Source organism: Terriglobales bacterium (assembly GCA_035624455.1).
GTDB lineage: Bacteria > Acidobacteriota > Terriglobia > Terriglobales > Acidobacteriaceae > DASPRM01.
Genome location: DASPRM010000022.1, coordinates 1 through 57,671, shown reverse-complemented (window position 1 = coordinate 57,671; position 57,671 = coordinate 1). Strand labels below are relative to the sequence as shown.

The 57,671-nt window shown below is 58.5% G+C and carries 50 protein-coding genes (1 of these 50 running past the window's edge); 23 read left to right on the top strand and 27 right to left on the bottom strand.

The annotated features are described in order from the left end of the window. The 3 genes from VEG30_02360 to VEG30_02350 all read left to right on the top strand — a co-directional run. On the top strand, window positions 1-350 hold the 3' portion of the coding sequence (locus VEG30_02360; protein HXZ78742.1) for a hypothetical protein. The gene continues 193 nt to the left of window position 1, outside the view; only the last 350 of its 543 coding nucleotides appear in the window; its start codon lies off the left edge, out of view; the stop codon is at window positions 348-350. Between the two features lie 3 nt (window positions 351-353). Beyond that, entirely contained in the window at window positions 354-2,222 is a 1,869-nt protein-coding gene (gene recJ / locus VEG30_02355; GenBank protein ID HXZ78741.1) for a single-stranded-DNA-specific exonuclease RecJ, read from the top strand. A 146-nt stretch (window positions 2,223-2,368) separates the two neighbouring features. Then, window positions 2,369-3,244 carry a hypothetical protein gene (locus VEG30_02350; protein ID HXZ78740.1) on the top strand — a complete coding sequence of 292 codons (876 nt, stop codon included), beginning with the start codon at window positions 2,369-2,371 and terminating at the stop codon, window positions 3,242-3,244. Window positions 3,245-3,349: 105 nt separating this feature from the next. On the opposite strand, the gene VEG30_02345 is transcribed toward VEG30_02350, so the two are convergent. Next, window positions 3,350-4,270: a Kdo hydroxylase family protein gene (locus VEG30_02345; GenBank protein ID HXZ78739.1), complete on the bottom strand. Its 921-nt coding sequence runs from the start codon at window positions 4,268-4,270 to the stop codon at window positions 3,350-3,352. 237 nt (window positions 4,271-4,507) lie between these two features. On the opposite strand from VEG30_02345, the gene VEG30_02340 reads away from it, so the two are divergent. From VEG30_02340 to priA, 12 genes are all read left to right on the top strand, one after another. Beyond that, window positions 4,508-6,808: an LptA/OstA family protein gene (locus VEG30_02340; GenBank protein HXZ78738.1), complete on the top strand. Its 2,301-nt coding sequence runs from the start codon at window positions 4,508-4,510 to the stop codon at window positions 6,806-6,808. Further along, window positions 6,809-7,537: an LPS export ABC transporter ATP-binding protein gene (lptB, locus tag VEG30_02335; GenBank protein HXZ78737.1), complete on the top strand. Its 729-nt coding sequence runs from the start codon at window positions 6,809-6,811 to the stop codon at window positions 7,535-7,537. Window positions 7,538-7,558: 21 nt separating this feature from the next. Continuing rightward, window positions 7,559-9,418, top strand: a complete 1,860-nt coding sequence (gene rpoN, locus VEG30_02330; GenBank protein ID HXZ78736.1) for an RNA polymerase factor sigma-54 — start codon at window positions 7,559-7,561, stop codon at window positions 9,416-9,418. 193 nt (window positions 9,419-9,611) lie between these two features. Next, the gene (gene raiA, locus VEG30_02325) at window positions 9,612-10,214 is read left to right on the top strand and encodes a ribosome-associated translation inhibitor RaiA (protein HXZ78735.1); all 603 of its coding nucleotides are present in this window, start codon (window positions 9,612-9,614) and stop codon (window positions 10,212-10,214) included. A gap of 225 nt (window positions 10,215-10,439) precedes the next feature. Next, window positions 10,440-11,384 (top strand): RNase adapter RapZ, encoded by a 945-nt coding sequence (rapZ, locus tag VEG30_02320; GenBank protein HXZ78734.1) that lies wholly within the window; start codon window positions 10,440-10,442, stop codon window positions 11,382-11,384. Between the two features lie 203 nt (window positions 11,385-11,587). Continuing rightward, entirely contained in the window at window positions 11,588-13,435 is a 1,848-nt protein-coding gene (locus tag VEG30_02315; GenBank protein HXZ78733.1) for an ABC transporter ATP-binding protein, read from the top strand. Between the two features lie 61 nt (window positions 13,436-13,496). Further along, on the top strand, window positions 13,497-14,384 hold the full coding sequence (locus VEG30_02310; protein ID HXZ78732.1) for a YicC/YloC family endoribonuclease: 888 nt from the start codon (window positions 13,497-13,499) through the stop codon (window positions 14,382-14,384). Continuing rightward, window positions 14,381-15,079, top strand: a complete 699-nt coding sequence (gene gmk / locus VEG30_02305; protein HXZ78731.1) for a guanylate kinase — start codon at window positions 14,381-14,383, stop codon at window positions 15,077-15,079. The genes VEG30_02310 and gmk overlap by 4 nt, the downstream gene beginning before the upstream one ends. 17 nt (window positions 15,080-15,096) lie before the next feature. After that, window positions 15,097-15,330, top strand: a complete 234-nt coding sequence (rpoZ, locus tag VEG30_02300; GenBank protein ID HXZ78730.1) for a DNA-directed RNA polymerase subunit omega — start codon at window positions 15,097-15,099, stop codon at window positions 15,328-15,330. A 149-nt stretch (window positions 15,331-15,479) separates the two neighbouring features. Then, window positions 15,480-16,697 (top strand): bifunctional phosphopantothenoylcysteine decarboxylase/phosphopantothenate--cysteine ligase CoaBC, encoded by a 1,218-nt coding sequence (coaBC, locus tag VEG30_02295; protein HXZ78729.1) that lies wholly within the window; start codon window positions 15,480-15,482, stop codon window positions 16,695-16,697. Between the two features lie 227 nt (window positions 16,698-16,924). Continuing rightward, on the top strand, window positions 16,925-17,701 hold the full coding sequence (locus tag VEG30_02290) for a uracil-DNA glycosylase (protein HXZ78728.1): 777 nt from the start codon (window positions 16,925-16,927) through the stop codon (window positions 17,699-17,701). Between the two features lie 62 nt (window positions 17,702-17,763). Continuing rightward, window positions 17,764-20,262, top strand: a complete 2,499-nt coding sequence (gene priA / locus VEG30_02285; GenBank protein HXZ78727.1) for a primosomal protein N' — start codon at window positions 17,764-17,766, stop codon at window positions 20,260-20,262. 178 nt (window positions 20,263-20,440) lie between these two features. On the opposite strand, the gene VEG30_02280 is transcribed toward priA, so the two are convergent. Then, entirely contained in the window at window positions 20,441-21,436 is a 996-nt protein-coding gene (locus VEG30_02280; protein ID HXZ78726.1) for a site-2 protease family protein, read from the bottom strand. 132 nt (window positions 21,437-21,568) lie between these two features. Continuing rightward, window positions 21,569-21,838, bottom strand: a complete 270-nt coding sequence (locus VEG30_02275; protein HXZ78725.1) for an HU family DNA-binding protein — start codon at window positions 21,836-21,838, stop codon at window positions 21,569-21,571. Window positions 21,839-22,154: 316 nt separating this feature from the next. Between VEG30_02275 and dcd the strand changes: the two genes are divergently transcribed. Continuing rightward, entirely contained in the window at window positions 22,155-22,709 is a 555-nt protein-coding gene (gene dcd, locus VEG30_02270) for a dCTP deaminase (GenBank protein HXZ78724.1), read from the top strand. 25 nt (window positions 22,710-22,734) lie between these two features. Here the strand turns inward: dcd and VEG30_02265 are convergent, their stop codons facing one another. The 5 genes from VEG30_02265 to VEG30_02245 all read right to left on the bottom strand — a co-directional run bounded on the left by VEG30_02265 (window position 22,735) and on the right by VEG30_02245 (window position 26,909). After that, window positions 22,735-23,535: a hypothetical protein gene (locus VEG30_02265; protein ID HXZ78723.1), complete on the bottom strand. Its 801-nt coding sequence runs from the start codon at window positions 23,533-23,535 to the stop codon at window positions 22,735-22,737. Between the two features lie 10 nt (window positions 23,536-23,545). Next, on the bottom strand, window positions 23,546-23,977 hold the full coding sequence (locus tag VEG30_02260; GenBank protein ID HXZ78722.1) for an RNA chaperone Hfq: 432 nt from the start codon (window positions 23,975-23,977) through the stop codon (window positions 23,546-23,548). Window positions 23,978-24,163: 186 nt separating this feature from the next. Continuing rightward, window positions 24,164-25,264: a DNA polymerase III subunit delta' gene (locus tag VEG30_02255; GenBank protein ID HXZ78721.1), complete on the bottom strand. Its 1,101-nt coding sequence runs from the start codon at window positions 25,262-25,264 to the stop codon at window positions 24,164-24,166. 157 nt (window positions 25,265-25,421) lie between these two features. Further along, window positions 25,422-26,093, bottom strand: a complete 672-nt coding sequence (gene tmk, locus VEG30_02250; protein ID HXZ78720.1) for a dTMP kinase — start codon at window positions 26,091-26,093, stop codon at window positions 25,422-25,424. A gap of 72 nt (window positions 26,094-26,165) precedes the next feature. Further along, window positions 26,166-26,909, bottom strand: coding sequence for a PIG-L family deacetylase (locus VEG30_02245; GenBank protein HXZ78719.1), 744 nt, complete (start codon window positions 26,907-26,909; stop codon window positions 26,166-26,168). A 97-nt stretch (window positions 26,910-27,006) separates the two neighbouring features. Between VEG30_02245 and VEG30_02240 the strand changes: the two genes are divergently transcribed. Continuing rightward, window positions 27,007-27,621 (top strand): hypothetical protein, encoded by a 615-nt coding sequence (locus VEG30_02240; protein ID HXZ78718.1) that lies wholly within the window; start codon window positions 27,007-27,009, stop codon window positions 27,619-27,621. A 65-nt stretch (window positions 27,622-27,686) separates the two neighbouring features. Here the strand turns inward: VEG30_02240 and VEG30_02235 are convergent, their stop codons facing one another. Together VEG30_02235 and VEG30_02230 are read right to left on the bottom strand one after the other, a co-directional pair. Next, window positions 27,687-28,496 (bottom strand): ribonuclease HII, encoded by an 810-nt coding sequence (locus tag VEG30_02235; protein ID HXZ78717.1) that lies wholly within the window; start codon window positions 28,494-28,496, stop codon window positions 27,687-27,689. Window positions 28,497-28,542: 46 nt separating this feature from the next. Further along, window positions 28,543-30,381 (bottom strand): DUF885 domain-containing protein, encoded by a 1,839-nt coding sequence (locus tag VEG30_02230; protein ID HXZ78716.1) that lies wholly within the window; start codon window positions 30,379-30,381, stop codon window positions 28,543-28,545. Window positions 30,382-30,566: 185 nt separating this feature from the next. Between VEG30_02230 and VEG30_02225 the strand changes: the two genes are divergently transcribed. Then, on the top strand, window positions 30,567-31,322 hold the full coding sequence (locus VEG30_02225; GenBank protein ID HXZ78715.1) for a carbonic anhydrase family protein: 756 nt from the start codon (window positions 30,567-30,569) through the stop codon (window positions 31,320-31,322). Window positions 31,323-31,397: 75 nt separating this feature from the next. On the opposite strand, the gene VEG30_02220 is transcribed toward VEG30_02225, so the two are convergent. Then, window positions 31,398-32,711, bottom strand: coding sequence for a hypothetical protein (locus tag VEG30_02220; GenBank protein HXZ78714.1), 1,314 nt, complete (start codon window positions 32,709-32,711; stop codon window positions 31,398-31,400). A gap of 153 nt (window positions 32,712-32,864) precedes the next feature. On the opposite strand from VEG30_02220, the gene VEG30_02215 reads away from it, so the two are divergent. After that, window positions 32,865-34,793, top strand: a complete 1,929-nt coding sequence (locus VEG30_02215; protein HXZ78713.1) for a M61 family peptidase — start codon at window positions 32,865-32,867, stop codon at window positions 34,791-34,793. Between the two features lie 250 nt (window positions 34,794-35,043). On the opposite strand, the gene rplS is transcribed toward VEG30_02215, so the two are convergent. From rplS to ffh, 8 genes are all read right to left on the bottom strand, one after another. Then, window positions 35,044-35,406 (bottom strand): 50S ribosomal protein L19, encoded by a 363-nt coding sequence (rplS, locus tag VEG30_02210; GenBank protein HXZ78712.1) that lies wholly within the window; start codon window positions 35,404-35,406, stop codon window positions 35,044-35,046. Window positions 35,407-35,509: 103 nt separating this feature from the next. After that, window positions 35,510-36,337 (bottom strand): tRNA (guanosine(37)-N1)-methyltransferase TrmD, encoded by an 828-nt coding sequence (gene trmD, locus VEG30_02205; protein ID HXZ78711.1) that lies wholly within the window; start codon window positions 36,335-36,337, stop codon window positions 35,510-35,512. A 44-nt stretch (window positions 36,338-36,381) separates the two neighbouring features. Continuing rightward, window positions 36,382-36,978 carry a ribosome maturation factor RimM gene (gene rimM, locus VEG30_02200; GenBank protein ID HXZ78710.1) on the bottom strand — a complete coding sequence of 199 codons (597 nt, stop codon included), beginning with the start codon at window positions 36,976-36,978 and terminating at the stop codon, window positions 36,382-36,384. A gap of 74 nt (window positions 36,979-37,052) precedes the next feature. Next, window positions 37,053-37,316, bottom strand: a complete 264-nt coding sequence (locus VEG30_02195) for a KH domain-containing protein (protein ID HXZ78709.1) — start codon at window positions 37,314-37,316, stop codon at window positions 37,053-37,055. A 39-nt stretch (window positions 37,317-37,355) separates the two neighbouring features. Further along, window positions 37,356-37,601, bottom strand: a complete 246-nt coding sequence (rpsP, locus tag VEG30_02190; GenBank protein HXZ78708.1) for a 30S ribosomal protein S16 — start codon at window positions 37,599-37,601, stop codon at window positions 37,356-37,358. 235 nt (window positions 37,602-37,836) lie between these two features. Further along, window positions 37,837-40,179: a glycoside hydrolase family 3 N-terminal domain-containing protein gene (locus tag VEG30_02185; GenBank protein ID HXZ78707.1), complete on the bottom strand. Its 2,343-nt coding sequence runs from the start codon at window positions 40,177-40,179 to the stop codon at window positions 37,837-37,839. A 98-nt stretch (window positions 40,180-40,277) separates the two neighbouring features. Beyond that, window positions 40,278-40,988 (bottom strand): peroxiredoxin-like family protein, encoded by a 711-nt coding sequence (locus tag VEG30_02180; GenBank protein HXZ78706.1) that lies wholly within the window; start codon window positions 40,986-40,988, stop codon window positions 40,278-40,280. 13 nt (window positions 40,989-41,001) lie between these two features. Continuing rightward, window positions 41,002-42,360, bottom strand: a complete 1,359-nt coding sequence (gene ffh, locus VEG30_02175; protein HXZ78705.1) for a signal recognition particle protein — start codon at window positions 42,358-42,360, stop codon at window positions 41,002-41,004. Window positions 42,361-42,639: 279 nt separating this feature from the next. Here ffh and VEG30_02170 point away from each other — a divergent pair, with 279 nt between their 5' ends. Further along, on the top strand, window positions 42,640-44,217 hold the full coding sequence (locus VEG30_02170; GenBank protein HXZ78704.1) for an MraY family glycosyltransferase: 1,578 nt from the start codon (window positions 42,640-42,642) through the stop codon (window positions 44,215-44,217). Between the two features lie 78 nt (window positions 44,218-44,295). Beyond that, entirely contained in the window at window positions 44,296-45,249 is a 954-nt protein-coding gene (locus VEG30_02165) for a UDP-glucuronic acid decarboxylase family protein (protein HXZ78703.1), read from the top strand. Between the two features lie 49 nt (window positions 45,250-45,298). On the opposite strand, the gene VEG30_02160 is transcribed toward VEG30_02165, so the two are convergent. The 7 genes from VEG30_02160 to VEG30_02130 all read right to left on the bottom strand — a co-directional run bounded on the left by VEG30_02160 (window position 45,299) and on the right by VEG30_02130 (window position 53,015). After that, window positions 45,299-45,700, bottom strand: coding sequence for a helix-turn-helix transcriptional regulator (locus VEG30_02160; protein HXZ78702.1), 402 nt, complete (start codon window positions 45,698-45,700; stop codon window positions 45,299-45,301). Window positions 45,701-45,944: 244 nt separating this feature from the next. Further along, window positions 45,945-47,348, bottom strand: a complete 1,404-nt coding sequence (locus VEG30_02155; GenBank protein HXZ78701.1) for an APC family permease — start codon at window positions 47,346-47,348, stop codon at window positions 45,945-45,947. A 198-nt stretch (window positions 47,349-47,546) separates the two neighbouring features. After that, the gene (locus VEG30_02150) at window positions 47,547-48,113 is read right to left on the bottom strand and encodes a GNAT family N-acetyltransferase (GenBank protein ID HXZ78700.1); all 567 of its coding nucleotides are present in this window, start codon (window positions 48,111-48,113) and stop codon (window positions 47,547-47,549) included. A 171-nt stretch (window positions 48,114-48,284) separates the two neighbouring features. Then, the gene (locus tag VEG30_02145; protein ID HXZ78699.1) at window positions 48,285-49,514 is read right to left on the bottom strand and encodes a J domain-containing protein; all 1,230 of its coding nucleotides are present in this window, start codon (window positions 49,512-49,514) and stop codon (window positions 48,285-48,287) included. 118 nt (window positions 49,515-49,632) lie between these two features. After that, window positions 49,633-49,821 (bottom strand): hypothetical protein, encoded by a 189-nt coding sequence (locus VEG30_02140; protein ID HXZ78698.1) that lies wholly within the window; start codon window positions 49,819-49,821, stop codon window positions 49,633-49,635. A gap of 202 nt (window positions 49,822-50,023) precedes the next feature. Further along, window positions 50,024-51,949 carry a molecular chaperone DnaK gene (dnaK, locus tag VEG30_02135; GenBank protein HXZ78697.1) on the bottom strand — a complete coding sequence of 642 codons (1,926 nt, stop codon included), beginning with the start codon at window positions 51,947-51,949 and terminating at the stop codon, window positions 50,024-50,026. 346 nt (window positions 51,950-52,295) lie between these two features. Beyond that, a complete protein-coding gene (locus VEG30_02130) occupies window positions 52,296-53,015 on the bottom strand; it encodes an FAD-binding oxidoreductase (GenBank protein HXZ78696.1) in 720 nt (239 codons plus the stop codon). A gap of 293 nt (window positions 53,016-53,308) precedes the next feature. Between VEG30_02130 and VEG30_02125 the strand changes: the two genes are divergently transcribed. Both VEG30_02125 and VEG30_02120 read left to right on the top strand, forming a co-directional pair. Continuing rightward, a complete protein-coding gene (locus tag VEG30_02125; protein ID HXZ78695.1) occupies window positions 53,309-55,366 on the top strand; it encodes a S46 family peptidase in 2,058 nt (685 codons plus the stop codon). A gap of 267 nt (window positions 55,367-55,633) precedes the next feature. After that, complete coding sequence (locus VEG30_02120) at window positions 55,634-56,050, top strand: ester cyclase (protein ID HXZ78694.1); 417 nt, start codon at window positions 55,634-55,636, stop codon at window positions 56,048-56,050. Between the two features lie 46 nt (window positions 56,051-56,096). Here VEG30_02120 and glmS read toward each other — a convergent pair. After that, window positions 56,097-57,671 (bottom strand): glutamine--fructose-6-phosphate transaminase (isomerizing) (gene glmS, locus VEG30_02115; protein ID HXZ78693.1); only part of this gene is annotated, 1,575 nt, incomplete at its 5' end.

Genomic DNA, 57,671 nt, shown 5'->3' with positions numbered 1-57,671 from the left:
ACATGAACGGGAATCCGGAATCCTGGAAGGATTTCGTAGAGCTCGCCAAGAGTTCTGGCTCCAGTTTCCTCACCATGAATCATGCCAGCCTCGATCGTGACGACGTCGATTTTCTCGTCGATCGTCTCCGTAATGCCCCCTACGCCAACGAGGAAGATGTGGAGGAGGCTCGCTGGCTGCGCGCCTACGTCGGCAAGACCGGGTTCGTGCAGCTTGGCTTCCCCTATCAGGGCACGCTATTTCTCTGCGAACTCTCCACCGAATGGTACGACCGCTACCAGCGCCTGCTGGACATGGCGGAGGACTTCGGCGGCATCACTTACGAAGCTGATCAGGACGACGAGCGCTGAATCGTGCGCTGGATTGCTCGCCCCGCGGACCCTGTCATCATTCAGTCCTTAGCCTCTGAACTGCGGATTCCTGTTCCTCTCTCACGGCTCCTGGTTGCTCGTGGCATTCACACTCCTGAGCAAGCTGGCGTTTTTCTCTCTCCTTCGCTCAATCAGCTTCATAGTCCCTACAGCATGCTGGGAATGAAACCTGCAGTAGAACGTCTGCAGAGCGCGATTGCTAACCACGAGCGGGTTCTCATCTATGGCGACTACGACGTTGATGGCACCACCGCCATCGTAATTTTGAAAACTGCCATCGAATTGTGCGGCGGCCAGACCGAGTTCCACGTTCCTCATCGCATTCTTGACGGCTACGGCATGAAAGGTGACGTCATCGAGCAAGCTGCGGCTGACGGCATCCGGCTGATCATCAGCGTGGATACGGGCATTCGCGCTTTCGCCGCCGCCGACACAGCCTCGCGCCTCGGCGTGGATCTCATCGTCACCGACCACCACCTTCCAGACCAGGGCATGCCGCGCGCTTTGGCCGTGCTCAATCCGAACCAGCCTGACTGCGGTTATCCCTGCAAAGCATTGTGCGGCGCCGGAGTGGCATTCAAGCTGGCGCAGGCCCTCCTTGAAGCAACTGGACGCCAGCGCCTGCTGCCCTCATTCATCAAGATGGTTGCCATCGCGACTATTGCAGACGCCGTCCCCCTCACCGGCGAGAACCGCGTATTCGCTAAGCTGGGACTTGATGGGTTGAGCCGGCCGGTAAATCCTGGCCTGCGCGCCATCCTTGAGGTGGCTGCCCTCGATGGCTCACGGCGCGTCAACACCGGTGACATCGCCTTCCGCGTCGCTCCTCGCCTGAACGCCGCCGGACGCATGGATATCGCCCAAACCGTCATCGAGCTTTTCACCGAGAAAAACGAAATGCGGGCGCGGGAATTGGCCCAGAAGCTGGATACGCTGAATGCCGACCGCCAACAGGAAGAGCAACGCATCGTGGCGGAAGTTGAGCAGCGCCTCGAAAGTGAACCCGCCCTGCGTGAAGCCTACTGCATCGTCGTCGATGGAGATGGCTGGCATCGCGGAGTGATCGGCATCGTCGCCACTCGCGTCGTCGAGCGCTACTGCCGTCCCGCCATCGTGCTGTCACGCGACGGCGAAGAAGCGCACGGCTCCGGACGCTCCATCCGCTGCTTTCATCTGCTCGAAGCGCTGGAATCCTGCCGCGAGTTGTTCACCCGCTTTGGAGGCCACGCCCACGCCGTCGGCCTGGGACTTCCCTGCCAACAGATTCCGCATTTACGCTCTGCCCTCGATTCCTATGCGCGCACCCTTTTGACCCCCGAGGATTTCGTGCCCTGCCTTGAAGTCGATGGCGAGCTCGCCATCGATCAGGTGACTCCAGGCTTTTACCAAGATCTGCAGAGGCTGCAGCCGTTCGGCATGGGTAACCCCGAGCCCGTATTTGTCGGGCGCAATCTGCGCATTCTGCTTCCTCCCCGCATTCTTAAGGACAAGCACATCAAGCTGCGGTTCGCGAGAATCAGCAACAGCGGCAATGGAGCCGGCGACAATGGAGACCCCGGCCCTTCATTAGCAAGTCAGGCTGAGAGCCAGGATGGCAACAGCAGTGACGGCTTGAGCCGCAGCGCGTCGCATTTTTCGCCTACCATCGCCGCCATGGGCTGGCGCATGGCGGAGCAGATTGCTCGCGATCCCCTGGTGGTTGGAGATACGGTGGACGTCGCCTTCCGTCTCGATCACAACGAGCATCCGGATTGGGGCGGCCTGGAATTGGCCATCGAAGACCTTCGCCGCACCAACTCTAAACCTGCAGCTGTTTCCCCGGATCCCAAACTCGACCCTACGCCATCCTAAGCGGTCCACCCGATTTCTCCTTGACGAATTCCGGCCAGCGCGTAAGATGGCCCGTCTTCCAAGACATCTTCTTAAGCTACTGCTGCGGGGGGCTTAGGCAGCCCCTGCGAAAGCACTCATTTCTCGATCAAAGGAGCACACGATTTATGCCGAGGATTACACGACTCTGGCTGGTTCTGTGTCTTGTTGTCGCAGGCGCAGCCGCTGCTATGGCTCAACAAAACCCAGAGGAGGTGACCGGACCGCCCAAGGTGCTGGTGGTCGTCCGCGAGTTTCTCAAGCCGGGCAAAGCTGGCAGCCCGCATGTGAAAACCGAAAGCGCCTTCGTGAACGCATTTGCCGCCGCCAAGTGGCCAACTCACTATCTGGCCATGGATTCTCTCTCCGGCGTGTCGCGATCGCTGTTCATGATTGGTTACGACTCCTTCGAGGCGTGGGAAAAGGACAATCTGGGCACCATGAACAATCCCACCCTTTTCGCGGCGCTGGACCGCGCGTCCATTGCGGATGGCGACCTGCTTACCTCCACCGAATCGAGCACCTTCCTTTACCGCGAAGATTACAGTCTGCGGGCAAAAGTGAACGTCGCGCAGATGCGCTATTTCGAGATCTCGCGCTTCCATGTTCGCCCCGGACATCAGAAGGACTGGGAAGCTCTGGTCAAGATGTACATCAGTGGTTATGAAAAGGCTGTGGCCAACGGACGCTGGGCGGTATTCGAGGATATGTACGGCCACAACAGTGGCGGCACTTACCTCGTTATAGTGCCGATGAAATCACTTGCCGAAACCGACCGCGGCTTCACCGATTCCAAGCAATTCGCCGCAGCAATAGGCGAAGACGGCATGAAGAAGCTGGCCGAACTCGAAGCCGCATGCGTCGATGCGGCCGAAACCAACGTATTTATGTTCAATCCAAAAATGAGCTACGTTTCGGATAAGTGGATCGCCGCTGATCCCGCATTCTGGAAACCGAAAGCGCCATCGGCAGGGAAAAAATCAGAGCCCAAGCCTGCGCAATAACTGCAACCGGCGGACTGAGACTGCGGGTGCCCCAGGCCTGGGTGACCCACCCTTCCGCCTGCTTTTGGCGGAGGGTGGGAACCTCAAATAGCCATCGGTGGGTGCCTACGCCAGCGCCCTTCCGCACAGACTCTCCAGCACCCGTATCGGCGCCTGCTCCGCGCAGACCAGAGCATCCACTGGAATGATGAACGTCTGCTCCAAGGCATGCTGGCCCGCCAGAACCGCGTGCGGAACTCCATCGGTGAATACCAGCCACGTGGACATCGGTGGGAACTCGGTGCGAATCTTCTCGCACTCCGACTGGAAGGTCGAATTCTCTTTCAGATAATCGTGAAAGTGCAACATGAAGCTGTCGTAAGCCGAGCGGTCGGGAATCGGCAGTCCCGCACGATGAAGCACCTTCCGCACGCGCGCACCAAGAGTGTCGCCACCCGACGCAAAGCGCTTCAGTCCAGCTCCATCCGCCAACTTCTTCGCTAGATCCGGAAAGCGATCACCGGTATTCCAGACACGGGTCTTGCTTCCATGAATATTGGTGAAGACGCGCAGAATGCGACCGCCCCGCGTCGGCCGGCTGGGAAACGCATCCACATGCAGCAGGTCATTGCGCTTATGCAGCGGCAGATCGCGTCCCTCTTCCTCCACCGGACGGAAGCTGGCGTAATCCAGCGCCCAGTGATTGGCATAGGGCCGCAGGAAATCGCCGAGAAAATTCACCACCTGCGCCGAATAGGTTCGCAGAATACTCACTAAACGGGGAAATTGCGGGTCGCTCGAAGGAAATCCGCCCAGCACTCCCGAGACCGGGCGATAGGAAACATTCTTGTGAACACTCGACAGCTTCGAGCGCAGTCCGAGCAGGAACTCACGATCCTCGGCGGGAAGAGGAAAGGGCGGCTGCGCGAAATAAAGGATCTCGCCTCTTTCCAGTTGTTCGCAGTACCAGCCGGAGCGCCCGCTGATCTCGGTCGTGCTGGTCCAGCCACCCGGAAAGCTGTAATCGGAAACCGTAAGAACGGACACCCTCACCCCCGTGCCACCGCTCCGTTCCAGGTCTTAGGATCAGGATTCGCAGCCGCGCCGCGAGCCCACCTCACTCACCTCAGACTATACACAATAGACGCTCAAATCCTCCCATGGATTACGCCAGCAAGCCCTTGGCTGGGCAACGGTCTTCTAATTCTTGCAGCGGCTTGAACCTCCGCTTCGTGTTCGTACAAAAGGCGAGTCGCCGTCCCAAAGATATAAGATAGACCTTAAATGCCCTTTAGCGTTTCGCGGCTCAGGATTTGGTTTGCCTCTGCAGCCATCTTCCTGCTGATCCTGGTGGCCGGCTTCTATACCTACGGCCGACACCGGCTGCGCCTCCTGATGCACAGCGCCCCGCAGAAGCTGGGCATTGAAATTCAGCAAAGTACTCAGGGATTCACTCTTTCGAAGTCGCAAGCCGGACACACTCTGTTCACTCTTCACGCCTCGAACGCAGTTCAGTACAAGCAGGGAGGCAAGGCGGAGCTGAAGGACGTCAGCATCGTTGTCTACGGCCGCGAGGCCAACCGCTACGACCAGATCTACGGCTCCGACTTCGCCTACGACCCGCAGTCGGGCAATGTCACCGCGCAGGGCGAAGTGCATATCGATCTCGAGGGTAACGCCTCCGGCGAGGTCCGCTCTGACCAGGTTCCCCCGCGCGAGCTGAAGAATCCCATCCACCTGAAGACCAGCGGCCTGGTCTTTAATAAAGATACCGGCATCGCCCAGACGAAAGAGCAGATCGAGTTTCGCATCCCGCAGGTCAGCGGCTCCGCCAAGGGCGCCAGGTACGATCCCAAGGCAAACACGCTGCTTCTTGATTCCAACATCCAGCTTGAAACCAGCGAGCGCAATGCCAGGCTGGTGGCCAGAAGAGGCGAGATCAGCAAGAATCCGCCGCGTGTGATCCTCGACGACGCAAAGCTCACCCGCAGAGGCAGCACGGTGAACGCCGGCAAACTCGTTGTTTATCTGCGTCCCGATAACACCATCGATCACGTGCTGGCGTCCGATCAGGTCACCGCGCAAGTCACCGGCAAGAGCAATATCCAGGCGCAGGCGCCGCAAGCCGAGATTCAGGTTGACACCAACAACGATCTGCGGTCGGCGCTGCTGACCGGTGGCGTTGCCGTGAACGTAGAAGGTGAGCGCCCCATGCAGGGCAACGCGGGCAGCGTCCTGGTGGACTTCGGATCCAATGCTCGCACTGAAACAATTCACGCCAGTCAGAATGTCCACCTGGTCCAGCCACCACAGACCAAGGATGGACAGGCAATCGAGTTGACCTCCGACGTCCTCGATTTCCACGCGGCAAATCGCAGCAATCCGGAGCGTGCCGAGACGGGCGGCGCTGCCGCAATCAAAATCACCCCGCCGACTGGCGCCACCGGCTCAACTCAATCCAGTACCCCTCCCGGTCCCACTGTGATCACTGCCACCCGGTTTTTCTTCCGCTTCGACGAACAGAATCGGCTCAAGACGGTGGTCGGCTCACCCAATGCCAAGCTGGTTTCTACAGCTTCCGGCCAACCCGACCGCACCAGCACCAGCACAGTTCTGACTGCAACCATGAATCCCTCAGGTGGAATCGGCTCGCTTGTGCAGGAAGGCGATTTTCATTATCGCGAGCCCGCTGCTCCCGGCAGCAGCACTCCAACCGGCCGCGAGGCTTGGGCGGCGAAAGCAACTTACAACCCCAACGACGGAATACTCGTGCTTACTGGCAATCCGCGCTTCACCGATCAAGGTGTGACCACGACGGCCGACCGCTTGCGCATCAACCGCCGGTCAGGTGACGCATTGGCCGAAGGCAATGTCAAAACCACGTACTCCGAGCTGAAGCAGCAGCCGAACGGGGCCCTGCTGGCGACCGCCGACCCGATCCACGTAACCTCGGCCGCCATGATCGCCCGCCGCGCTTCCGGAACCGCCCACTACACCGGTAATGCCCGACTGTGGCAGACCTCCAACGCCGTCGAGGCTCCCATCATCGATTTCGATCGCGATCAACGATCGGTGGTCGCCTCAGCCTCAGGCGGACAGGTTGTCTCCACCGTTTTTGTCCAGCAAGGCAACAATGGCAAGCAGACCCCGGTCAAGGTTACGGCCACGCGGCTGAGTTACATCGATGCCGACCGCAAGGCACACTTCGAAGGCCGGGTTTTACTGCGAAGCACTGATGGCACGGTTGCCGCCGACACCCTGGACGCCTTCCTCCAGCCCCATACTTCTTCCCAAGTGGAGCAGAAGGGTGGAGGTGGAGCTGCCTCCGGCAACCAACTGGACCGCGTGGTCGCTGTGGGTCATGTAGTCATTCAACAGGCGAATCGAAGAGCCATAGGTCAGAAGCTGGAATACCTGCCCTCGGAGAGCAAGTTCCGGCTGACCGGCGGACCGCCTAGCATTTTTGATGCCGAACACGGCAATGTTACCGGCGATTCGTTGACTTTCTACAGTCACGATGATAAGGTCCAAGTTGAAGGCGGCCAGAACGGCCCAAGTGTTACCAAAGCGAGAGTTTCCAAGTAGATGCAGACCCTGGCGACCGACGAAGTTGGCAAGTCTTACCGCAGTCGGCGGGTAGTAAACGGGGTCAGTCTCCATGTAAATCAGGGTGAGGTGGTCGGCCTGTTAGGACCCAATGGAGCCGGCAAGACCACAACCTTCTACATGATCGTCGGCCTGACTCCTCCCGATCTGGGAAGAATTCTCATCGACGGCAAGGACATCACCGACGTGCCCATGTACCTGCGGGCGCGAAATTTTGGTATCAGTTATCTTCCGCAGGAGCCCTCGGTTTTCCGCAAGCTCACCGTGGAAGAGAACATCCTGGCGGTGCTGGAAGCACAACCCCTCTCCTGGCATGAACGGCGGGAGAAAATGGAAAAGCTGATCGACGAGCTAGGCCTCAGCCATATCCGCAAGAATCGTGGCTATGCGCTCTCCGGAGGAGAGCGGCGCCGGGTCGAGATCGGCAGAGCGTTGTGCATTTCCCCATCCTTTATCTTGTTGGACGAGCCTTTCTCTGGCATCGACCCCATCGCCGTGCTGGACCTTCAAAAAATCATCTTCGACCTGAAAAACAGCGGCATTGGGGTCCTCATTACCGACCACAATGTGCGCGAAACACTTTCCGTTACCGATCGGGCGTATATCATTAATGATGGCAAAATCTTCCGCGCAGGGACACCGGAGCAGCTAGGCGGCGATCCAGAGGTCAAGCGCGTGTACCTGGGGGAGAGTTTCTCCCTCGTCTAAAGGCAGGACGGGCCACTTCTCATGGTACTTCTTCAGCACAAACTCAGCCTGCGGGTCAGCCAGAAGCAGATCCTCACACCCGGCCTGGTGCAGATGGTCAGCGTGCTGGCGCTGAATAAGATTGAGCTGAAGGACATGATCAACGCCGAGATGGTGGAAAACCCCGTCCTGGAAGAACTTGATGGCACAGTTCCACTGCTGGACGATGTCGCTGGCCGGGCTGAAGACCGCGAACGCAGTCAGCGGACTGCGGAGGAAGCCGATCCGGTAGTAGCCGTCACTCCAAAAGATCCCTTCGAAGAAATCGACTTCGGCTCCTTCTTTCAGGACTATCTTGATCCCGGATATCGCACCAGTTCCGATGTAGAGTCGGTCGAAAAGCCTTCCTTCGAGAATTTTCTATCAAAGCCCAGCACTCTGACCGACCACCTCATGTGGCAGTTGGGAGCCAGTCACGTCAACGACAAGATTCGGGCAGCCGCTGAGCTGGTAATCGGAAATCTCAATGAGGACGGTTATCTGATCGCGACCGAAGACGAGCTGATGGCGCAGGCCTATCCGAGTGAATTGCTGGCAGTCTCGGATTCAGAAGCCTCGGCGAAAAAAGAAGCTTCTTCGCCACTAGACGAGGATGCTCCACCAGTTCCATCGCCGGCTCTTTTCGCTGACGACGAAATCAGCGCCGACCGGTCGGAAACATACTCATCCGCGGCTGCGCTCTCGGCCGAGAAGCCGCTGTTTGAGCCCCAGCCGCATGCCGCGGCAGTAGGATTGGCTGAGGAGACTCTGCCTGAAGAATCTCCCAGCTATGCCGCCGATTCCGTCGCTGACATGATTGCAGCAGTGGCGGTTGCACCCGAACCGGAGGTGCAGTCTAAACAGGAGTTTGTGCCCCCGGCTGGGATCGAGCCAGTGTTCACGCTCGAGGATCTTCGTGCTGCTACAGATTTGATTCGGCAGATGGATCCTGTGGGGGTTGCCAGCCGAGACCTGCGTGAATGTCTGCTGGCACAGCTGCACTACCACCAGCGAGTCAAGGTAGAACACGATCTGAATGGCGGCAATGGCACGAGTCAGGTGTTGAAAGATGCCGTAGAGATTGTCAGTAATCATCTGCGGCTAGTGCAGAATAAGCAGCTCAAGGAAATTGCCAAAGCCATCGGCGGCACTCCGGAAAGCGTACAAGCGGCGCTGGACTACATTCGTACTCTCGATCCCAAGCCCGGACTTCGCTACAACATCGTGGAGCCGCGTCTGATCGAGCCCGATGTTGCCTTCATCAAGCAAGGCGACGAATACCAGGTGGTACTGAACGACGACGACGTGCCCCAACTTCGGCTCAACACCAGCTATAAGCGGCTTCTCAACCGTGATGCGGCGGAAAAAGATGTGCGCTCCTATGTCAAGGAGCGCTACAAATCCGCCATTCAGTTGATCAAGAATATCGAGCAGCGCAAGCAGACGATCCTAAAAGTGTGCCACGCCGTTGTGGGAAGGCAGAGGGAATTTCTCGATCAGGGCATCGATTACCTGAAGCCGATGATGATTAAAGAGGTGGCGGAGGAGATCGGAGTGCATCCCTCCACCGTCAGCCGGGCCGTAGCCAACAAGTATGCCCACACCGCGCAGGGCGTCTTTGAATTGCGCTACTTCTTCAGTGAAAGCGTGCAAGGACCGGAAGGCGGCAATACCTCCCTGCTGATTCTGAAACGCCGTGTAAAAAAGCTGATTGAGGAAGAAGACCCCGCCAGGCCGTTAACCGACGAGCAGATCACCCGCATCCTCCAGTCGCAGGGTATCCAGGTCACTCGTCGCACGGTCGCGAAGTACCGGGAGGATATGAAGATCCCCTCGACCCACCAGCGCCGAGTGAAAAATTAATGGGGTTTGCGAGTTTTCCTGTTGTCCGTGTACGTGCAACAGGCTAAGCCGCCCGGAATGGAGCACAGGCTCACCGGGTCGACGTCTCTAATAGCCCAAAAGTTGGGGCAAGGAGATTGCAGTAGACCCACCGGAAACAGTTCCGCACACGCAAAAGTGGCGGGAGCGGTTCCGGTTTCATAGGGGGCGTTCGATGAACGTGGAATACACCGGCAGGCAATACGAAGTCACACCTGATATCCGCAAACAAATCGAACACGGGCTGAAGAAACTCGTCCGCATCCTGGGCGACAATTTCGAAAGCAAAGTCATCCTGGCGATGGAAAAGCGCCGTTGTAAAGCAGAAATCGCGGTCATCACACGAATCCCCAATCCTGTAGTTGGCCTGGCCGAGGCCAATGACATGTCCCTGGCCGTTGGCGAGGCCCTGGAACACATTGAGCGCCAGGTGGTGAAAAACCGGGCGCGCTGGAGAAATCTCAAACGCCAGCCTCGTAAGCATTGGCATACCGAGTCCCGTAAAGAGGACGTGGACGTCCGCGTTCGAGTGGGCCCCAATGCAGCGGCGGCGGTTCCGGTTGTGGTGCACAGTTTCCCCACAGTAGCCCGGATCACCGAAACGCATGTGGTTCGGTCTGACGAATCAGTGGCCATGAAACCGATGACGCTGGAAGAAGCCGTCAAGGAAGCGGAATTCCGCGATCGGGATGTGTTCGTCTTTCGTGACGAAAAAGGAAAAATCAAAGTCCTTCATCGCAAAAAAGACGGCAAGATGGAGCTGATCGAAGCACCGTAGAAAACGGGCCACGCATTGCACGGATTTTCACGGATCTTTTTCGGTCTATTGGTCTTTTCTCGGGGCCCATTGAGATCGATCGGGGTTTCGCGAGAAGTGTAAACCTGTGCCGGATAGACCGTAGGCGATGCCGATCGGTCGTCACCTTCCTTCTTTTCTTGTCTTATTTCTAATCCGCGAAAAACCGTGTAATCCGTGGCCGCCCGTGATTTACGATGGCTAAGGATGGCATCCCAGAAAAATTCAAAGCACAAACCAGGCGCCTCACCAGCCACTTCCCTCGACGGGCGCAAACCCCGAGTTCGTGCGCCTGGTCTTGGCACTGAGCTGGTGATCATCACCGGACTGAGCGGGTCCGGCAAAGGTTCGGTCCTCAAGGTCTTTGAAGATCTGGGCTACTACTGCGTGGACAACATGCCCGTGGAGTTGATCCCCAGCTTTGCCGAACTGGTGCAGCAATCGCCGGAGATCGACCGTGCCGCGCTGGTGGTGGACGTCCGCGAAGGTGCGCGCCTGGAGAGACTGCCTGCCATCCTCAAAGCAGTCCGAAAACTCCTCCCCACACGCATTCTTTACCTTGAAGCCACAGATGAAGCGCTGTTGCGCCGTTTCAGTGAAACTCGCCGTCCTCATCCTTTAGGCACGTCTTCTCCGGTTCGGACTTCCATCCTGGCCGAACGCAAGCGCCTCGGCCCGATCGCCAAGCTAGCCGACGACATCCTCGACACTTCGAAGTTCAACGTTCACGAACTGCGCGCCCACATCAATCGGCGTTTTAAGACAGAGTCTCCCGACAACGGAATCCTGGTTTCCTGCGTAAGCTTTGGTTTTCGCGAAGGCGTGCCAGAGGACGCTGATCTGGTGTTCGATGTTCGCTTCCTGCCCAATCCCCACTTCATTCCCGAATTCCGGCCATACACAGGACGGCATCCGCGAGTCGCCAAATATATCCGCTCGTTCCCGCAAACTCAGGAATTCATCAATCGCATCTCCGATTTGCTGATTTACCTGTTGCCGCACTATGTGAAGGAAGGCAAAAGCTATCTCACTATCGCCTTCGGCTGCACCGGCGGCCAGCATCGCTCGGTGATGATTGCGGAAGACGTAGCCAAACGGCTTAAGAAGGCCGGTTATCAGGTAAAGAATGTACATCGGGACAGTCCGCGATAGGGCTGATGGAAACCAAATTGGGCCTTCAGTGCAGGGTGCACTCTCCGCCGTTACGTGCGGAAGTACACAAACTCAAGTAGAATCATTAATCTGTATCCCTGCCACTCCATCTCGGATAATCCGTCGGCACACGCTCTGAGAAGCACAACTGGGATTGGAATTTCCATTTGTGGCAGCGTTGTCGTCAGGCAGGGCACCTGCTAATGCGCCAGCTTTTCCGACTCCTGCGGTACGTCGCACCCTACGGCCTTCAACTCGCTCTGTCTATCATCCTTATGTCGCTGGTCGGATTGCTGGACGCCTTTCGGGTTCTCCTCGTCGGCCCCATCTTTGACCGTGTACTGAATCCCGCATCACAGTCCAAGAACATCGCCCTCTTCCGGTTTCCCGGCACTGACCGGCTTCTCTACTTACAGGAACTCGTTCCCAGGCACTTCACCAACGCCTGGACCGTGGTGGCGTTTGCCATGGTGGCCGCCACTGTGCTGAAAGGCGTCTTCGATTATCTGGGCACGTACCTGGTGAACTACGCCGGCTACGGCATGATCACCGATCTGCGTGATGCGCTCTACAATCGCATCCTGCGTCGCTCGGTAGGGTTCTTTCAGCGACACACCACGGGCACGCTGCTGTCCACGCTGGTCAACGACATCGAAAAAGTCCAGTTTGCGATGTCCACCGTGCTCGCCGAGTTTCTGCAGCAATTCTTCACGCTGATATTCACGGCGATGGTGGTCGTTCTCTTGGGCGGCAAGCTGGCCTGGATGCTGGTGGCCTTCCTGCCGGCGATCTTCTATTCTGCGCGCCGCATTGGACGCGGCGTTCGCCGAACGACCCGCCGTGGACAGGACAACCTGGCGGAAATCCAGAACATCCTGCACGAAACCATCACTGGCAACCGCGTGGTAAAAGCCTTCGGCATGGAAAAATGGGAGTCGCTGAAATTCCGCAGTGCTGCCAGACGTCTGTTCCGCGCCAATATGCGGTCCGTGCGGGCCGCGTCCATCAGCTCTCCCCTGATGGATACCTTCGGCGCCATCGCCATCGCCCTGTTGCTTCTGCTCGGCCGCGACTACATCAAAGCTCACGTGTTCACCGCCGGAACCTTCCTGGCATTCCTGGTGGCCGTGTTCAAGCTCTACGATCCGGTACGGCGGTTTGCGATCTTCAATAACAATTTCCAGCAGGCCTTAGGCGCATCTTCCTCGATCTTCGATTTCATGGATTCCCAGGATGATGTGCGCGAGAAGCCCGATGCCAGGATACTGCCCCCCTTCCGCGACTGCATCCGCCTGGAAAACGTCAGCTTCCAGTACAACGACGAAGACAGCGCCCGGCCGGTACTCCAGGGCATCGACCTCACGGTCGGCAAAGGTGAGGTGCTGGCCATCGTAGGTTCCAGTGGCTCCGGCAAGAGCACCCTGGCCCAGTTGATTCCCCGGTTTTTTGACGTATGCGACGGGAGAATCACGATTGATGGCATCGATGTTCGCGACGTCACCTTGGGCTCCTTGCGCTCGCAGATCGGCGTCGTCACTCAGGAAACCATCCTGTTCAATGACAGCGTGCGGAACAACATCGCCTACGGCCAGCCCAACGTCTCCCTCGACCGCGTCATGGAGGCGGCTCAGGCGGCTCTGGCCGAAGGCTTCATTCAGGAACTGCCGGAGGATTACAAGACCGTTATTGGAGAGAAGGGAGTCCGGCTCTCCGGCGGAGAGCGGCAACGCCTGGCTATCGCTCGCGCCCTGCTGAAGAATGCTCCCATCCTGATCCTGGACGAAGCTACTTCGGCACTCGACAGCGAATCAGAAGCCTTGGTTCAATCGGCACTGCAGAACCTGATGGCTGGGCGTACCGTGTTTGTGATCGCTCACCGGCTCTCCACCGTGCGGCGCGCCGATCGCATCGTCGTGCTCGAGAATGGAATGATTACCGACATCGGTACGCATGAAGACCTCATGAGCCGCTTGGGGACCTATCGCCGGCTGTATGATCTCCAATTCGTAGATCTGGAGCCGCCGACCACTGCGGGAATCGTGAACGAATAGCTGTATCAGATCGCCGGGCCGAACCGAAGGCGAAAAAACTAAAGACGGGCAAGCACCAGGCATGTCGATCCGTTCGATGACGGGATTCGCGCAGGTAAAGGGGCAGGTCGATGACCAGCTCAGCTTCACCTTGTCGCTGAAATCGGTGAATCATCGCTTCCTCGACCTGCACATGCGCATGCCGGCCGACACCGATGCCCTGGAGATGAAACTCCGCCGCACCTTAAAGGAAAAGCTGGCGCGCGGACATGTGGAGCTTGTTTTATCGCTCGAACGCAGCGGAGCACAGGGTTTGGCGCTGAACAAAAGCCTGGTGAGCAATTACGTGCACATATTTCGCGCTGCCGCAAAGGAATTTTCGCTGCCCGCCGAGCCGGATCTCAATGCGATTTTCAAGGTTCCCGGTATGCTGGAAGGGCCAGTGGCGCAAATGAACGGGGACGCTGAAGCCGCCGTGCTTCTGAAATTGGAAGAAGCGGTCTCCAAGCTGGATCACATGCGGGCCGATGAGGGTAAGGCCATTGAGCGCGAATTGCGTGAGCGAATCGAGCGCCTGCGCCATGCTACACGGGAAATCGACAAGGTAAGGACAGTCGTGCTTCGTGCATACATGGAAAAACTGCAGAGTCGCCTGCAGGAGCTGATGGCAACCCAGGCCAATGCGGATCGAATTTTGCAGGAAGCGGCGGTGCTTGCCGAACGCAGTGACATCCAGGAAGAATGCGTGCGCATGCAGACTCACATCGATCACTTCCTGGGATTGCTGTCCACGGAAAAAGAAGTCGGTAAGAAAATGGACTTCCTGCTGCAGGAAATGGGACGCGAAGCCAATACCCTGCTGTCCAAAACCTCCGGTGTTTCCGGCGAAGCCCTGAAGATCACCGAGTACGGCCTGGCAATGAAAGCCGAGATCGAAAAACTGCGCGAGCAGGTGCAGAACATCGAATGAGCGGCATCGTTTACATTATCTCCGCGCCTTCGGGCTCGGGCAAAACGACCCTTAGCAACGAATTGCTGCGCCAGGTGCCGGATCTGGAGTTCTCCATCTCCTACACCACCCGCAAGCCACGCGGCCAGGAAAAAAATGGCCGCGAATATTTCTTCGTATCCACGCAAGAGTTCGAGCGCATGATCGAACAGAACCAGTTCCTGGAATATGCCTGTGTTTTTGGCGATTATTATGGTACTGCCCGCCGCTTTCTCGACGACGCCAAATCCAAAGGCAAAGACCTTCTGCTGGACATCGATGTACAGGGAGCGCGCCAGGTGAAGGAGAAACTCCCTGATGCAGTCAGCATTTTCATTCTGCCGCCTTCGCGCGAGGTTCTGGAGCAGCGCCTGCGCGATCGCAGCGCCGCCGACCGCATATCCGACGAGGTGATTGACCGCCGCTTACAGGCGGCCGCCAAAGAGATCGCGAATTATCGCAAGTATGACTATATACTGGTAAATGATCGCCTCGAGGAGTCACAGGGGCAACTTAGGGCGATCGTACTGGCGGAACGGATACACCGCTCCTCTTCTCGCAGTTCCACCGATTTGTCAATTATCCGCAAGGCGGAAGACTGTCGCCTGCATAACCAGGGACCCAGGGCTCAGCAGATTTTGGCGTCGTTTGGGTTCTCTACCGTGCCCAGCAGTTGATCACATGGGGATGAACAATGAAGTTAATTGAAGGATTTGATAGTAATTACCGATACATCATCGTCGCGGCCCGTCGTGCGCGACAACTGCAATCCGGAGCGCGTCCACAAATCGATACCACCGCTCGCAAGCCTTGCAAGATTGCGCAGGAAGAAATCAAAGCTGGCAAAGTAAAGTGGATGATCAACCAGCCGGAAAAGACGGCGGTGGAAGCTGCCAGCGAGATGCTGGACAAAGTGGTCGGAAACTAACACTCGATTCCGCGTGCGTCGGTTTCAAGGCCGGGAGTCGTCCTCTGGCCGTCCGCAACGAAGGTGAATCTATGGCCGGCAGCACGAGTCCGGGAGCTGCTTTTCGCCGTCTAATAGAATGAGCGTTGCGCGAAGCGCGCCCTAATTCCATGAAGATAGCTTTGGGTGTGACCGGTGGAATCGCTGCTTATAAGGCGGCAGAGATCGTGCGCCTGCTGCAGGACCGCAATCTCCGAGTGCAGGTGATCATGACCGCGGCCGCCCAGGAATTCGTTCGGCCGCTCACTTTTGCTGCCCTCAGTGGCGAAAAGGTTATTACCGACATGTTCGGTGCCGAGGCCGAACCACCGAATGTGGAATCGGCGATTGAGCACATCGCCGTAGCCGAATCCATCGACGCGCTGCTCGTCGCGCCCGCAACTGCCGACGTGATCGCCAAGTTCGCGCACGGCCTGGCCAACGATTTCCTCTCCACTCTCTTTCTCGCCACCAGGGCGCCTGTGATCGTTGCGCCCGCGATGAACGTGAACATGTGGGAGAACGCGGCAACCAAGGCCAACATCGAAATTCTGCGACAGCGCGGCGTTCACATTGTGGAACCCGACAGCGGCTATCTGGCTTGCGGCATGGTGGGCGCCGGAAGACTGGCAGCCAATGAGACCATCGTCAATACACTCATGCAGTTGCTGGGTGCGGGCCACGATCTTGCCGGCGAAACTGTGCTGATCACCGCCGGCCCCACGCGCGAAAAGATCGATCCTGTGCGCTACATCAGCAACCGCTCCAGCGGTAAGATGGGTTATGCCCTGGCCGAAGCCGCCCAGCGGCGTGGAGCGCGCGTCATTCTGGTCAGCGGCCCAACTTCTCTTGAGCCTCCCACGGGGGTGGAGTTCTTTCGCGTGGAAACCGCGACCGAGATGCTGCACACGGTGATGGCGCATCGCTCGGAAGCAACGGTGATCATCAAAGCCGCGGCGGTTGCAGATTACAAGCCCAAAAATGAGCTGCCGCAGAAGATGAAGCGCCATGCTGCTTTTGCGCTGGAACTGGAGCCCACCGAGGACATCGCCGCCGAACTAGGGCGACAATCTGGACCGCAAATCGTCGTCGGTTTTGCCGCAGAGACGGAAAACGTACTGGAGAACGCCCGCAAGAAGCTGATCTCGAAATCCCTTGACGCGATCGTGGCTAACGACGTCTCGCAAGTGGACAAGGGCTTCGATGTCGACCGCAACGCAGTCACCATCATTACTCCGAATGAAGTTGTGGACGTTCCGGTCGCAAGCAAGTTCGAAATCGCCAACCGCATTCTGGACGAGATCCACAAGATCCGACTGCAGCGCGGCGCAGCAGTGAAGACGAAATAGGCGAACACTTGCCTTATACGCGCAAATTGTCATCCTTATTCATGCAAATTGTCATTCCGAGCGAAGTTCCCTAATCCGCTGCGCGGATGAGGGAACGCAGTCGAGGAACCTGCTTTTGGGCTGGTTCGACTCGACGTTCCCACCTTCCGCCAAAAGCGGGCGGAAGGGTGGGCCGCCCTGCCTCGTCGAGCCCGCCCGACTAAATGCATTATCATCAAATCCAAAGCATGCCCCAGAAAATCGCCCCTGAATTACTCCCTTCGCTGGCCGACCGCGTTCGGTACTACCGCGAACTCGGCATCTACGATTTTTACCGTCGCGCCGGCTCGGCAGCAGGAAGCGTCGACGCTGATGCGCCTTTCTCAGCCACATCAGAAGCTCTACTCACCTCCCTCCAAACGCAAACAACAGTCGCCCTCGATCCACGCCAGGCTCTCCACCTCATTCGCGAAGATCTCGGCGACTGCACGCGCTGCAAGCTGCACAAGCTGGGTCGAAAGCAGATTGTCTTTGGCGTAGGAAATCCGCAAGCGGAACTGATGTTTGTTGGCGAGGGCCCGGGCGCCGATGAAGACGAGCAAGGCGAACCCTTCGTCGGGCGCGCCGGCCAGTTGCTCAACAAAATGATCGAAGCCATGGGGCTGCGGCGCGAGCAGGTTTATATCGCCAACGTGGTGAAGTGCCGTCCCCCCGGCAATCGCACGCCCGAGCGCGACGAATGTGAAACCTGCTCGCCGTTTCTGCTGCGCCAGATCGACGTGATCAAACCCAAGGTGATCGTTGCGTTGGGTTCAGTAGCCGCCAAAAACCTGCTCAGCCTCGACGACACCATGTCGAACCTGCGCCGCCGCTGGTACGACTTCCGCGGCAGCAAGCTGCGCGTGACCTATCACCCTGCGTTCTTGCTGCGCGATCCGCGCCAGAAGGCTGAGGCCTGGAAAGACCTTCAGCACGTGATGGAAGAACTTGGCCTGCCGATCACCAAGCGAGCGCCGGCCTCTTAGAACTTGCCGTTTTCAATCTAAAATAGCCTGATCACAACTCGTACTCGGAGCACCCTGCCTTTATGACGCCCAAGTTCTGTGAGGTCGCCGTCCCTGTTCCTCTGGAGGCGACCTTCACCTACCGGCTCAATGGCGTTACCACGGTAGTGGGCGGGCGGGTGCTCGTTCCCTTTCGCGAGCAGAAGCTGCCCGGAATCGTCACCGAGCTGCACGATCGCGAGCCCGATTCCAGCATCACGGCCAAAAACATCCTGCAGGTCCTCGATGCCGAGCCGGTTCTCGATGCGGGCCTCCTGGAACTTGCCCAGTGGATCGCGCACTACTACATCGCTCCCATTGGCGAAGTTTTTCGCACCATGCTCCCGCTGGGTGCGGAGGTGCGGCGGGCAAAGAGCTATCGCATCACGGAAGCGGGCTACACTGCCCTGCATGAATCTGCCACCCGAGGCTCGTCCTTGCGCTCACGCAAGACTCCCGAAGAGCAGGCCGTCGAGTACTCGGTGCTCGACTATCTCACCGATGGCGAGCCCGCTCGCGAGCAAACCCTGCGCTCAGCTACCGGCGCAAGCCGAAGGCTTCTCGATAGTCTGGTCGCAAAGAAATGGATTGCGCGCCAGGACGTCACGGCGGCGCGCGACGCTCGCCGCACCGTATCCATCGTTGTGCTGAACGAAGCCGAAGCCGGCCCGGAAAGCTTCGAGCCACGCTGCACTCCAGACGGACGCCGCCCCCGCGCTCTTCGCAAACTCAACGCGAGCCAAATGGCCATCATTGACTCTCTACGCAGCGCAGGCGGCAAGCTGCCTCTCATCCACCTGCGCGACCTGGGCGCATCCCGCAGCAGCATCGAATCGTTGAAAAAGCGCGGCCTCATCACAGTGGCTGAGCAAGCGGCAGGCTTCGAGATCAGTGGCCTCGAGCATCGCCCCCGGCCGCTCGACTTCGCTTTCAATTCCGCCCAGAACGAAGCCCTGCGCCAAATTCTCGCCGCGACTGAAAATCGCACCTTCTCCGTGTCGCTGCTGCACGGCGTTACCGGATCGGGCAAAACCGCCGTCTATCTTGCGGCGATGCGTAGCGTGCTGGAATCTGGCCGCTCGGCAATCATGCTGGTGCCGGAAATCGGACTCACCCCTGCCGCCGCCGCGCAACTGCACGAGACCTTCGGCGATGACGTCGCCATCCTTCACTCGGCTCTCTCCGCCGACGAACGCGCGGAACAGTGGCACCGCATCCACCGAGGCGAAGCGAAAGTAGTCGTGGGCACGCGCTCGGCCGTCTTTGCTCCTGTTGCGGATTTGGCGCTCATCGTTGTCGATGAAGAGCACGACCTTTCATACAAGCAGGAGGAGACCCCCCGCTATCACGCCCGCGATGTCGCCGTCATGCGTGCCAAGATGGCCGGGGCCGCGGTCGTTTTGGGCTCGGCCACGCCGTCTCTCGAGTCGTACTTCAATGCCGGACGCAAATACAAGCTGATCTCGCTTCCCGATCGCGTCGAGCAGAGGCCGTTGCCGGAAGTCGAACTCGTGGATATGAAGGAAGAATTCCGTGCCTCTGGCAACGAACCTCTAATGTCACGCCGTCTGGCGGAAGCAATCAAGGAACGCCTGGAGCGCCAGGAGCAGGTAATGGTCCTGCTGAATCGCCGTGGCTACTCGCCCACGGTTCTCTGCCGCTCCTGCGGCGACACCATCCAGTGCCAGAACTGCGCTATCAGCATGACGCACCACAAGGGCGCGCGGCGCCTGCTCTGCCACTATTGCGGTTCTGTCCAACGCGTGCCGGAGAAGTGCGCGAAGTGCGGCAGCGAATACGTCTATTTTCTTGGCGCGGGATCGGAAAAGTTAGAAGAGCACCTGCACGGCCTGTTTCCCCAGGCACGAATTGCGCGCCTCGATCGCGACACCGTGCGTGGACGACGCGACTTTGAGCGCGTCCTCAACGCCCTGCACGCCGGTGAACTCGACCTGCTGGTTGGCACGCAGATGATCGCCAAGGGTCACGACATTCATGGCGTCACGCTGGTCGGAGTGGTTGGCGCGGACCTGGCGCTGCGCTTCCCTGATTTTCGCGCCGCCGAGCGCACCTTCCAACTGCTGACCCAGGTAGCCGGGCGCGCCGGGCGCGGCAATACTCCCGGCCAGGTGATCCTGCAGACTTTCTTCCCCGAACATTACGCGATCCAATTCGCTGCCCAGCACGATTACGCCGGCTTCTTTGAAAAAGAAATCCGCTTTCGCAACTGGATGAAATACCCGCCCCACAGCGCGCTGGCGAATGTGGTGATCCGCAGCGACAAATTGGAGGAGGCGCTACGAATAGCGGGAATTCTCGGCAAGTGGTTCGAACGTGAGTCGCCTGCGAAAATCAAAGTTCTCGGGCCCGCTGCCGCGCCAATCGTGCGGCTCAAGCGCGATTATCGCTATCATTTCCTCCTGAAATCAGCCAGCCGGGAAGCGTTGAACAGCACCATCCGGGCCATGCTTCACGAAGCCACCGAGCGCAAGCTTCCGAGAACAAGCATTGTGGTCGATGTGGACGCGCAGAATCTGCTGTGACCCTCGTCGAGTCTGGGCCTCCACGAACATACACCAGTAACATGGTCACGCCAGCAGCTAACACGTGGGAACGGACGTCCCCGTCCGTTCAGGTCGAGGCGCAGCCTCGACAAAACTGCCGCCACCGAATTCTGATGGCGAGCTGCTGAGTGCTGACTTCTGACCACTCCGCCCGATATCACCAGTGCGACACGTCAAATCCCTGAATCGGAGCCGGCAAGAAAGTCAGTACCAGCAGCAGCAGCCCAAGCAGGGCCAAAACCTGGCGTCCACGCGAGAGGCCGGGCCACATCGGGACCAAGGGATGGCGCACTCCAGTCAGCGCCAGCAAGGCCGCCCAGATCAGCCATCCTGGCCACAGCCAATATCCTAGAGGAAGCAGGATTCCAATGGTCAGAACCGAGACGAATTTGTGCGCGCGTGGCGAAAGGGCATACACGATGTGTCCGCCATCCAGTTGTCCCCCGGGAAGCAGGTTGAGCGCAGTGGCAAACATTCCCACCCAGGCCGCGATGGCCATGGGATGCATCTCCAGCGCCTCCAGCGGATACTGAGCAGCACTTACCGGAAAAGCAATCCGGTAAACCACCCGGAAAATCCAGGGATAGCTCAACACAATGTCGCCCTGGTGCGCAATTGCAGGGAGCGGCCGTGAATCCATCAGCGCCAGCAGCAGCACGATGATCGCCACCAAAAATCCTGCGATTGGACCCGCAATGCCGATATCAAAGAGCGCCTCGCGCGAGCGGATCGGCGAGCGGATACGAATAAAGGCGCCCAGCGTGCCGATCAGGGTAGGCGCGGGAATAAAGAACGGCAAAGTAGCCTGAACGCCGTACCGCAGGCACATCAGGTAATGCCCCATCTCGTGGGCGAGCAGGATCAGCATCAGCGAAAAAGCAAAGGGGACACCCAATAGCAATCGCGAGGGCTGCTGCACGATCCACTCGATGGGGAACAGCGGCAGCGCATCTTCCTGCAAGGTAAACAGCGGTTGGTTGTGGAGAAAATTGGCTTCCAGGCGAGTCCCTACCACCAGCGTTGTGCAGATGGTTAGAAGCAGCAGGAGGATATGTAGCCAATAGCGTCGCCGGGGACGCGGCGGCGCCCAGAAAGACTCAACCGACTGGGCTTCGGGATAATAGCGGGGGACCGGCAGATTGGATTCAGACATCGAAATGGCTGACTCGAGCTATCAAGTAGATGCCGGCCACCTTCCAGCAGGCGTGCTATTTCCCTAACGCATCTGCCGGTGAATCCGAGAGAGAGCTATTCTGCCGAATCCGAGCCAGCCACTTGCCGAAGTTCAATCGATGGACTGCAGTTCTTTCCCAGGCTTAAAGCGGACGGCCTTGCCTGGAGGAATGCTGACCTCCGCACCCGTGCGTGGGTTGCGGCCTATTCCAGTCTTGCGGGGCCGCACGTTAAATACTCCAAATCCCCGTAATTCAATGCGATCACCGTGGGCCAGCGCCTTCTTCATGGTTTCAAAGACGGTTTCCACGGCCAGCTCAGCTTTCGTCTTGGTAATACCGGTCTTGTTGACGACCTCATTGATAATGTCGAGCTTAATCACGTGCAGCTCCCAATGTTCGCAAATTGGCCGTTTTGCAGCGGGGATAGCGCGGCTTCACCGGGAAGGCGCCACCCGGATAATGCCCCTTATATCCGGCGCTGTAAAGTGCTGATCCTAAAGGTCTGAACGAGCATTGTCAACGGCGGCGTTCGTTCGTAAGATGAGACTACCGCAGCAAGCCTGCCAAGCCTCCAGCCATCGGTGGGTCCTGAAGACAAAGGGTCATGCGCCTGGGAGGGAACGCCCTCGCCCACGCACAGCACGCTTTTGGGTGGAAAGGGTGTTCAAATCGTGTCCTCCGGGGCAAAGGAGATGTATGGCGCTTAAGAGTGACCGCTGGATTCGGAAAATGGCTCTGGAACACGACATGATCAACCCATTTTCCGAGAAGCAGGTACGGGAGACGGTCGTTTCATATGGCTTGTCGTCCTACGGTTACGATTTGCGGGTAGCCGACGAATTCAAAATCTTTACCAACGTCAATAGCACGATCGTCGACCCCAAGAACTTCGACGAGCGGTCCTTCGTCACCGTGCGCTCGGATTGCGCCATCGTGCCGCCCAATTCCTTTGCCCTGGCCAGGTCCGTCGAATACTTCAAGATCCCGCGCGATGTCCTGACTCTGTGCGTCGGTAAATCAACCTATGCGCGTTGCGGCATCATCGTCAACGTGACCCCCTTTGAACCCGAGTGGGAAGGATTCGTAACGCTGGAAATCTCCAACACTACTCCCCTGCCGGCAAAGATTTATGCCAACGAAGGTCTCTGCCAGATCCTGTTCTTCCAGTCGGATGAGCCTTGCGAAACCAGCTACAAAGATCGCCACGGGAAATATCAGGCACAAAGAGGAATTGTGCTGCCAAAGGTTTAGGTAAGTATTCTGCAGATGGCGAACCTTACTCTCCCAGGGAATTAGGCTCTTCCACCCGTAGCAGCAGGCCGGCGCCGCCGGAAAGGTTCAGATCTTTTTTCTCTGACGTGAGCGAGATGCGCCCCTTCGGACGCTCCTGTCCGTTGCGCATGATCTCCACGCCTTTTCCCAGACCGAAGGTGCCGCAAGCCGTGTTGTAAAAAACCCAAAAATCCGGTGCGCGCTTATCAGCAGAAACGCCGCATTTGAGCAGCGAGCTCTTATCGCTGCCAATCTTTCGCGGCTGCCATGTAGCCGCGATACTGAGGCGCTCGGGACCGAACATGGGAACGTAAGCGTCACTGACTTCCATGAACGAGGCAATCGCCCGCAGGCTCGTCACCACCGTAATTTCTTGATGATGCTTTAAGTGTAGCCGGTCGAATTCAATGGTGATGCTGCTGGGTATCTCTCCCATACGAGGCGCCAGCGACACCACATGTCCGCTGAGTTTCGAGCCTGAAGGCAGCTTGTGTCCGTCGGGTAGTCGAACATCTTCCATGACCCGGGCCACGATCTTCTGTCCAGGCTGGGTCTTGCGGGAATTGATGGAGGTCCTCAGCATCACGGGCAAGACCGTGCCTGCAGGAACTGTCGTTTCCACCGGCGACTCCACAGGCGCCTCCATGGGCACCTCGCCGAGCAGCGGCACGGTCAGGATCAGGACATAGCTGACCAGCAGCAGCGCGTTTCCTGGAGCTCCAGTGCTGCCTCGTGGACAGTTCAGGAAAGTTCGGCCAGAATTTTCAACCCTTCGCAGCAGGCGAGTAAACATCCGGATCCGCATGGGAGTCACATCACTTCTTGGAAATGGGGCCCTCGGATTCCTTGTACATGTATTTGATGCTGGGTTTGTAAATAAGGAGGTTCGGTGCTCCGTCTCGCGTTACTTTAATGCAAGTCTTGTCATACCACTCGATCATGCCGTGGATCTCTTCTCCGTCCCGCAGAACCATGACCATGGGGGTCTTCGATTGCATTTGTTTCTGATAATAGAAATTTTCCGCGTGCGTCTGCTCCGGCGGAGCAGCCTTCCTGGGACCTGTGGGAGGGCGCATCCGGCGCTCGCCTCCTGATTCCACGCGGGGCGGACCCTCAAGGCGGTTGTGGTTCTCGGCGCGATTGTGATTTTCGGTGCGAGCGAGTGAAGGCCGGATCAGTTTGCGGTTTCCGAAATTTTCCGGCTCAGCGTTGCGAACGGGGCTAGCAGATTCGACGGCGTCCTTCATTGGTTGGTACGCCTCCTCGAGGAATGATCCGCGGCGACAGACTCGGAAAATCCACGATTGCTATGGTTTGCTGGGCTGCGGCGCCAGGTTTGTCTGCGTGCTACCGTATCATACTGCTTCCACAGGGGCAATGGGCCAACTTCCCTGCCGGTTTTCCAGTGGGAATTGCCCAGCAATTGTGGCTGATCAGGCCGTTTCCGGCTCCAGTTCAGTCGAGAATGCGTCCAGGGAAAGCGACCGCAACACATTACGGCGCATCCCGCTATGGACCTCGTCCAGACCATGGCTTGCGCTGACGATCCACTGAAAGTCCACCAGCCCGGCCAAACCTGACAGTTCGGGGACAATATCCACATTTCGGACCAGGGCCGAAGCTCCTGATTTCAAATACAAGATATCCTCCAGCACCCCGTACACGGCTTGCAGCAACTGCTCTGTTTTTTCCCGCCCCTCTCCTCCCGCGCGGTAGTCTTCCGTGGTGCGAAAAAGCTGCGAGTGATCCTCGGCGTGAACGGCCGAATTCAGGAGCACCAGCGCATCTTTGCGCGCCGCGGTATACGTCTCCAGATCAAAACAGATCGCTTTGCCCACCGCCCCGCCGCACAGCCGTGCTACCAGTGCCCGCGTTTTGCTGTTCCAGTCTGGACGCCCTTGCGCAAGATATTGCTCCAACTCAGAGGTAGGCAGGGGTGCAAGCCTCAGGGTCACGCATCGTGACCGAATCGTCGGAAGCAGCTCTCCCGGATTTGTGCTCGCAATGAGCAGAGTGGCGAATGCCGGAGGCTCTTCCAGCACCTTTAGTAACGAGTTGGCGGCCTCCTTCATAAAAGCAGATTCCGGAAAGATATATACCGCCTGCCTCGCCTTCGCCGGCCGCTTGTAAATTGCGCTGATGAGATGCCGGATCTGATCCACCTTGACCATCATCTGGGGCGGGTCCGGCGGGATGATGAGCACATCAGCATGAGTCTGCACGAAGATGCGAGTGTCTTTGCGATCCGCTTCACGAAGATTCTCGCGGGCTTCGACCGCCTCTGCCAGGCGCGCGGGGAGATCGTCAGCTCCCCCGATCTGAACGCAGTTCGCGCAGTGCCCGCAGAAATCGGGTAGCGCGCCGGCAGGCTGCTCCAGGCAGTTCATTGCCTTGGCGATCATCTGCGCCAGCGTGAACTTTCCCGATCCCCTTGGGCCGGCAAGGATTACCGCATGGGGAAAGCGATCACGAGCCAGCATCTGGCGTATCGCCGCCACGGTTTCCGCATTGCCGTGAAAATCAGAGAACCCCATACTCAGAACCCTGTGGCCCACAATTTCCGAAACGTCGCGTCGGGACGGACGTCTCGTCCATCCAGGTCGAGGCACACGCCTCGACTTGCTAGGTCCCCCACCCTTCCGATCCCCTTTTGGCGGGGTGGGAAAAGATACCGATGCAGCCTGAACCTCCTCACCTCTTGTCGGTAACTCCCGCCAACAATCTAGACCGCACGTGCTCCACAATCTCGCGATGCACTACATCTCCTGGCCGCCTGGCATCTACCAGGAACACCCGCTCCGGTTCCCGCCGCGCAATGGCCAGGTAAGCCTCATGAACGCGATCAAAGAAAGCCTGGTTTTCCCGCTCGAACCGATTCTCATCCCCAGCCGCGTCCGCTTCGAGGCGGGATAAGTTCCGCCGTCGCGCTCTCGCGACGCTCGCCGAAACCTCGGAATCCATCAGCACGGTCAGATCGGGGTTGATTCCCTGGCACACTACCTGATGCACCGTAAGCACTGCCTCGCTTCCCAGTTGACGGCCTCCTCCCTGATAAGCCTCAGAGGAATCCGTATAGCGGTCGCAGAGAACGAATTTGCCGGCCTCCAAAGCAGGCAAAATCACGTCCTGCAGGTTCTGCGCGCGGGAGGCAAACAACAAAGCCAGCTCTGCCCTGGGAGCCAGATTCCGGGTTCGCGAATCGAGCACGATGGCCCGAATGCGATCGCCAATTTCCGTCCCGCCGGGCTCGCGAGCCTCCACTACCTCGATCCCTTCCTGGCGCAGGACTTCCGCCAGCCGCTGCAATTGCGTGCTTTTGCCGCAGCCATCCAGCCCTTCGAAAGTGATGAATTTCCCGCGCATGAGGAGTGGGTGGATAAATCCAACCGAATCATATCATCGGCGCCGAAGTCGTCCTTATGAGCTGATTCCGGCTTACTCAATCACTCCAGTGAACAAGTCGTGCTCAATGCCGTCTAAGGTGCGGGGCGTTATGGCCGCGGCCAGATGATAGCGCTCGCATGCACCTCGATTGCGGATCGTCTTCTCGAAGATCGGCAGCAAAGGACGCTGGCTGACGTGGGCACTAAAGGCGATGATCTTCGTTTCCAGAATGTCGCCCACCTCGATGATAGCGGTAGCGGGAGGCAGGGAGACCGGAGGCCGGTCCTCGAGTACAAAATTCGCAGTGGCGTAGTAGAGCTTCTGCGCGCGATGCGGTTTGAGACCATTAATGAGCTGCTCAGGGTAATGGTTGCTTCTGCCCGCCCAGTGGTACGCCACAGTAGCGAACACCGATGCCATCGAGTGATCGGGATGAGCGGTTATCGCTCCCTCCGGGCCGATCGTCAGTACCACGTGCGGTCGAATCTCGCGGATACGGCGCGTCAGAACGCCAACCACCTCGAAGAAGTCCACGCGATATAAGCGGGCATCGGGATAATCCAGAACCTCCCCGTGATGTACGCGAAGGATTTTGCAAGCCTCGGCAAATTCCGCGCGCCGCATGGCAGCCAGTTCTGCATCTGACCTGGCGCCGCCACGGTTCGTAGCCGCCTGGCCGGGGGTTAGGCAAGTGACATAAGTCTCAACCCCGCGAGAGCCATAGAGCAGCAACGTACCCCCGAACCCTCCTACTTCGTCATCGGGATGAGCTGTAATACACAGCAGTCTGAACATTCGCTCCGGCTCTCATCTTCATCTTAGCAAGCACACAATCCTCATTTCAGGCATAATCTCCAGCAACCTTGGGGTCCTCGAATACCGGCAGGTATACATGCCATACTGCAAGATCCGACATTGCGTTCCGGCGCTCGCTTTAGCCTTGCTGCTGCTAAGTTCCCAACTCTTGCCTGGGGAGAAGGACCCCAATGCGCCCAGCGAGTTGGTGGTATTTCACTCGCGTATTCCGCTGGGAGTTGAGAGTTTCCGGCTAGTGCCTTCAGGAGAAAGATTCCACCTCATGGCTTCCGTAGAAAGCCCCGAATTCGAGGGATGGCGTCATGTCACCCAGGACGGGCAATCCCACCTGTTTGCCAAGAGCGGCCAGCTCATCCGCTACTACCCCGAGTACCTGCAATTTCGAGTTACAGCCAGCGCGCATGATCGCATCGTCGACGAACACCCCACTCCCGCCAGCAGCAATCACAGCCTGAACGATTTTCTTCTCAGTGTGCGTTTTCGTGTGAAGATCTTCCGTGGCCTGGAAGCGAAAATTATTCAGCCCAGCATCGTTGATGAGATCGGTGTGCCGCGGGACGTTCCCTATGACGAGCGCATCTACCGCGTGGGCTTTAGACTCGGCCATGTACCGATTGAGGACCGCCTTGTGATGGAGGTAATCTCGCCTAAGGGCGACCGCCTGTGCAAATTTCACGTGGATCTGCTGTAGGTTCTGAAGAGACTTTTGCCTGATTCTGATCCGCGGAAATCCGTGTAGTCCGTGGTTCCGCCCGATCATGAGCCGACCGAAGTCAGTTCAACCTGGTCATCATCTGCTGCCGCTGACTCCAGCTCAACTTCTTCCAGAAGAGCTTCAGCTTCGGGCGACGACTCTTCCTGCAATATGAATTCCAGCGCCTCCTGTGGGGATGCTGCGTTCCACACTGGCGCAAACGACTGGCGATGGAGCGGCGATGGCCCATATTCCCGCAGCGCCTTCAGATGTTTGGGGGAACGATATCCCTTATTGGATGCGAGATCGTAGGCAGGAAAAACGGGCGCCCAGGCAGAGATCATCAGGTCACGTTCGACTTTAGCGACGATGGAAGCAGCAGCGATCGAAGCCGAGAGAGCATCGCCGTGAATGATCGATCGTTGCTGGCAGGGATGCTCCAGTTTCAGCGCGTCAATCAGCAGAAAATCTGGAGCCGGCAGGAGCTGGCGGACCGCCTCCGTCATCGCCAGCCGGGAGGCGTGATAGATGTTTAGCTGGTCGATACGCGCGACATCCACCGCGGCAATCGCCCACGCTATACAGTGCTGCTTGATGCGCTCGGCGAGCACGACGCGGCGAGCGGCCGGCAGCAGTTTCGAATCGCGGAGTCCCTTGATGCGGTAGCTGGGATCGAGAATCACCGCGCCCGCCACAACCGGTCCGAACAGCGCCCCGCGACCGACCTCATCCACGCCTGCGACGAGTTGCGCTCCTTCCCGCCAAAGCTCGCGTTCAAACCGCGTCGTACACTTCAGCTTCTTCAGCAACCGCATCTTTAACGTGGAGCGGGAGACGGTGGGATCAGGAGCGATTTTCTTTTTCCGCAGCACAGGACGACAGCCAAATTTTAGCAGCTACGCCTGAAAACGGCTGCCGTCAATGCCAAGTGCCGTTTTCGGTCCCGGGCTGACCGGATCCGACCTCTGGCCTTATCGGCAGGGAATCTCTCGGCACAGATTGTTTGGCCGAGCTGATGTACTGCTGCACCTGCTGCTGCAGCCACTCCATCGGCAGAGCTCCGTCCCGCAGAACCGCGTCGTGAAAATCCCGTATGTCGAACCTGACGCCGAGACTCTGCTCCGCCTGCTGTCGCAGCCTCACGATCTGGAGCTGGCCTACCTTGTAGGCGAGAGCTTGCGCCGGCCATGAGATGTAGCGATCAATCTCCGAAACAGACTCTTCCGGGGCGTGCATGCGGAAGTATTCGATCGCCTGATCGCGAGTCCAGCCCATGGTATGAATGCCGGTATCAACGACCAGCCTCACCGCTCGAAACCGCTCACTGCTGAGCTGGCCAAAGCGGCTGTGTGGATCGCGATATACCCCGAGCTGCGCACCCAGGGACTCCGCGTAGAGTGCCCAGCCTTCTGCGTAGGCGCTGTTGAAGTAGAACTTGCGGAACTCCGGCAGGTCCGGCAGCGAATGCGCCAGCGTGATCTGAAAAATGTGACCGGGCACGGCCTCGTGCAGCACCAGCGCCTCTTTGTCGAACTTAACCTGCTTCTCCGGCTCATACGTCTTCAGATTGAACCATCCCGGAGTACTGCCGTCGGGCGATGGCGCTTGCGCATTGCTGGCCGAGGCTTGCTCGCGGTCCTCCGGAATCGGACGTACGCCATAAAGCAAGAGCGGAATATGCTTGAAGAGCACCGGCAGCTGCGGCTCGATGATTTTGGCCGTATTGCGGCAATACACCAGCATCTCCTCGCGCGAACGGAAATGCTGTTCCAGCGAAGTCTGTAGGTTACGCTGGAATTCCTCCAGTGAGCCGTTGAACCCCGTCGAGCGAGCGATGGCCAGCATCTCTTTCTCGATGCGGGCAACCTCTTCCTCACCGATTTTGTGGATCTCATCCGGCGTCATATTGGTCGTGGTGAGCCGCCGGACCAGGATCGCGTAGGCCTCCCGTCCACCCGGCAGCGCGCTCAGCCCGATGCTGGTCCGCGCATGAGGAGCGTAAGAATTCTGGACATAGTCGAGGAGCTTGCGCCATGCCGGCACAAACTGGTTCTGATAAGCGTCGGTGGCATCGGCTCGCATCTTCGCCTGTACGTCGCCTGGAATGCTCGATGGAAAATGGCGAAACGCAACCAACAGATTTGTGTTTTCAGGAGTCTGAGCTGCCTGGGTGGAGATTTGCTTGCTGACGATATCCACAACGAGTCGAGGCTGCACATATCCATGCTGCACGGCATCGTTGAGCATGGCGATGTTCTGATCGACATACGCAGGCACAGCACGAAGGCGGGCAAGGATGTTCTGATAATCATGCAGGGTCTGCGCGGGCATGCGGTCCACCGTGAGATAAACACGGTTGTGCAGCCCGAACATCTGCCCCATGCTCAGTAGCCAATTCTCGAGATCGAAGGCGTCCAGTGCCTGCTGCAGATCATAGTGAAGCAGCCGCACGCTGAGTCGGTCCTCGGCCGGCAGACCTTCCACCGGGAACGTATCGAGTTCCTTAAGCCACTGCTGGAGGTGGGCGCGGCGGCGGTCCAGTCCGGCGCGCGACCAGTCGTTCCATCGGTCATCATAGTCGTGACGGCCGATGGCCGTCGCGAATTGCGGGCTGTCCCGCAACTGTTGTTCAAACACGTCCGCAAAAAATTTATGTAATGCCTCGGGACGCGACTCAGCGGGCGCGGCAACAGCAGCAAAGAGAATCAGCACGAACAATAACAACGGGAGAACCAACCGAAGTTTCTGAGGATTCATAGCAAGCTCTGCACAGCCTCCGGTCCGCGATTCTACACGGAGACTCCCGTCAGCCACGATTTGGCAAAGCATTGCCGACCTCCGGGACGGATAGCGCAAATTCACTGGCCGTGTTAAAGTCGCAGTCCTGCATATTTCACCTTGGCACCATCAGCAGATTGATTTAAGCCCGCGAGGCCAAAGCGATGAATTCGCGAGGAGCATGGCTGGTTTTCCTGGTTTTTGCGATCTCAACATCGAGCATGGCTCAACAAAAGACTTCTCCACCTCACTGGACATACACCGGTGCCGAAGGCCCCGAGCATTGGGGAGACCTCGATCCCTCCTTCACCACTTGCAAAACCGGCAAGGAGCAATCTCCCATCGACATTCGCAATCCGCAGAAGGCTTCCCTGCCGCGAATTCAATTCGACTACCAGCCTGCGCCCCTCAAGATCATCGACAACGGCCACTCCATTCAGGTGAACTATTCTTCCGGCAGCACCATCACCGTTGGCGATCATAAATACGAGCTCAAGCAGTTCCATTTTCACCATCCCAGTGAAGAGAAGATCAATGGTCAGCCGTCAGATATGGTGGCCCATCTGGTGCATGCCGATGCTGAGGGAAAACTCGCTGTGGTCGCTGTCTTGCTGAAGAAGGGCCAGGCCAACTCTGCAATCCAGACAATCTGGGATCACCTGCCCCGCGAAAAAGGCGTAGAGACCCCAGTCGAGGGCATCACCATCAACGCAGCGGATCTGCTGCCCGAAAAGCTTGGCTACTATACCTTCGCAGGTTCGCTCACCACTCCGCCCTGTACCGAGGGTGTGACCTGGTACGTGTTGAAATCATCCAAGACTCTCTCTGCTCAGCAGGTCGATGCCTTCGCCAAGCCGTACCCAATGAACGCAAGACCCACCCAGCCATTGAATGGACGCGTGGTAAAAGAGACCGAGTAGCCGTCGGCTACCCTTCTGCCTGTTTTTGGCGGAGGGCGGGGAGAACACACCTCCGTCTGAGCGAACCCCGTCTCCTTACTGCACGGTCACCGTCACGGTTGCCGTTGATCTTCCATACTGGTTGGCCGCGTACAACGTATAGGTCGTGGTCTTCGCCGGGGTCACGCTAAGGCTCGTATTGCGCACGGGACCAATCTGCGGCGAAATGATCAAATACGCAGCGTTGCTCACGTTCCAACTCAAGGTAACTGCTGTATTCGCGCTCACAGTTGTGGAACTCGCCGTGAAGCTCGCGATCGATGGCGCAGCTCCTTGCGGCACATTCGACGACGTATAAACCGGGTTCATCTGCACCACTTCGAAATCCGAAGCCTTCACGTTACCCAGCTGATGCAGATCGTCATTGTTCCAGCGATCGTCAGGCGCGCCGCTGATGAACATATTGGAGCCGTTATCCGCCATGATCATGCCGTACTGCTTCAGCGCCTTCAAAATCACCTGATTGGTGGCCGAGTAGCTGGAGATGTCGAAGCTGGCTTTCAACCGCAGCCGCATGCCCATAGGCGCCGCCAGCGAATTGCTGGAGTTGGCGGCCCAATGCGAGGCCGGCGGCACCATGGCGGCACGGCTCTGCTGCAGGGTGAAGCGCAGCGCATGCTGAATCTGACCGGCGGCTACTTCGTCATAGCGCGCCAGGCCCGCGAAGATCGACAGCCCGGCAGCATCGGCCGAGGTCCACGTCCATGGCCGCTGCTCGTTTCCTAACAGATCCCAAACCGCGGCGGAGCCCGCGTTCCAGCTGCCGTTCGCACCCGCCGACGCGCCGTAGAGCTCATATAGCCAGCACTGATTGTTGTCCAGCACCAATACGTGGCGGTCGCCATTGCCAGGATTGGGGTCGCCCTCGATCAGCGCATTGGCTGGGATCGGCATCGGACCGGGATCGCTTTCATCGCCGTAAGCATTGAAATTCACGTCCACAAACGCCTGCCCGGATCCCACCACTACGTAGGGAATGCCGATGATGCTGCCGCTATAAAGACCCGATCCGAAGTCGGCATGCACACCCGCCGTCGGACCAATGAAGTTGATAATGGCGCTGGAATTGGGATCCACTGGCGCGTTCGAGATGTCCTGGTTCCAGGCGCTGGAGGAACTGAACGGACGAAAACCATTCAAGCTCGCCCCCTGACCGGTGGCCATCACGTTGCACGCAGTTGGTGAACCGCCACCGCCGCCACCCCCACCTCCACCGCCCCCTCCGCCGGTTCCACCGCCGCCGCCCGATGAAGATGCGTCAGACGTCCCGGCAGCGCCAGAGCAACCAGAGAGCGTTAAAGCGAGAGTCAGCAGGAAAAGAAAGGCGAACACCCCGAGCCTGCGAGCCATAGTTTCCTCTGGCTATATGCTCTCTGCCACAGCACCAATGTGGCAGATGCCGGGTTGGCAATAGCCTCGGAGAATTCGGGCCTGTACCTCTGAGCAGCACATAAGATCGCCTATTGCAGGCAACAACGTCCGCCATTTACCCTGACCACGTCTATGCGCCCATGTCCGTTGGTAACTACTGCCCTTCTGTTTTTCTGTATTTCATCCGCAAACTCACAAACCACCCACCGGCAGGATTCGAAGCCACCGGTTTCCCAATCCAAAAAACTGCCCGGCGCGATCACGCTCACCGTCGATGCCAGCGATGTTCCGCGCCGGATCCTGCACGCACGTGAGGAGATTCCCGTCAGCCCCGGCCCGCTCACCCTCGTGTATCCCAAATGGATTCCCGGCGAGCACATGCCCAGCGGACCCATCGATAACCTGGCTGGCCTCAACTTCACCGCTGGCGGCAAGAATGTCTCCTGGCGTCGCGACGATGTGGACATGTTCGCTTTTCACGTGGATCTTCCCGCGGGCGCGAGCACGCTCGAAATTGCACTTGATTATCTGGAGCCCACCCAGGAGAGCGGGTTTTCCGGCGCAACCTCGGTAACCGACAAACTGGCGGTCATCAACTGGAACCAGGTTCTCCTGTATCCGCAGGGAATGACGGCCACAGAAGTCATGTTCGCGCCCCGCCTGCGTTTGCCTGTGGGCTGGAAATTTGGATCACCTTTGGATGTCGCCCGGCAGGGCGGCTTCATCGAGTTCGCGTCGGTGCCCCTTAATACCCTGGTGGACTCACCTGTGATTACGGGGCAGTACTTCCGCGTCGTACCCTTAGCTCCCTCGGAGAAGATCCGCCACCAGATCGACATTGCTGCCGATAGCGAAGCCGCTTTGGCCATTGTGCCCAGGCTCGAGAAGGGTTACACCAACCTGGTTCTTGAGACTGGCGCTCTCTTCGGCTCGCGTCACTATCGTCACTACGAGTTCCTGCTCAGCCTGAGCGACCACGTGGCTCACTTTGGCCTTGAGCACCACGAATCCAGCGATGATCGCGCGGGCGAACGCTATCTTGTCGATGAGCCTGAGGTCACTCTTGGAACGGGTCTCTTCCCGCATGAGTTCACGCACTCGTGGAACGGCAAGTACCGCCGTCCCGCGGGCCTCGCCACTCCTGACTACCAGCAGCCCATGAAGGGCGAACTGCTTTGGGTTTATGAAGGCCTGACCCAATACCTGGGACACATCCTGACGGCGCGCAGCGACCTGATTACGCCTGACCAATATCGTGAGTCTCTGGCCGTGACCGCGGCCTTCATGCAGATACGTCCCGGACGAAAATGGCGGTCGTTGGAAGATACCGCCGTGTCTGCGCCCTTCCTTTACGACTCCCCCACAGCCTGGGACGCCTTGCGCCGCAGCGTCGATTTCTATCCCGAAGGCGATCTCCTGTGGCTCGACGCTGATGTCACCATTCGCCAGCTCACCAGGGGTCAGAAGTCGCTCAACGATTTCTGCAAGCTGTTTTACGGCGGGGCGAGCGGCGAACCTGAAATGAAGCCTTATACCTTCGACGATCTCGTTGCGGCCATGAACCAGGTCGTTGCGTACGACTGGCGCAAGTTTTTCCAGGGTCGCGTGGATGTAATTCAGCCTGACGCGCCGCTGGGCGGGATCGAGAATGGCGGCTGGAAACTCGTGTTCAACGACACCGTCAATGAATTCATGAAAGACGAAGATGATGTGTACAAAACTGTTGAGCTGCGCTACTCAATCGGAGTGTCGCTTACCGAGGAAGGCAAGGTAAGAGACGTGATTCCGGCTTATCCAGCGGCACAGGCAGGCATTGCCCCCGGGATGAAGATCATCGCGGTCAATGGCCGCAAGTTCTCGCGCGGCGTGATCCATGATGCCATCAAGGCTTCAAAGGACGGCAAGCAGCCTATCGAACTTCTCGCCGAAAACACTGAGTTCTATCGCACCTACAACCTCAACTACCACGAGGGCGAAAAGTACCCGCATCTGGTAAAGGACGAAAGCAAACCGGATCTGCTGAGCGAGATTGTGAAGCCCCTGGCAACTCACCCGCAGTAGATCCGGAGAGACTCTTGAGGGTGCCCCCGAGACAATCCTGAGGGTGCCCCACTCTAGCCGTCTTTTGGTTGGGGTGGGGTAGTTCTTGATTTGAGATGGGTCTGCTTTGAAAGGGCGTGGCTTCAGCCGCGCCGCAGACGCCCTTTCATTCTTGTCATCACGAGCGGCCGCAAACTGCGAGGGATCTGCAGTTGCATCGCGAAGCAGCTGTCACTCGAAAAACGTCAACAGAATCGCGACGGACTCACTCTCACTGTGCCTGCCGCGTATCCGCCTCGCGCAAACGAGCCGCCTTGCCACGCAGTCCGCGCAGATAGTACAGCTTGGCGCGCCGCACGTGCGCCGATCGCACCACTTCGATCTTGTCGATGACCTTCGAGTTCAGCGGGAAAATGCGCTCCACTCCGTGACCAAAGCTGATTTTGCGCACCGTGAAGCTGGGCTGCGCCCCTCCGCTGTACGAGATGACCAGTCCCTCGAAGGCCTGCACGCGTTCCTTGTCGCCTTCCTTGATCTTCACATGAACGCGCACGGTGTCGCCAGGCTTGAATTTGGGGAGATCGGTACGCTGCGTCTTGGCGACGAGTCGCTGAATGATCGGTGATGTTGACATGATTCCTCTTCCTTCAATCTTTAGGGTGCCCCATCCTAGCCTTCCTTTGGCTAGTGTGGGAGGGCGAGGCGCAGCCTCGACTGTTCTTGCGATTCTTTGTGCCCTACTTCTTGTCCTTCGCTACTTGCGCCAGCAACTTCATGTCCTCCTCGCTCAAATGCTCCGGATTCAGCAAGTCGGGACGATTGCGCGAAGTCTTGGCCAGCGCTTCCCGCCGCCGCCAGCGGCGAATCTCCTCGTGATTGCCCGAGATCAACGGCTCCGGCACCGCCATGCCCCGATATTCCGCCGGCCGCGTGTAATGCGGATAATCAAGCAATCCGCCCGACACGCACGTCGAACTCGGCCCGTCTCCGCCCAGTTCCATCGCGGCGCTAAAGGATTCCTGCTGCGACGACGCCTCATTGCCCAGCGCGCCCGGGATCAATCGCGTAACCGCATCCACCATCAGCGCCGCTGCCAGCTCTCCGCCACTCAGAACGAAGTTGCCAACCGAAACCTCGCGATCCGCCAAATGCTGACCCACGCGCTCGTCGACTCCTTCATAGCGTCCGCAGATCAGCACCACGCGTTCCAGGACTGCCAACTCGGCTGCCATCTGCTGATCGAACAGCCTGCCTTGCGGCGACAGCAGAACCACCGATTCGCGAGCAGCACCCGCAACGCGCTCGACGCGCGAAGCCAACCCTAGTGCATCCGCACACTCAAAGATCGGTTCCGGCTTGAGCACCATGCCCTCGCCGCCGCCAAACGGGCGGTCATCTACGGTGCGGTGCTTGTCTTTCGCAAACGCCCGCAGATCGTGAATGTTGATCGCAACCAGACCGGCTTCTTTCGCCCGCCGGACAATCCCGTAATCAAACGGCCCGCGAAAGAAATCCGGAAAAATCGTAAGGATTTCAAATTTCATCGCGGCCGGTACAGACATCATTCAAAAACTCTCAAGTGTCATCCTGAGCGACGCGCCCGCTTCGCTTATTTCGGCCCGCGCTCTTTGCGGGTCGCGGGCGCGGAGTCGAAGGATCTGGTGTTTTTCGTTCTGGTCTGACACCCTGTTTCCATAGCCGATCGCAAACCTTGCCGCTTCTTCTCCTCAGCCGTTAGCGGCGAATTGATCTCCAGCATCCCCTCCGGCAGCACCAACTCGATGCGCTTCCGATCCACATCTACCGCCGCGATGTACTCCGCGGCGAACGGGATCAGGTGTTCCTGATTTCCCTTCCGGATCACCAGCAGCGGCGCTTCTCCCGCGCCAAACTGCACCTGCTCGACCGTGCCCAGTTCCTGCGCCGCGGGAAACTCCGGCGCCTTTGCCGAAACCGAGCATCCCACCAAATCGGATATGTACTGCACGCCCGCTTCGAGGTTCGCCCGCTCGCGCGCGGGAATCTGAATCTCAGCGCCGATCAGCGCTTCGGCATCGCTGATCGTATCCACCCCGGCAAACTTCAAAATCAGCCGCGCCTTATGCGGCCAAAACGATTCCAGTTCAAGCTCGCGGCGCGTACCGTTCGCCAGCAAGGCGAACAAGTGCCGTCGTTCGGCAAAAAGCTCCGGGAAATCGCTATGCAGGTCGGCCGCTACTTCGCCCCGGCGTCCCTGCGTCTTGGCAACGCGCGCCAGGGTAATGAACTCTTCCGCGCGGGCTATTCCACGATCTCCAACACGTAACGCTTGCCCGCTTTCTCGCTCACCGCCGCGAGAATGTTGCGGATGGCGCGCGCCGTACGCCCCTGCCGCCCGATCAGCTTGCCCACATCTTCCTCGGGGACTTCCAACTCCAGGATGATTTCGCCATCCTCCTCATAGGGATCGACGAATGTATCCTCGGGTTTCCCGATCAGCGCATGCGCAATCGCCGCCACCAGGGCTTGCGGATTGGGACCGGAATTCTCGACCTTAGGACTCATAATTTTGGTGCTCCCTGGCCGCCGTCCTGCCAGCCAAAGCTAAGCTGCAGGAGTCGCAGCCGGAGCCTTCTGCCACAGCTTCGCCACACGGTCCGACATCCGCGCGCCCTTCGACACCCAGTGCTCGACGCGATCCCGCTTCAACTCCAGGCTTGCCGGGCTAGTGCGCGGGTTGTAGGTGCCGACAATCTCTACGGCACGGCCATTCCGAGCCCGCTCCTTCTCGATTACGACCACACGATAATAAGGCTGCTTGCGCGCACCCACGCGCGCCAGACGAATCATTAGCACGTTAAGTAATTCCTTTTCTTTGATTTCCGGGCGATCGAAGAACGTCCGAGACTTCCTTCCAGGCGATCCGGTCGTGCCCGGCGATCTCTCCGACGCGGGCACAAACGCTTATTATGCCGTAAGTTGCAGGTGTGGGCAAGGGTTTGGCGCAGGCGGTCGTCACGGCTTGTCATCAGGAGGAGAACGTCAGTCCGACGAGGGATGAGCAGCTACTGCGCCCGCATCACAGCTATTCACTAATCTCCACCACCGCCGGGCTCCCCTCCGCCGAATTCGGCGCCACCCACACCTCCAGCTTCGCCGGCTCGACCACATTCTTCATGTCGATATTCCAGAAAGACAGTTCATCCTTTCCCAGCCTGAATTCCACGTTCTTTGACTCGCCCGGCCCCAGCGAGATTTTCTGAAATCCCTTCAACTCCCGCACCGGCCGCGACACACTGGTCCCGGTCTCGCGGATGTAGAGTTGCACAACTTCTTCGCCAGCCCGATCCCCAATGTTTTTCACCTCTGCCGAGACCCGCAGTCCCGCGCCGCCGGCATTCAAAGTGCGCGCGCTGGCAGTCGTCGCGCTCACCGTGGGCGGCAAGTAGGAAAAGCGCGTATACGAGAGTCCATATCCGAAGGGGAATAGCGGATCATTGGCCTCGTCGTAGTAACGGGACTTGAATTTCTGATCGTGGGTCCGGGGCGGACGGGAAAGATCGACCCCGGTAGCAGGTCGTCCCGTCGGCAGATGGTTGTAGTAGAGCGGCTCCTGGCCCACGCTGTGCGGAACCGAAGTGACCAGCCGTCCGCTGAAGTTGGTTTCGCCGAACAGAGCACGCACCAGCGCCGGACCCGCCTGCACTCCCGGGAACCAGGCCTCCACAATCGCAGGAACATGCTCCGCCGCCCAACTGACTGCAAGCGGACGCCCGCTGAAAAGAATCAGCACCACTGGTTTGCCGACGGCGACCACAGCTTCCATTAACTGTTCCTGGCTCGTTGGCAGACCGAGATAGGCGCGCGAGCCCGCTTCACCGCTCATCCATGCGGCATTCTCACCCAACGCTAACAGGACAATGTCGGCCTGCCGCGCTGCGTTTAGCGCCTCGGTGAAGGCCGCATCCGGCGCGCTTTCGATCTCCGTTCCTTTGGCATAGATCACTTGCTTGCCGTGCTTCTGCGCCCAATCCGAAAGCGCAGAGCGAAGCGTGACTGCATCGCCGGGCTTCCCTCTGCCGGCCCAGTTTCCCAGCATGTCGATATTGCTGTCCGCTAGTGGTCCGATCAGTGCGATCTTTTGGAGATTGGCCGGGAGCGGCAGAAGCGAGGCGCCATCCACGGCCTGATTTTTCAGCAGGACCAGAGATTTTTCCGCGACCGTGCGCGCAAGTTCCACATGCGCCGGATCGAGCGAGGTTGACGCGGGGCGTGACTCATCGGCATAGGGATGCTCGAACAGCCCGAGAGCAAACTTCACTCTCAGAATGTTTCGCACTGCGTCGTCGAGGCGCTCCTCGGATACTTGTCCCGCTTTGATCAGGTTTGCCAGATTCGAAAAATACAGATTGGACTCCATATCCATATCGACGCCCGCGTTCATCGACTTGCGCGCCGCCGTGGCTCCATCATTCGCGATCCCGTGAGCCATCGTTTCTCTAATCGACGTCCAGTCGCTTACCACGAGTCCGCGGAAGCCCCATTCCTTGCGCAGAATCTGCGTCAGGGTGAAATAGTTCGAGCTTGCCGGAACCTCATTCAGCGAATTGAAGGCGCTCATCAGCGTAATGCTGCCGGCATCGATAGCAGCACGAAACGGTGGCAGGTAAACCTGGCGCAGCAGGCGTTCGGGAATTTCCGTGGTGTTGTAATCACGCCCGCCTTCGGCCGCCCCATAACCAACGTAGTGCTTTACGCAAGCGGCGATGGAACTGGGATCACCTGGCTCCGCTCCTTGATAGCCGCGGACGTAGGCTCGAGCCATCGCCTGTCCGAGGTACGGGTCTTCCCCGGCTCCTTCAATGATGCGGCCCCAGCGCGCGTCGCGCGTAATGTCTACCATAGGAGAAAACGTCCAGCGCACACCGTCTGCCGAGGCTTCCTGTGCAGCTACGCGCGCGGCCTGCTCCACCAGCGCAGGATCCCAGGTCGAAGCCATAGCCAGCGGCACCGGAAAAATTGTGTGATAGCCGTGAATCACGTCGAGGCCAAAGATCAGGGGAATATGTAGCCGCGACTTCTCGACCGCAATGTGCTGAAAGGCATTGGTTTCCTTCGCTCCGGTTACGTTGAATAACGATCCCACCTGTCCGCGTGCCACCATGTCGTCGTAACTGATGCGCCCGGTGCCCGGGCCTGTGCGCTCCCCAGCGGAATACTGATTCACCTGCCCGATCTTTTCCTCCAGCGTCATCTGCTTCAGCAGCGCCTCAACGCGAGACTCGATGGCCGGATCGTTTAGAGGATCGCCCGCTTCCTTTGCTTTGCCTGTCGTTTCGGTTGCCGATTGCGCAAGGGCGTTGGAGAAAGGAAGAGAAAGCAGCAACAGGGACATCAGGCGGAGGATGCAAACCCTGGCATGTTTCATCGAGACCTCCAGCAAGCGGAGTTGGACGTCTGCCACTGCGCGACGGCGACATAGTGTACCCGACACGGCGTGCGCCTGGAAAATTTGAGTAAATCGATTTACTGGCTGGTGAGGACGGCTACTATTTCGCCTGGTTCGGCGCGTTCGGTATAGTCAGCGCTCATCCAATGCCAGCGGACTGTACCGTCCGAATTCAGAACATAAGTCGCAGGCAAGGGCAGTTCCCAGGCGGGATGGCTGTGGATGAAGGGCAGGTTGATGAACACGCTCTGAAATAACTCTTGCTGATACTGGGGCAGCGAATAAACCAGCCCAAACTGCCGGGCAACGCCGTTGCCGCTATCGCTCAGCAACGGATAACCAAGTTTATGCTGATCGCGCATAAAGCTGTTTTGGCGAACGTCCTGGGGCGAGATTGCAACCAACGAAGCGCCGGATTGCTCGATCTGCGCCAATATCCGATTCAGCGCCTCGGCCTCGGCCACGCAGAAAGGACACCAGCGGCCACGAAAGAAGCTGATCACCAGCGGTCCCCGTGCCAGCAAGTCGCGCGAGGAAACCAGCTTTCCATCCGCATCGGGCAGGGTGAACTCAGGAGCTTTGGCTCCTCGCGCCAGAACTCTTTCCACGATCCCGGAAGACTTCAACTCTTCGGTGACGCGGTCGTTGATCGCCTGCGTGGCCGGCGGAACGTAGTAGCGCATCAATTCCCGGCGCTCGGCCAATTCCGCGGCCAGCGTAGCCTTGATCGGTTCGGATTCAGTTTCGGAAATTCCGCGCCACTTCATTGGAATGATTGGGGCTCTCATCAAACTCGCATCACTACGAGCCCGGCAAGCGCATTCCCGCCAGTTTGCGGGCAAAGCTGGCCTTGCCCATGTCTTTAAACATCTTCTTCATCTGGGCGTACTGCCGCAGGAGATTATTAACCTCCTGTACCGATGTGCCCGACCCACGCGCGATGCGCTTGCGGCGGCTGCCATTGATAACCTCATGGTGCGACCGCTCGTATGCGGTCATCGAGTTGATAATCGCCTCGATGCGCGTAAACTCCTTCTCGTCGACCTTGTCAGCAGCATTCTGCAGACCGGCAAAGGGACCGATGCGCGGCAGCATCCCCAGCAGGCTCTGAAACGACCCCATCTTGCGCACTTGGCGGAGTTGATCGCGGAAGTCCTCCAGGCTGAAGCCGTCGCCGGTAAGCGCTTTCTTGGTAAATTCCTCGGCCTTCTTGCGGTCGATGTTCTCTTCCGCGCGCTCGATCAGCGACATAATGTCGCCCATACCAAGGATGCGTGAAACCACCCGATCGGGGTGGAAGGGCTCCAGCGCATCATATTTCTCGCCCACGCCGATGAACTTGATCGGCTGGCCGGTCACATGACGGATGGAAAGCGCCGCGCCACCGCGCGCATCGCCATCCATCTTGGTGAGAATCACCCCGGTAAGCGAAAGCTTCTTGTGAAATTCATCCGCGGACTTCACCGCGTCCTGCCCGGTCATGGCATCAGCCACGAAGAGGATCTCGCTGGGATTCAACAGGCGCTTGAGCGACTGCATCTCCTCCATGAGTTGCTCATCGATGTGCAGGCGTCCCGCGGTGTCCACGATGAGCACGTCGCAGCCCATAATCGTGGCCTCGCGCCGCGCTTCCTTGGCAAGGCGCTCGACGGTGGCGGTGTTGGCCTCTTCCACGGTGCCCTCGTAGATCGGCCCGCTGATCGCCTTGGCCACCACCTTGAGCTGCTCCCGCGCCGCTGGACGGTAGACGTCCACCGAGACCAGCATCGGGCGATGTCCGCCCTTCTTCAGCCAGTGCGCCAGCTTCCCGGACGTGGTGGTTTTGCCCGAGCCTTGCAGCCCAGCCATCAGAACCACGGTCGGGGGCTGGGAAGTAAACTTGAACCGGGCCGTTTCTTTGCCCAGCAGCAGGATAAGTTCGTCGCGGACGATCTTGACGATCTGCTCGGCCGGCGTGAGCGCAGTCATCACTTCGCTGCCCACGGCTTTTTCACGCACGTGGTCGATCAGTTCCTTGACAACCTTTACGTTGACATCGGCCTCGAGCAGGGCGAGGCGGATCTCCCGCAGAGCCTCCCCAATGTTCTCTTCGGTAAGCTTCCCCTGGCCGCGCAGATTCTTGAACGCGCGCTGCAGTTTCTCGCTGAGATTCTCAAACACATCAACATTATAGAATGCGCAGTTTTCTGTGGCGCGGGCGCCCCGCCCGCTCGCAGTTATGCCCACCCCGAGAAACACAAGTGCTTTTCCTGGGAACCCACCATCACCAAAGGATATGACTAGATGTGTACCACCGAGGCACTATTCCATTGGCGCGCCGTTACTCGAAAGCTATAGTCCAGTTACCTTCCGACCCGCAGCCACGGGTGGAGTCGATTTCGGCACTGGGTGGGTTGTTCGCCGGAACGAATAAGCGGAGAAGCTCGTCAGGCACGCTCAATGGATGTAGCTTATCTAAGTTTATTCGGTGGGGCCCTTGTCTGCTCCTCCGTTCTCACGCACTACATTCGCAACACCGCGATGCGATGGGGCTGGACCTCGCGCTCTGCGGGCGAGCGTGACATTCATTCCAATCCCGTTCCCCGTCTCGGCGGCGTCGCCATCTTTCTTTCCTTCCTCCTGGTTCTGGCCGGCTTTGCCATTTTCAAGGAACTGCACGGCTCGGCGGCTCATCTGCCCGCCCGGACGGTACTCGCCATTTTGCTTCCGGCCACATTGATCTTCTGCCTCGGTCTGGTGGATGACTTTCATCCTCTCTCGCCACGGGTGAAGTTTGGCGTGCAGATAATCGCCGCACTCATGTTGTTCGCCGGCGGTCTGCAGATCGACGTTGTCCCTCTGCTGTTCGGCTATAAGAGCCTCGGTGCGCTTATCACCCTGCCCCTGACGGTACTCTGGGTACTCTGGATTTCCAATGCCTTCAACCTGATTGACGGCCTCGATGGCCTCAGCGCCGGGTCAGCGATGTTCTCCACCCTGGTGGTGTTCGTCGTCTCTCTGTTCAGCAACAACAGCCTGGTCTCGGTCCTGACGGTAATTCTTTCGGGCGCAATCCTGGGATTCCTGCGTTACAACTTCAACCCCGCGACCATCTTCCTCGGCGATTGCGGCAGCCTGTTCTTGGGCTTCATGTTGAGCGCAATTGCGCTCGCAGGCGCACAGAAAGGAACAACCTTGGTGGCGGTGGCTATTCCCATCGTCTCCTTCGGCCTGCCGATCCTCGACGTCGCGCTTTCTGTGATTCGCCGTTTCCTGAGCGGGCAACCACTGTTTCGCGCTGACCGCGAGCACATCCATCACCGTTTGCTGAAATTGGGCTTCTCGCAGCGGCAGGTGGTGACCATCCTCTATGCGGTTTCCGCGCTGCTGGGACTGCTCAGCCTGCTGATGCTCTATCCCAACGGAAGTTCGGTAGGCGTGGTCCTGACGGTAGTGGGCGTCGGGGTGTGGTTTGGCATCCAGCACCTGGGCTATCACGAGTTTGTGGAAGTGGGACGCGTCGCCAAGCGGGCGACACAGCAGAAGCGTGTCATCGTGAACAATTTGGCCATTCGCCGCGCCGCCGAAGATCTGGCCTCCGCCGGTTCCTTGCCGCGAATCTGTCAGATCCTCGAAGTAGCTTTTCGGGATAACGAGTTTGACGGATTCGACCTCCGCATCCGGCCTGGTCAAGCGCGTCAGATGCCGCGGGACTTCTTTCAGATTTATGAGAGTGAGTGGCTGTTCAGCTGGGACAAATCCGGAGATCATCCCTTCCACCGTGAAGGCGGACGGATGTGGCGTCTCAGCCTCGATCTGGGAGTCCTACACAAAGGCCCGGTCGGATCGTTATGTCTTTACCGCGCCTATTCGCAGAAGTCTCTTCTCGTCGACATCAACCTGCTTACCTCCGATTTCTGCGCTACCCTCTCCCAGGCCGTCAAGCGTGGGTTGCAGGATGTGATCGCAGAAGAGGAGCGTGTGGCCAGAGATGAACTGACTGGCAGCAGCCGCTTCTATTCAGTCCCCGGTGACTGATCCGTGTGCATTCCTGCCAGCGATTTCCCCTGATTTATACTGCCGTGGTAATCATAGAACCAAGCTGGGGTGCAAGGAATGCGAGTTCTAGTCACGGGAGGAGCCGGTTTTCTCGGTTCCCACTTATGCGACGCTCTGCTGGCCGAAGACCATTCCGTACTTGCGGTTGATAACCTGCTCACCGGCCGGACAAACAATCTCGAGCATTTGAAGCATGAACCCCGATTTGAGTTACGACAGTTAGATATCTGCGAAGAGTTTGATCTCGGCAGAGTGGATTACGTCTTCCATTTTGCCTGTCCGGCGAGCCCTGTGGATTACATGGCTCACGGTATTGCCACGCTGCGGGTCGGCTCCACCGGCACCATGAATACTCTGGAACATGCCAAGCGCTACGGCGCAAAGTTTTTCTTGGCGTCCACCTCAGAGTGCTACGGCGACCCCCTGGTCCATCCCCAGGTCGAAACCTACTGGGGAAATGTGAACCCAGTCGGTCCACGATCGGTATATGACGAAGCCAAGCGTTTCTCGGAAGCCGTAACCGCCGCCTACCGCCGCTACCACAATATGGATACCAAGATCGTGCGCATCTTCAATACCTACGGTCCGCGCATGCAAGTCAATGACGGCCGCGTGATTCCCAACTTCATGAAGCAGGCCCTCACCGGCGCCGAGCTGACCGTGTACGGCGACGGCAGGCAGACCCGTAGCTTCTGCTACGTGCAGGATGAGATCGAGGGCATCATGCGTCTGGCGAAATCCGAAGCACATTCCCCCACCAATATCGGCAACCCCAACGAGTTCACGATCCTGGAGTGCGCCAAACGAGTGTTGGAGATCACCGGTTCCAAAAGCAAGATTCGCTTCGAGCCGCTTCCGCAAGACGATCCCAAGCAGCGCCGACCCGACATCAGTAAAGCAAAAAAGCTGCTCGGCTGGGAGCCGAAGGTAGATTTGGACACGGGTCTGCGCCTGTCGCTGGATTATTTCCGCAAGGCAGTGGAGAAGTCGGTGGAAGTGGCTCCTTCTTGATTGTCAGCACGAGCGGCCGTTTTGCTGCCAGGGCCTGCGGGCAGCACCCCTACTTCCGCTCTTTGCTCCCCGGAGCCGGCGGACCCACAGGCACCCGCCGAACCGGAACAATCGCCCCTTCCGTTGATTGAGCTTGAGACATGCGGCTGAGCATCTCGCTTTGCAGGGCGCGCATGAAGTCCTGCATCTCTTTCTGCATCTGCTCCATGCGCTCGCGCATTTGCAGGATGATGGCTATCCCGGAGATGTTCACCCCCAGATCCCGCGCCAGTGTCAAGATGAACTCCAGCCGCTCCAGGTCTTCGTCCGTGTAAAGCCGCGTGTTGCCCTCGGTCCGCGAGGGCTTCAGCAGTCCTTCGCGTTCGTACAGACGCAGCGTCTGCGGATGGATGTCGTACATCTCGGCCACCGCCGAAATCATGTACGCGCCTTTGCCGCGCTTCTTAGGCACTTAGAAATCCCTTGCTGCGCTGACACTTTCGACTGCGCGGAGTCGAATGATTTTTGGACTGTCATCCTGAGCGAGGGCCGGGTACACCACTACCGGCCCGAGTCGAAGGATCTGGTGTTTGTAGCGCATGCCCGAGATGCCGACGATTTCACACATTTATACCCTCTATCTAATCACAAACGTGCACCTGTGGCCGCAACGCGACCGTAACGACACGTGTTCTGACGCTGCGATCAGAAGCTCTTCAGCCCTGCGCATCCGGCGTCGCCCCTTCCGTCGGCCGCAGCTGCCGCCACGCAGCCCGGATTCCGTAGGCCGCAACTCCCGCAGCCATCAGCAACAAACCAACACTAAACGAGCTCATTCCCAGGATCTGCTCGTGCTCGCTGCGAATTACCGAAAATCCCAGGAGCACGGTCGGCGCGACTCCTAGCGCGACGACTCCCAAAATTCCGCCCGGCACTCGAAACGGCCGCGGCAGATCGGGCTGCGTGATTCGCAAGACTACCAGGGCGATAAATTCCAGCAGCAGACTGGAGCCGTATACCAGAATATCGATCGTAACCAGCCGTTCGAAACCCAACCCCAGACAGAGCGCCCACGTCGTGGCGCAAACCAGGATCGCCACCCAGGGAGCTTGGGTCCGCGGATGCACCCTCGCAAAAATGCTCGGCAGCAGGCCGTCCTGCGCCATCGCCAGCGGCAGGCGCGAATAGCTCAGGACCAGGCAATTAAACATTCCGAACGCGCTGATCATCCCTCCCAGAACGACTGCAAGGCGCAGCCCGGGTCCGCCGACCAGGCCCGCCAGATCCGCCCACGATCCCGTCTCCCAGGCATTCGGGGAGATGCCAGTCAGCGACATGGCAGCCACGGGAAGAATGTAGCTGAGGGCGACAATCACTACCGCCGTCAGAATGGCTCGCGGATACGTGCGCTGCGGTTCGTCGACCTCGGCTGCAATCGTCGAGGCGTTGTCCCATCCCATGTAATTCCACATGGCGACCAGCAGCCCGCCAACCATCCCCACTGGCACGCCGCCGGGAGCGCTGTGAACCAACGCCCCTGAAGCCAAAGCGCCATGCTTAAAGGGCGCCAGCAGAACAATTAACGCGAACGGCGCGGACAGCAGCAGAAACATCCCCACCGACGTTGTGGCCACAACTCGTATTCCGGCGATATTCAGCAGCGCGCAAAGCGCCACCAGCGCCACGCCGAGCATCACTCCGCGATGCCTAAGCGACAGCGCCGGAACCATGCGCGTCAGGTATGCGACAAAGAGCGTGGGATAGATCGCCATATCGAATATGCTCGCGCCGAGCGACAGCCAGGCTTCCTGGAACCCCCAGAAGTCTCCCATCGCACGCCGCACCCAGGCGTAATAGCCGCCTTCGGCGGGAATTGCACTGGAGAGCTCGCCCATCATCAGCGCCGTCGGCACACTCCACAGCAGCGGCGTGAGCAGCAGGATTACGATCCCCCGCAAGTAGCCGGCTCCGCGCACGATGTCCTCCGTGCCGTATGCGCCACCCGACACCATGAAGAAGGTTGCTATGACCAGGGGCCAGAAGCTGAGCCTGCGCAGACTGTTTCGCTGCCGGGGCGGCAAATTCGATTCAGGCGAGAAGGAAGCGGCGGAATACGTCAATTTCGATCGCGTCCTCCTAAGAGCACGTCTTGCGGAAGTGTGATGCGCAGAATAGGGCGGAGCGATAGGAAGGTAAAGCAAAAACTAACGAGGATTGTCATCCCGAGCGATGCGCCGGTCGCTTTCATGACCCGCGCGTTCTGTAGGTCGCGGGCGTAGAGTCGAGGGATCTGCTTTTCCTGTGCAGACGATGTGGCATCAGGTTCGAGGCGCGCCGTCTAGCGTCATCTGCTTGCGCCACTCCTGCTCCCCGATGGCATAAATAATATGGGGTACGTGGTGCCACGGAATCTGGTGATCGATCTCCAGACCGTTCTTTTCCGCCACCCGGCGGGACGGCAGATTCTCCGGACGGATCAGCGAGATCACCCGTGAAACCCGCAGGTTGCGAAACGCATAGTCTATGCAGGCGCGAGCAGCTTCGGTGGCGTAGCCCCGTCGCCATTGATCGCGGCGCACGTGGTAGCCCACCTCGATCTCCGGCCTGCCTTCCACCAACTGCCGAACCAGACCGCAATCTCCGACAAGTTGGCCAGAGGTCTTGAGAGCTATACCCCATAAGCCGTATCCATCGTTCTCGTAGCGTTCCAGGTTACGCTCGATCCATCGCTGCACGCCCTGGCGCGTGAGCGGCTCGGGATAAAACTGCATGGTGATGGGATCCCCCAGAACCGCGAACAGGGCTTCGCTGTCGGAAAGCGTCAGCCGGCGCAGGAAGAGCCGCGGAGTCTCGAGGACGATTCCAACCTGACGGGAGGGGGTCATCGTAGACGAAAATGCGGACGGATTTTAATCGTCATCCTGAGCGACGCGCCGTAGCTTTTGCCGACCCGCTCTTTTTGCGGGTCGCGGGCGCGGAGTCGAAGCATCTCGCGTTTTCGGTTTCACTGGGTATTACACAACTCACCTGACTACCATTTACCCGCTTGCAATTTGCTACACGTTCTTGAACAGCTCCTGCCGGGGATCCTCAGGATTCAGCTTGGTGAGTTCGCGCAGGATTTCCTTCGACCGCTCATCACGAATCTGTGGCACCACGATCTTCACTTCCACGATCTCGTCTCCGCGAGTTCCTTCCCGTGTTGCTGAGGGGACGCCTTTCTCGCGCAGGCGCAGTTTCTGCCCGGACTGCGTGCCGGGCGGGATGCGAAGCAAGGCGCGGCCGTCAATAGTAGGAACCTCAACCTTTCCACCAAGCGCAGCTTCCGTCGGGGTGATGGGAACCGTCAGATAGATGTCGTCTCCTTCGCGGCGAAACACCGGATGCTCTTCCAGCCTCACGATGATGTAGAGATCGCCCGGTTCGCCACCGTGCAGACCGGCATTTCCTTTCCCCGGGATGCGAATGCGCTGTCCGTCGCGAGTGCCCGGCTTAATGCGGATCTCGAGCGGCTCGGTGCGGTTTACCGTGCCCGCCCCTGAACAGATCGGGCACACGCTGCGGTCCTTGCCTGAGCCGCCACAACGCGGGCAGGGGACATTGAACTTCATCCGGCCGCTGGTCTGCGTAATAGTTCCCTTGCCCCCGCACTCCGGGCATGGCCCGGGCTTTTCAACGTAGCCCGTGCCGTGGCAGTTCGTGCAACTATCGGAACGCGTAATATTCAGGCGCATCACGCCGCCGCGGATCGCCTGCCAGAAAGGTACCGTGACCTGGTATTCCAGATCGCTGCCCGGTTCAGGCCCCTCGGGCTCAACACTGAAACCACCCCGCCCACCGCTAAAGATGTTGGAAAAAATATCGCGGAAGCTCGATTTCCGCCCGCCTGCCTGCGCGCCCGTTTCCCCGACGTCAGAAAAATCGAATCCGCTGAAATCAAACGGCACACCTTGCGCCGAGCCTGTGCCCGCTCCGCCGCCCGGAAAACCACCGCCAGGAAAGCCACCTCCCTGGGCCGCACGGGCATAGGCCTCGGCTGCTTTGGGATCGATATTGTCGGAGTAATAGCCGAGTTGATCGTATATCTTGCGCTTCTTAGCATCGCTGAGGACGTCATTAGCCTCGGAGATGGACTTGAAGCGCTCTTCAGCGGCTTTGTCTCCGGGATTCACGTCCGGATGGTATTTGCGCGCGAGCTTGCGGAAGGCCTTGCGGATCTCATCGGCGGAGGCAGACTTTTTCACGCCGAGAATCTCGTAGTAGTCCTTCTTGGTCGTGGTCGCCATTAATTCGCAGTCAGCACCGCAGACAAGTCGCCAGCGAAAATCCTGAGGGTGCCCCGTTCAAGCACAGCTTGGCCGGGGTTTTTGTTCTCGGACTTCATCCTTTACAAACGCCGGGGTTCTAAACAGACCCGTTCGCGTCCCCCTCTTCGTTCACTGGAGGAATCACGAAGCGCTCGATATGCTCGGCGGCATCATGCACCACCGGGATTTGGCGCAGCCCCGCCGCTGAGTCCTCCAGCACAAACCACTCGTCCATCCCGGGGATGAAATTCACAAAATATCTCTGACCATTCAATTCAATCTGCATTCTGTCGTTCTTCCTGATTCTTTGTCTTTTGCTGACCATCATCGTTTCTATTCCGGCGCGTCCTGAAAAATTGGTTGCCGCGGACCGGCACAGCCTCAACGGATCAGGTTTTATCCCTTCGGATCCGTGTCCATCCGCGGCGAACTTTTCAAATCCCTCTCTCGAGGAATATTAGCAGCCGGGCCGAAGCCCCGCTCCCCCATTACTTTTTCTCATCCACGTCGACGTATTCCGCGTCGATGACGCCTTCGTCTTTCTTCGCCTGGCCGTCACTGCCCGGCTGAGGACCGCCCGCCTGCGCCCCCGCGCCCGGCTGCCCCGGCTGCGCGGTGGCCTTGTACATCTGCTCCGCCAGTTTATGCGAAGCCTGGGTCAGGCGATTGCGTGCCGACTCCATCTGCCCCTTGTCGTTTGACTCCAGGGCTTTCTTGGCATCGGCCAGCGCAGCTTCGACCTCGCCTCGCTCCGAACCGGAGATCTTGTCTCCGTGCTCGCGGAACATCTTCTCCACGCTGTACACCATGGAGTCGAGCTGGTTGCGGGCCTCGATCTCCTCGCGCTTCGCTTTGTCCTCGGCTGCGTGCGCGTCGGCTTCCTTCGCCATGCGCTCGACCTCGTCCTTGCTGAGACCCGAAGACGACGTAATCGTGATCTTCTGGTCCTTCTGCGTCGCTAGGTCCTTGGCCGTCACGTTCAGAATGCCGTTGGCGTCGATGTCAAACGTGACCTCGATCTGCGGCACACCACGCGGAGCTGGCGGAATTCCACTCAGGTGGAATTTGCCCAGCGTCCGGTTCTGCCCCGCCATCGGGCGCTCGCCTTGCAATACGTGCACCTCCACCGACGTCTGATTGTCAGCCGCGGTAGAGAATATCTCCGACTTGCGGGTCGGAATCGTGGTATTGCGCGGAATCATCGGCGTCGACACACCGCCCAACGTCTCGATCGAGAGCGTCAATGGAGTGACGTCCAGCAGCAACAGATCCTTAACATCGCCGCCGAGCACGCCGCCCTGAATCGCAGCTCCGACAGCTACCACCTCATCCGGATTCACGCCCTTGTGCGGATCTTTGCCGAACAACTCCTTCACCAGCGCCTGAATACGCGGCATGCGCGTCTGACCGCCCACCAGCACGACTTCGTCGATCTTGTCGGGCGTAACCCCCGCGTCGCTCATGGCCTGCTTGCACGGGCCAACCGAGCGCTGGATGATGTCTTCCACCATCGACTCCAGCTTGGCGCGCGTCAGCCGCTTCACCAGGTGCTTGGGACCGCTAGCATCCGCCGTAATGAACGGCAGGTTGATCTCGGTTTCCATCGTGGTCGAAAGCTCGATCTTGGCGCGCTCAGCCGCGTCGCGCAGACGCTGCAGGGCCATCTCATTGCCCTTCGCCCGCAGGTCGAGACCTTCATCTTTCTTGAACTCGTCAATCAGCCATTCCACGATGCGCTGATCGATGTTGTCGCCACCGAGGTGGGTATCGCCGTTGGTGGACTTGACTTCAATCACGCCTTCGCCGACTTCCAGAATCGAAATGTCGAAGGTTCCGCCGCCGAAGTCATACACGGCGATGGTCTCATCCTTCTTCTTATCGAGACCGTACGCCAACGCAGCCGCCGTGGGCTCGTTGATAATGCGCTTCACGTTCAGACCGGCGATCTGCCCTGCATCCTTGGTAGCCTGTCGCTGGGCGTCGTTGAAGTACGCCGGCACCGTGATCACGGCATCGGTGACCGTTTCACCGAGATAATCTTCAGCTGCCTTCTTCAGCTTCTGCAGAATGAATGCTGAAATCTGGGGTGGGGTATATTCCTTCCCCTGCGCCATTACGGCCACGTGGTCGCCAGATTTCACGACCTTGTAGGGCACCATCTTCATTTCTTCGCTGACTTCGTCATAGCGGCGCCCCATAAAACGCTTAATGGAATAAATCGTGTTTTGCGGATTGGTAATGGCCTGGCGCTTCGCGACCTGCCCGACCAACCTCTCACCCGATTGTGTGAAAGCGACAACGGATGGCGTGGTCCGCCCGCCTTCCTCGTTAGGAATCACTTTGGGCTCGCCACCCTCCATTACCGCCACCACGGAGTTCGTCGTGCCCAAGTCAATACCAATAATCTTCGCCATGGAGATTTCCTCCTCCTAAACTTATAAGTGCTTGATCTTTAGCTGGTTGGCCATCGCTTCGGCTTACAATAACGATATGCTAGAACCTGAGTGTCTTACAGTCAAGTTCTTAGATGATGTTGAAGCATAGGAAGTTGCGGGAAAGTGAGGCCAAGGATGCCAGCCGTAAGCCGTTGAAAATAAACTCGCCTGTCCTCCGAAGCGGATGCCCCACGTTCGCCTTTTTTCGCCTAATCTCGGAGGTCCAGCTCTACAGAAAAGCCACATCTCGCCCAAGGCGACGCGCGCCGCGGCCTGTTTCCCCATGAGTGGGTTCAGAGCTGATTGCTGACTGCTGGTTTATGCCTTAGTCAAACCGCTCGTACACGATGGCCTTCCGATCCCAGCCCAGGCTCTTCAGTAGCTCCCGGTTGGCCTGAACCATGTCGCGCAGCCCACAGATGTAAGCATCCAGGCCGTGCCGCCCTTCGGCCAGTTTGCGCACGTGCTCCTGCACATATCCGGTCGCGCCTGGCCAGGTGGCATCCTCGCGGCTGAGAGTCGGGATGTAGTGGAAATTGGGATGCCGCCGCGCCAGTTCCAGAAATTCGTCGTTGTAATAGAGGTCTTCCTGATAGCGGACGCCGAAGACCAGCCAGAACTCGCGTCCCTCGTGGCGTGCGGGATCGGCGAAGAGCCAGTGAATCATGCCGCGAATCGGCGCAATACCGGTTCCCGTGGCAATGAAAATCGAGCTACGGGGCGGGTTCTTGAGAACAAAGTAGCCATGCGGGCCGTGAAACTTGACCGCCTCGCCTTCCGCCAGGTCGCAGAGAAAATTGGAAAAGAAGCCATCAGGAACCCGATTCAGGCAAAGCTCGAAGGTGCGATCGTTGCGCGGGGGCGAGGCAATCGAGTAGGCCCGGGTGATTTCGTGCCCGTCGTGCATGGCACGGATCGACACGAATTGCCCGGCGTGGAAGTCGAAACGCGGTATCTCCTCCACCTCAAAGTGCAGGTGCCGGGTGGCAGAGGAAAGCGGTACCGCCTGGCGCAATCGCGCCGTCAAAATCTCACGATTCGACATTCTTTATCTTGAGAAAGCCGCCCAATTTTCATTATAGGGTTCACTTATTTGATTCGGCGAGCGCACTTTTGGTTCACGCCTGTCTGTCACTTCAGAGTCCACCCGAATTCGATCACCCGATTGTCAATTACCCGATTCCCCGACTCCCTTAAGGGTGCCCCGTTCAAGCGCAGCTTGGGCGGGGTTTTTCTTTCCGGACTTCATCCTTTTGACCTCGAACCTCACCCGGCGCTTCAGTCCGGGAAGTCCAGGCGGCCTATCCCGCTACAATACGGTTCACCAGGAGCTCACTGATGAAAGTTCTCTCCAGAGTCACGCTCATCCTTCTCCTCACTACTGCAGCCCTTGCCGACGAAGGCATGTGGACCTTCGACAATCCCCCCACCCAGCTCATCCAGCAGAAATACAATTTCGCCCTCACCAAGGACTGGCTGGACCACGTCCGCCTCTCCTCCGTGCGCTTGAATGATGGAGGCTCGGGATCATTCGTAAGTCCGCACGGGCTGTTGCTGACCAACCACCACGTGGCCCGCGGTCAGCTCCAGAAGAGTTCGACCGCCGAACACGACTACATTAAGGACGGCTTTTACGCCGCCACCTCCGCCCAGGAAATGAAGGCACCCGACCTCGAAATTAATGTCCTGGTCTCCACCCAGAACGTCACCGACCGTGTACAGGCCGCGCTCAAAGGAAAGCAGTCCGCTGAGGAGCAGTTCAAAGCGCGCGAGAGCATCATCGCCGAGATCGAACGGGAGAGCCTGCAAAAAACCGGTCTTCGCTCTGACGTGGTCACTCTCTACCAGGGCGGAGAATACTGGCTCTATCGCTACAAGAAATACACCGACATCCGCATCGTGTTTGCGCCCGAGCAGCAGGCCGCCTTCTTCGGCGGCGATCCCGATAACTTCACCTATCCCCGCTACGATCTCGATATGGCGCTGTTTCGCGTCTATGAGAACGGCAAGCCGATCAACAGCTCAAATTACCTGAAGTGGAACCCCAAGGGCGCGGTTGAGGACGAACTGGTTTTCGTCAGCGGTCATCCCGGCACCACCCAGCGCCTCGACACCGTTGCTCAGCTTACTTTCGAGCGCGATTACCAGCTTCCCACCGCTCTTAGTGTGTACCGCGACCGCATCGCCGTTATGCAGCGCTTTTCCGCCACCAGTCCCGAGCATGCGCGCGAAGCTGCCAGTCTGATCTTCTTCCTGCAGAACGGCGTCAAGGCGCTCAGCGGTGATCTCCAGGGTCTCGAGAATCCCCGCGTTATGGACAAGAAGAAGGCGGAAGAGGACAAATTCCGCTCTGCGGTAATGAGCAACCCGGAATTGAAAACGCAATATGGCAGCGCCTGGGACGATATCGCGGCCGCTACACAGAAAATGAGTTCGCGCATCAAGGATAGCTTCTATCACAGCACAGATTCGCAGCTCTCACGTCTGGCGGCCACGATTGTCGACTACGTCGCTGAGATCAAGAAGCCGGATGGTGACCGGCTTCCCGGGTTTCACGAATCTCAGCTCGATTCGCTGCGCCTGGAGATGTTCTCACCCGCCCCCATTTATGCCGACATGGAAATCGCGCGCATCACTGGCGCCCTTCATCGCGATCTTGACCAGCTCGGACCCGACGATCCCTTCCTGAAAATTGTGCTCAACGGAAAAACTCCGGAGCAGGCGGCCGCCGATCTGGTCGGTGGCAGCAAGCTGCAGGATCCGCAGGTCAGAAAAGCGCTGGTCGATGGCGGCCAGCAGGCAGTCGATGCCTCCACTGACGCCATGATCGTCCTGGCCCGCAAGCTCGACCCCATGCGGCGCGAGTTCATCAAGTGGGTGCAGGACAACGTTCAAAGCGTGGAGCAGCGCGGCGGCGAACAACTCGGCCGCGCTCGCTTCGCTCTCTACGGCAAGAGCACCTATCCCGATGCCACCTTCACCTTGCGGCTCTCCTACGGGCAGATGAAGGGATACCCCATGAATGGCACCATCGCTCCCGCCAAGACTACCTTCTATGGACTGTACGACCGCGCCTTCAGCTTCAATGATCAGGCTCCGTTCGACCTGCCCCGCCGCTACCGTGACGCAATGAAGACCCTCGACCTCGCGACGCCCCTCGATTTTGTAACCACCAACGATGTGGTCGGGGGCAATTCGGGATCGCCGGTCATCAATAAACAAGGTGAGATCGTGGGCCTGATTTTCGATGGCAACATTGAATCGCTTGTCGGCGATTACGTGTATGACATCGAATCCAACCGCTCAGTTGCTGTCCACACTGCGGCCATGACGGAAGCACTGCGCAAGCTATATGGCGCAAGCAAGCTGCTGGATGAACTCACCGGCGGAAATTGAGCGCAGTGCTAAAGAACAGTGTGAAATAGCATTTTTGATTCAATGGCGCGAGTCTATTTGGCAGCTGGTTTATGGGCTCATGCTGAGCGGAGCGAAGCATTTATGCTTTTTCAAAATTCGCCGGATTCCCCAATGCCCTGAGGGTGCCCCGTTCAAGCGCCGCTTGGGCGGGGTCTCCTTCTACGCACTTCAAACTTGAACATTACACGATATCAGCTTCCCTCGATTACAATTTACCCCACTCCACGATTTCTTTGAGGGACTACCATGAGCGCCGCGAATATCGAGTACTGGGGCATAAGCATGTCGATCGAGGAAATGAAGACCTTCGTTCGCAACCACTTCGAACAATTCGTAAACCGCAAGAATCTCGACATCGCGGATGTGAACTTCGCCCGCGATTTCGTGGATCACGGAGCCGACGTACCACCCGGCACCCCGCCCGGTCCGGCAGGAGCGAAGCAGTATGTGGGAAGTGCCCTCAAGAAATTTCCCGATCTGAAGGTGACCCTCGAAGACATCATCGCCGAAGGTGATAAGGTCGTGGTGCGAAACGTCTGGAGATGCACCGATCCTGACAGCGGAAAGAAAATTCAGTTCGGCGGGATCGTCATTTGGCGCATTGTGCGGGGCCAGCTGTCTGAACGCTGGGCCTACCTGGAAGCTCCAAAACCTGCTTCGTGAGCCCCAAAAGCTAACTTCAGATTACCCGATTACACGATCCGCCGCCCTACTCCACCGTCACCGACTTCGCCAGATTTCGTGGCTGATCCACATCGCATCCGCGGCGAACCGCGATGTGATACGCCAGCAGCTGCAGGGGAACGATCTCCAGGATCGGTGAGAGCAACTCCGGCGCTGCCGGCACAAACACGGTCTGGTCAGCAGCCTCGCGGATCTCATCATCCCCCTCGGTCGCAACCGCGATCACCCGGCCCGAACGCGCCTTCACTTCCTTTAGATTCGAAAGCGTTTTGTCGTATCGGACCACCGAGCCCGGATCTTCCTTGTCGCGCGTGGCGATGATGACGACCGGCAGGTCTTCATCAATCAGGGCGTTGGGGCCATGCTTCATTTCGCCGGCGGGATATCCCTCGGCGTGAATGTAGGAGATTTCCTTCAGCTTCAGCGCGCCTTCCAGCGCAATGGGATAGTGAATGCCACGGCCAAGGAACAGAAAGTCCTGCGCACGTTGGTACTCCTTGGCCAGGTCCTCGGTATCCTCTTCGTGCGCGAGCAACGTTTCCAGCTTGCCCGGCAACCGGTTGAGTTCGGTAATCAGCTTCTTGGCTTCCTCCGGATTCAGAGTGCCGCGCACTTCTGCCAGATAAAGCGCAAACAGGAAAGCAGCCGTCAGTTGCGCCGTGAATGCCTTGGTCGAAGCTACACCAATCTCGGGACCGGCATGAGTGTAGACCGTCCCATTGGCTTCGCGCGTGACCATCGAACCGACCACGTTGCAAATCCCCAGGGTCTTCGAGCCTTTGGCTTTTGCCTCACGGAGGGCGGCAATCGTGTCGGCGGTCTCACCCGATTGGGTGATCAAAATGGTGAGCGTGTCCCCATCGAGAATCGGGTCGCGATAGCGAAATTCGCTCGCATAATCCACTTCTACTGGAACACGCGCCAGCCGCTCGATCATAAACTTCCCGGCCAATCCAGCATGCCAGCTGGTGCCGCAGGCGGCGATGTTCACCTTGCGCAGCCGCTTGAATTCAGCTTCCGTAATCTCCATGTCATCGAGAAAAACCTTGCCGCTATCGAGCGACACCCGCCCCAGCGTAGTGTCGCGCACGGCGCGAGGCTGCTCGTAAATTTCCTTCAGCATGAAATGCTTGAAGCCGCCCTTCTCCGCCATGATCGGATCCCAGGTGATGTGCTGCACCTGCCGCTCCATGGGACGCCCATCAAAGTCAGACAGCTTCACGCCCGCGGGTGTAATCACCGCAAGGTCACCATCGGCAAGGAAAAACAAATCACGTGTGTGATAAAGAATTGCCGGTACATCAGACGCAACAAAGTATTCATCCTTGCCTAGCCCGATGACCGCGGGCGGGCCATTGCGCGCAGAAACGATCTTGTTGGGTTCGTCGGCGGAGATCACGGCGATGGCAAAGACTCCCGTCATCTGCTTCACTGCCTTACGCACCGCTTCCTCCAGCGGTACGCGATTGCCGTTGCCTTTTAGCGGATGGAAGTACTTTTCCACCAGATGGGCGATGACTTCCGTGTCCGTCTCGGTTGTGAAGCGATGGCCTTCCTCGGCGAGTTGCCGCTTGAGCGCGACATAGTTTTCGATGATCCC

Excerpts from the sequence above, each read along its gene's own strand:
- VEG30_02195 (HXZ78709.1), bottom strand. The coding sequence starts at position 37,316 with ATGAGTCCTAAGGTCGAGAATTCCGGTCCCAATCCGCAAGCCCTGGTG.
- VEG30_02130 (HXZ78696.1), bottom strand. The coding sequence starts at position 53,015 with ATGTCGAATCGTGAGATTTTGACGGCGCGATTGCGCCAGGCGGTACCG.
- lptB (HXZ78737.1), top strand. The coding sequence starts at position 6,809 with ATGCAGACCCTGGCGACCGACGAAGTTGGCAAGTCTTACCGCAGTCGG.
- VEG30_02315 (HXZ78733.1), top strand. The coding sequence starts at position 11,588 with ATGCGCCAGCTTTTCCGACTCCTGCGGTACGTCGCACCCTACGGCCTT.
- VEG30_02340 (HXZ78738.1), top strand. The coding sequence starts at position 4,508 with ATGCCCTTTAGCGTTTCGCGGCTCAGGATTTGGTTTGCCTCTGCAGCC.
- VEG30_02220 (HXZ78714.1), bottom strand. The coding sequence starts at position 32,711 with ATGGCTCGCAGGCTCGGGGTGTTCGCCTTTCTTTTCCTGCTGACTCTC.
- VEG30_02240 (HXZ78718.1), top strand. The coding sequence starts at position 27,007 with ATGCCATACTGCAAGATCCGACATTGCGTTCCGGCGCTCGCTTTAGCC.
- rplS (HXZ78712.1), bottom strand. The coding sequence starts at position 35,406 with ATGTCAACATCACCGATCATTCAGCGACTCGTCGCCAAGACGCAGCGT.
- rpoZ (HXZ78730.1), top strand. The coding sequence starts at position 15,097 with ATGAAGTTAATTGAAGGATTTGATAGTAATTACCGATACATCATCGTC.
- rpsP (HXZ78708.1), bottom strand. The coding sequence starts at position 37,601 with ATGATTCGTCTGGCGCGCGTGGGTGCGCGCAAGCAGCCTTATTATCGT.
- VEG30_02350 (HXZ78740.1), top strand. The coding sequence starts at position 2,369 with ATGCCGAGGATTACACGACTCTGGCTGGTTCTGTGTCTTGTTGTCGCA.
- coaBC (HXZ78729.1), top strand. The coding sequence starts at position 15,480 with ATGAAGATAGCTTTGGGTGTGACCGGTGGAATCGCTGCTTATAAGGCG.
- VEG30_02310 (HXZ78732.1), top strand. The coding sequence starts at position 13,497 with ATGTCGATCCGTTCGATGACGGGATTCGCGCAGGTAAAGGGGCAGGTC.
- VEG30_02215 (HXZ78713.1), top strand. The coding sequence starts at position 32,865 with ATGCGCCCATGTCCGTTGGTAACTACTGCCCTTCTGTTTTTCTGTATT.
- rapZ (HXZ78734.1), top strand. The coding sequence starts at position 10,440 with ATGGCATCCCAGAAAAATTCAAAGCACAAACCAGGCGCCTCACCAGCC.
- VEG30_02185 (HXZ78707.1), bottom strand. The coding sequence starts at position 40,179 with ATGAAACATGCCAGGGTTTGCATCCTCCGCCTGATGTCCCTGTTGCTG.
- VEG30_02290 (HXZ78728.1), top strand. The coding sequence starts at position 16,925 with ATGCCCCAGAAAATCGCCCCTGAATTACTCCCTTCGCTGGCCGACCGC.
- VEG30_02230 (HXZ78716.1), bottom strand. The coding sequence starts at position 30,381 with ATGAATCCTCAGAAACTTCGGTTGGTTCTCCCGTTGTTATTGTTCGTG.
- rpoN (HXZ78736.1), top strand. The coding sequence starts at position 7,559 with ATGGTACTTCTTCAGCACAAACTCAGCCTGCGGGTCAGCCAGAAGCAG.
- VEG30_02245 (HXZ78719.1), bottom strand. The coding sequence starts at position 26,909 with ATGTTCAGACTGCTGTGTATTACAGCTCATCCCGATGACGAAGTAGGA.
- VEG30_02260 (HXZ78722.1), bottom strand. The coding sequence starts at position 23,977 with ATGAAGGACGCCGTCGAATCTGCTAGCCCCGTTCGCAACGCTGAGCCG.
- VEG30_02140 (HXZ78698.1), bottom strand. The coding sequence starts at position 49,821 with ATGCAGATTGAATTGAATGGTCAGAGATATTTTGTGAATTTCATCCCC.
- VEG30_02145 (HXZ78699.1), bottom strand. The coding sequence starts at position 49,514 with ATGGCGACCACGACCAAGAAGGACTACTACGAGATTCTCGGCGTGAAA.
- priA (HXZ78727.1), top strand. The coding sequence starts at position 17,764 with ATGACGCCCAAGTTCTGTGAGGTCGCCGTCCCTGTTCCTCTGGAGGCG.
- VEG30_02180 (HXZ78706.1), bottom strand. The coding sequence starts at position 40,988 with ATGAGAGCCCCAATCATTCCAATGAAGTGGCGCGGAATTTCCGAAACT.
- VEG30_02170 (HXZ78704.1), top strand. The coding sequence starts at position 42,640 with ATGGATGTAGCTTATCTAAGTTTATTCGGTGGGGCCCTTGTCTGCTCC.
- tmk (HXZ78720.1), bottom strand. The coding sequence starts at position 26,093 with ATGCGCGGGAAATTCATCACTTTCGAAGGGCTGGATGGCTGCGGCAAA.
- VEG30_02265 (HXZ78723.1), bottom strand. The coding sequence starts at position 23,535 with ATGCGGATCCGGATGTTTACTCGCCTGCTGCGAAGGGTTGAAAATTCT.
- gmk (HXZ78731.1), top strand. The coding sequence starts at position 14,381 with ATGAGCGGCATCGTTTACATTATCTCCGCGCCTTCGGGCTCGGGCAAA.
- VEG30_02150 (HXZ78700.1), bottom strand. The coding sequence starts at position 48,113 with ATGACCCCCTCCCGTCAGGTTGGAATCGTCCTCGAGACTCCGCGGCTC.
- VEG30_02120 (HXZ78694.1), top strand. The coding sequence starts at position 55,634 with ATGAGCGCCGCGAATATCGAGTACTGGGGCATAAGCATGTCGATCGAG.
- dcd (HXZ78724.1), top strand. The coding sequence starts at position 22,155 with ATGGCGCTTAAGAGTGACCGCTGGATTCGGAAAATGGCTCTGGAACAC.
- VEG30_02125 (HXZ78695.1), top strand. The coding sequence starts at position 53,309 with ATGAAAGTTCTCTCCAGAGTCACGCTCATCCTTCTCCTCACTACTGCA.
- VEG30_02255 (HXZ78721.1), bottom strand. The coding sequence starts at position 25,264 with ATGGGGTTCTCTGATTTTCACGGCAATGCGGAAACCGTGGCGGCGATA.
- VEG30_02280 (HXZ78726.1), bottom strand. The coding sequence starts at position 21,436 with ATGTCTGAATCCAATCTGCCGGTCCCCCGCTATTATCCCGAAGCCCAG.
- VEG30_02225 (HXZ78715.1), top strand. The coding sequence starts at position 30,567 with ATGAATTCGCGAGGAGCATGGCTGGTTTTCCTGGTTTTTGCGATCTCA.
- raiA (HXZ78735.1), top strand. The coding sequence starts at position 9,612 with ATGAACGTGGAATACACCGGCAGGCAATACGAAGTCACACCTGATATC.
- dnaK (HXZ78697.1), bottom strand. The coding sequence starts at position 51,949 with ATGGCGAAGATTATTGGTATTGACTTGGGCACGACGAACTCCGTGGTG.
- trmD (HXZ78711.1), bottom strand. The coding sequence starts at position 36,337 with ATGATGTCTGTACCGGCCGCGATGAAATTTGAAATCCTTACGATTTTT.
- VEG30_02165 (HXZ78703.1), top strand. The coding sequence starts at position 44,296 with ATGCGAGTTCTAGTCACGGGAGGAGCCGGTTTTCTCGGTTCCCACTTA.